The 57,671-nt window shown below is 58.8% G+C and carries 47 protein-coding genes (1 of these 47 running past the window's edge); 29 read left to right on the forward strand and 18 right to left on the reverse strand.

Going from position 1 to position 57,671, the window contains the following annotated elements; genetic code table 11:
* The first annotated feature begins 175 nt into the window (after positions 1–175).
* The 7 genes from ACIOMO_RS13630 (at position 176) to ACIOMO_RS13660 (ending at position 12,576) form a co-directional block, all read left to right on the forward strand.
* A complete protein-coding gene (locus ACIOMO_RS13630) occupies positions 176–1,069 on the forward strand; it encodes a hypothetical protein (protein WP_212544907.1) in 894 nt (297 codons plus the stop codon).
* Between the two features lie 18 nt (positions 1,070–1,087).
* Entirely contained in the window at positions 1,088–1,534 is a 447-nt protein-coding gene (gene rplI, locus ACIOMO_RS13635; protein ID WP_042557398.1) for a 50S ribosomal protein L9, read from the forward strand.
* 120 nt (positions 1,535–1,654) lie between these two features.
* Complete coding sequence (dnaB, locus tag ACIOMO_RS13640) at positions 1,655–3,052, forward strand: replicative DNA helicase (RefSeq protein WP_053116810.1); 1,398 nt, start codon at positions 1,655–1,657, stop codon at positions 3,050–3,052.
* 190 nt (positions 3,053–3,242) lie between these two features.
* Positions 3,243–5,555 carry a YgiQ family radical SAM protein gene (locus ACIOMO_RS13645; RefSeq protein WP_053116779.1) on the forward strand — a complete coding sequence of 771 codons (2,313 nt, stop codon included), beginning with the start codon at positions 3,243–3,245 and terminating at the stop codon, positions 5,553–5,555.
* Between the two features lie 280 nt (positions 5,556–5,835).
* Complete coding sequence (locus ACIOMO_RS13650; protein ID WP_401241292.1) at positions 5,836–9,129, forward strand: DUF2126 domain-containing protein; 3,294 nt, start codon at positions 5,836–5,838, stop codon at positions 9,127–9,129.
* Between the two features lie 70 nt (positions 9,130–9,199).
* Positions 9,200–11,686 carry a circularly permuted type 2 ATP-grasp protein gene (locus ACIOMO_RS13655; protein WP_401241295.1) on the forward strand — a complete coding sequence of 829 codons (2,487 nt, stop codon included), beginning with the start codon at positions 9,200–9,202 and terminating at the stop codon, positions 11,684–11,686.
* Positions 11,686–12,576 (forward strand): transglutaminase N-terminal domain-containing protein, encoded by an 891-nt coding sequence (locus tag ACIOMO_RS13660; protein WP_401241298.1) that lies wholly within the window; start codon positions 11,686–11,688, stop codon positions 12,574–12,576. The genes ACIOMO_RS13655 and ACIOMO_RS13660 overlap by 1 nt, the downstream gene beginning before the upstream one ends.
* Positions 12,577–12,789: 213 nt before the next feature.
* Here the strand turns inward: ACIOMO_RS13660 and ACIOMO_RS13665 are convergent, their stop codons facing one another.
* Both ACIOMO_RS13665 and ACIOMO_RS13670 read right to left on the reverse strand, forming a co-directional pair.
* The gene (locus ACIOMO_RS13665) at positions 12,790–12,978 is read right to left on the reverse strand and encodes a hypothetical protein (RefSeq protein ID WP_158836123.1); all 189 of its coding nucleotides are present in this window, start codon (positions 12,976–12,978) and stop codon (positions 12,790–12,792) included.
* A 67-nt stretch (positions 12,979–13,045) separates the two neighbouring features.
* Positions 13,046–13,633 carry a TIGR00730 family Rossman fold protein gene (locus ACIOMO_RS13670; RefSeq protein WP_053116783.1) on the reverse strand — a complete coding sequence of 196 codons (588 nt, stop codon included), beginning with the start codon at positions 13,631–13,633 and terminating at the stop codon, positions 13,046–13,048.
* Between the two features lie 340 nt (positions 13,634–13,973).
* On the opposite strand from ACIOMO_RS13670, the gene azu reads away from it, so the two are divergent.
* Both azu and ACIOMO_RS13680 read left to right on the forward strand, forming a co-directional pair.
* Positions 13,974–14,420 carry an azurin gene (gene azu / locus ACIOMO_RS13675; protein ID WP_401241301.1) on the forward strand — a complete coding sequence of 149 codons (447 nt, stop codon included), beginning with the start codon at positions 13,974–13,976 and terminating at the stop codon, positions 14,418–14,420.
* 221 nt (positions 14,421–14,641) lie between these two features.
* Positions 14,642–15,553, forward strand: a complete 912-nt coding sequence (locus ACIOMO_RS13680; RefSeq protein ID WP_401241304.1) for a hypothetical protein — start codon at positions 14,642–14,644, stop codon at positions 15,551–15,553.
* Between the two features lie 165 nt (positions 15,554–15,718).
* Here the strand turns inward: ACIOMO_RS13680 and nadE are convergent, their stop codons facing one another.
* The 3 genes from nadE to ACIOMO_RS13695 all read right to left on the reverse strand — a co-directional run bounded on the left by nadE (position 15,719) and on the right by ACIOMO_RS13695 (position 18,901).
* On the reverse strand, positions 15,719–16,546 hold the full coding sequence (gene nadE, locus ACIOMO_RS13685) for an ammonia-dependent NAD(+) synthetase (protein WP_401241306.1): 828 nt from the start codon (positions 16,544–16,546) through the stop codon (positions 15,719–15,721).
* Positions 16,547–16,550: 4 nt separating this feature from the next.
* Positions 16,551–17,774, reverse strand: a complete 1,224-nt coding sequence (pncB, locus tag ACIOMO_RS13690; protein ID WP_401241308.1) for a nicotinate phosphoribosyltransferase — start codon at positions 17,772–17,774, stop codon at positions 16,551–16,553.
* A gap of 230 nt (positions 17,775–18,004) precedes the next feature.
* Positions 18,005–18,901, reverse strand: a complete 897-nt coding sequence (locus tag ACIOMO_RS13695; RefSeq protein WP_401241310.1) for a LysR family transcriptional regulator — start codon at positions 18,899–18,901, stop codon at positions 18,005–18,007.
* A 163-nt stretch (positions 18,902–19,064) separates the two neighbouring features.
* Here ACIOMO_RS13695 and ACIOMO_RS13700 point away from each other — a divergent pair, with 163 nt between their 5' ends.
* The 9 genes from ACIOMO_RS13700 to ACIOMO_RS13740 all read left to right on the forward strand — a co-directional run bounded on the left by ACIOMO_RS13700 (position 19,065) and on the right by ACIOMO_RS13740 (position 30,294).
* Positions 19,065–20,555 (forward strand): aldehyde dehydrogenase family protein, encoded by a 1,491-nt coding sequence (locus ACIOMO_RS13700; RefSeq protein WP_401241313.1) that lies wholly within the window; start codon positions 19,065–19,067, stop codon positions 20,553–20,555.
* 147 nt (positions 20,556–20,702) lie between these two features.
* Positions 20,703–21,986 carry an NAD(P)/FAD-dependent oxidoreductase gene (locus tag ACIOMO_RS13705; protein WP_400750793.1) on the forward strand — a complete coding sequence of 428 codons (1,284 nt, stop codon included), beginning with the start codon at positions 20,703–20,705 and terminating at the stop codon, positions 21,984–21,986.
* A gap of 368 nt (positions 21,987–22,354) precedes the next feature.
* Positions 22,355–23,488, forward strand: a complete 1,134-nt coding sequence (locus ACIOMO_RS13710; RefSeq protein WP_053116795.1) for an ABC transporter substrate-binding protein — start codon at positions 22,355–22,357, stop codon at positions 23,486–23,488.
* A 240-nt stretch (positions 23,489–23,728) separates the two neighbouring features.
* A complete protein-coding gene (locus ACIOMO_RS13715; RefSeq protein WP_053116796.1) occupies positions 23,729–24,643 on the forward strand; it encodes an ABC transporter permease subunit in 915 nt (304 codons plus the stop codon).
* Positions 24,644–24,646: 3 nt separating this feature from the next.
* Positions 24,647–25,948, forward strand: coding sequence for a high-affinity branched-chain amino acid ABC transporter permease LivM (gene livM, locus ACIOMO_RS13720; RefSeq protein ID WP_401241317.1), 1,302 nt, complete (start codon positions 24,647–24,649; stop codon positions 25,946–25,948).
* Positions 25,945–26,817 (forward strand): ABC transporter ATP-binding protein, encoded by an 873-nt coding sequence (locus tag ACIOMO_RS13725; RefSeq protein ID WP_053116798.1) that lies wholly within the window; start codon positions 25,945–25,947, stop codon positions 26,815–26,817. The genes livM and ACIOMO_RS13725 overlap by 4 nt, the downstream gene beginning before the upstream one ends.
* Positions 26,814–27,530: an ABC transporter ATP-binding protein gene (locus ACIOMO_RS13730; RefSeq protein ID WP_053116799.1), complete on the forward strand. Its 717-nt coding sequence runs from the start codon at positions 26,814–26,816 to the stop codon at positions 27,528–27,530. Before ACIOMO_RS13725 ends, ACIOMO_RS13730 begins: the two co-directional genes overlap by 4 nt.
* 916 nt (positions 27,531–28,446) lie before the next feature.
* Positions 28,447–29,211: an SDR family oxidoreductase gene (locus ACIOMO_RS13735; RefSeq protein WP_053116811.1), complete on the forward strand. Its 765-nt coding sequence runs from the start codon at positions 28,447–28,449 to the stop codon at positions 29,209–29,211.
* Between the two features lie 177 nt (positions 29,212–29,388).
* The gene (locus ACIOMO_RS13740) at positions 29,389–30,294 is read left to right on the forward strand and encodes a cation diffusion facilitator family transporter (RefSeq protein ID WP_401241321.1); all 906 of its coding nucleotides are present in this window, start codon (positions 29,389–29,391) and stop codon (positions 30,292–30,294) included.
* A gap of 238 nt (positions 30,295–30,532) precedes the next feature.
* Here the strand turns inward: ACIOMO_RS13740 and ACIOMO_RS13745 are convergent, their stop codons facing one another.
* The 7 genes from ACIOMO_RS13745 to ACIOMO_RS13775 all read right to left on the reverse strand — a co-directional run bounded on the left by ACIOMO_RS13745 (position 30,533) and on the right by ACIOMO_RS13775 (position 35,744).
* The gene (locus ACIOMO_RS13745) at positions 30,533–31,666 is read right to left on the reverse strand and encodes an AGE family epimerase/isomerase (protein WP_401241324.1); all 1,134 of its coding nucleotides are present in this window, start codon (positions 31,664–31,666) and stop codon (positions 30,533–30,535) included.
* A 163-nt stretch (positions 31,667–31,829) separates the two neighbouring features.
* The gene (locus ACIOMO_RS13750; RefSeq protein ID WP_401241327.1) at positions 31,830–32,402 is read right to left on the reverse strand and encodes a HupE/UreJ family protein; all 573 of its coding nucleotides are present in this window, start codon (positions 32,400–32,402) and stop codon (positions 31,830–31,832) included.
* 27 nt (positions 32,403–32,429) lie between these two features.
* Positions 32,430–33,044, reverse strand: a complete 615-nt coding sequence (ureG, locus tag ACIOMO_RS13755; protein WP_053116815.1) for an urease accessory protein UreG — start codon at positions 33,042–33,044, stop codon at positions 32,430–32,432.
* A gap of 11 nt (positions 33,045–33,055) precedes the next feature.
* Positions 33,056–33,730, reverse strand: coding sequence for an urease accessory protein UreF (locus ACIOMO_RS13760; protein ID WP_401241328.1), 675 nt, complete (start codon positions 33,728–33,730; stop codon positions 33,056–33,058).
* On the reverse strand, positions 33,727–34,227 hold the full coding sequence (ureE, locus tag ACIOMO_RS13765; RefSeq protein ID WP_053116817.1) for an urease accessory protein UreE: 501 nt from the start codon (positions 34,225–34,227) through the stop codon (positions 33,727–33,729). The genes ACIOMO_RS13760 and ureE overlap by 4 nt, the downstream gene beginning before the upstream one ends.
* Positions 34,228–34,525: 298 nt before the next feature.
* A complete protein-coding gene (locus ACIOMO_RS13770; RefSeq protein WP_064117221.1) occupies positions 34,526–35,158 on the reverse strand; it encodes a TetR family transcriptional regulator in 633 nt (210 codons plus the stop codon).
* A 169-nt stretch (positions 35,159–35,327) separates the two neighbouring features.
* Entirely contained in the window at positions 35,328–35,744 is a 417-nt protein-coding gene (locus ACIOMO_RS13775; RefSeq protein ID WP_053116819.1) for a hypothetical protein, read from the reverse strand.
* A 385-nt stretch (positions 35,745–36,129) separates the two neighbouring features.
* Here ACIOMO_RS13775 and ACIOMO_RS13780 point away from each other — a divergent pair, with 385 nt between their 5' ends.
* Positions 36,130–38,205 carry an AsmA family protein gene (locus tag ACIOMO_RS13780; RefSeq protein ID WP_401241330.1) on the forward strand — a complete coding sequence of 692 codons (2,076 nt, stop codon included), beginning with the start codon at positions 36,130–36,132 and terminating at the stop codon, positions 38,203–38,205.
* A gap of 298 nt (positions 38,206–38,503) precedes the next feature.
* Here ACIOMO_RS13780 and ACIOMO_RS13785 read toward each other — a convergent pair whose 3' ends face one another.
* Together ACIOMO_RS13785 and ACIOMO_RS13790 are read right to left on the reverse strand one after the other, a co-directional pair.
* Positions 38,504–39,037, reverse strand: a complete 534-nt coding sequence (locus ACIOMO_RS13785; protein ID WP_134175811.1) for a bacterioferritin — start codon at positions 39,035–39,037, stop codon at positions 38,504–38,506.
* Between the two features lie 90 nt (positions 39,038–39,127).
* Positions 39,128–40,057, reverse strand: coding sequence for a LysR substrate-binding domain-containing protein (locus tag ACIOMO_RS13790; RefSeq protein ID WP_401241332.1), 930 nt, complete (start codon positions 40,055–40,057; stop codon positions 39,128–39,130).
* Positions 40,058–40,166: 109 nt separating this feature from the next.
* Here ACIOMO_RS13790 and ACIOMO_RS13795 point away from each other — a divergent pair, with 109 nt between their 5' ends.
* The 3 genes from ACIOMO_RS13795 to ACIOMO_RS13805 all read left to right on the forward strand — a co-directional run bounded on the left by ACIOMO_RS13795 (position 40,167) and on the right by ACIOMO_RS13805 (position 42,081).
* On the forward strand, positions 40,167–40,805 hold the full coding sequence (locus ACIOMO_RS13795) for an FMN-dependent NADH-azoreductase (RefSeq protein WP_212549836.1): 639 nt from the start codon (positions 40,167–40,169) through the stop codon (positions 40,803–40,805).
* Positions 40,806–41,111 carry a multidrug efflux SMR transporter gene (locus ACIOMO_RS13800; RefSeq protein WP_053116824.1) on the forward strand — a complete coding sequence of 102 codons (306 nt, stop codon included), beginning with the start codon at positions 40,806–40,808 and terminating at the stop codon, positions 41,109–41,111.
* Between the two features lie 91 nt (positions 41,112–41,202).
* On the forward strand, positions 41,203–42,081 hold the full coding sequence (locus ACIOMO_RS13805) for an alpha/beta fold hydrolase (RefSeq protein WP_401241335.1): 879 nt from the start codon (positions 41,203–41,205) through the stop codon (positions 42,079–42,081).
* Positions 42,082–42,203: 122 nt separating this feature from the next.
* Here the strand turns inward: ACIOMO_RS13805 and ACIOMO_RS13810 are convergent, their stop codons facing one another.
* Positions 42,204–43,091, reverse strand: a complete 888-nt coding sequence (locus tag ACIOMO_RS13810; RefSeq protein WP_401241338.1) for a DMT family transporter — start codon at positions 43,089–43,091, stop codon at positions 42,204–42,206.
* A gap of 96 nt (positions 43,092–43,187) precedes the next feature.
* Here ACIOMO_RS13810 and ACIOMO_RS13815 point away from each other — a divergent pair, with 96 nt between their 5' ends.
* The 4 genes from ACIOMO_RS13815 to ACIOMO_RS13830 all read left to right on the forward strand — a co-directional run bounded on the left by ACIOMO_RS13815 (position 43,188) and on the right by ACIOMO_RS13830 (position 47,534).
* Positions 43,188–43,970: a helix-turn-helix transcriptional regulator gene (locus ACIOMO_RS13815; RefSeq protein ID WP_053116827.1), complete on the forward strand. Its 783-nt coding sequence runs from the start codon at positions 43,188–43,190 to the stop codon at positions 43,968–43,970.
* Positions 43,971–44,326: 356 nt separating this feature from the next.
* Positions 44,327–45,916: a hypothetical protein gene (locus tag ACIOMO_RS13820; protein ID WP_401241340.1), complete on the forward strand. Its 1,590-nt coding sequence runs from the start codon at positions 44,327–44,329 to the stop codon at positions 45,914–45,916.
* Positions 45,917–46,045: 129 nt separating this feature from the next.
* On the forward strand, positions 46,046–46,351 hold the full coding sequence (locus tag ACIOMO_RS13825; RefSeq protein WP_053116829.1) for a PsiF family protein: 306 nt from the start codon (positions 46,046–46,048) through the stop codon (positions 46,349–46,351).
* A 169-nt stretch (positions 46,352–46,520) separates the two neighbouring features.
* A complete protein-coding gene (locus ACIOMO_RS13830; RefSeq protein ID WP_053116830.1) occupies positions 46,521–47,534 on the forward strand; it encodes an AI-2E family transporter in 1,014 nt (337 codons plus the stop codon).
* 120 nt (positions 47,535–47,654) lie between these two features.
* On the opposite strand, the gene ACIOMO_RS13835 is transcribed toward ACIOMO_RS13830, so the two are convergent.
* Positions 47,655–48,923 (reverse strand): Hsp70 family protein, encoded by a 1,269-nt coding sequence (locus tag ACIOMO_RS13835; protein ID WP_401241343.1) that lies wholly within the window; start codon positions 48,921–48,923, stop codon positions 47,655–47,657.
* A gap of 292 nt (positions 48,924–49,215) precedes the next feature.
* Here ACIOMO_RS13835 and ACIOMO_RS13840 point away from each other — a divergent pair, with 292 nt between their 5' ends.
* Both ACIOMO_RS13840 and ACIOMO_RS13845 read left to right on the forward strand, forming a co-directional pair.
* A complete protein-coding gene (locus ACIOMO_RS13840; protein ID WP_053116833.1) occupies positions 49,216–50,166 on the forward strand; it encodes a DnaJ C-terminal domain-containing protein in 951 nt (316 codons plus the stop codon).
* Between the two features lie 23 nt (positions 50,167–50,189).
* The gene (locus ACIOMO_RS13845) at positions 50,190–50,495 is read left to right on the forward strand and encodes a chaperone modulator CbpM (protein WP_401241346.1); all 306 of its coding nucleotides are present in this window, start codon (positions 50,190–50,192) and stop codon (positions 50,493–50,495) included.
* Between the two features lie 5 nt (positions 50,496–50,500).
* Here the strand turns inward: ACIOMO_RS13845 and ACIOMO_RS13850 are convergent, their stop codons facing one another.
* Positions 50,501–51,628, reverse strand: a complete 1,128-nt coding sequence (locus ACIOMO_RS13850) for a sensor histidine kinase (protein ID WP_401241348.1) — start codon at positions 51,626–51,628, stop codon at positions 50,501–50,503.
* A 225-nt stretch (positions 51,629–51,853) separates the two neighbouring features.
* On the opposite strand from ACIOMO_RS13850, the gene ACIOMO_RS13855 reads away from it, so the two are divergent.
* Positions 51,854–56,944 carry an NEL-type E3 ubiquitin ligase domain-containing protein gene (locus ACIOMO_RS13855; protein WP_401241350.1) on the forward strand — a complete coding sequence of 1,697 codons (5,091 nt, stop codon included), beginning with the start codon at positions 51,854–51,856 and terminating at the stop codon, positions 56,942–56,944.
* Positions 56,945–56,994: 50 nt separating this feature from the next.
* Here ACIOMO_RS13855 and ureC read toward each other — a convergent pair whose 3' ends face one another.
* On the reverse strand, positions 56,995–57,671 hold the final stretch of the coding sequence (gene ureC, locus ACIOMO_RS13860) for an urease subunit alpha (RefSeq protein ID WP_053116837.1). It continues 1,024 nt past the right edge of the window; the window shows 677 of its 1,701 coding nt (coding positions 1,025–1,701); its start codon lies off the right edge, out of view; it ends in the stop codon at positions 56,995–56,997.

A 57,671-nucleotide genomic window follows, 5' to 3' on the forward strand; every position in this document is an offset into this window, starting at 1 on the left:
CTACGTTTCAGAGACCGGCTAATTCTTTCCATGACGCTTCTCATGTACCAAAGCTCGTTTTAATAGTAAGCTGGCCACGTCTTACTTGCGCGCCAGCTTCCTGGCCCTGCTGGCCTACACCGACAGCCACGGCCGCTGAGACCGGGCAGTCGACAAGTAGCAAAGGATTGAATGCATGCGTGCCTTAGCTGAGTTCATCATGCGCGGCCGCATGCAGGCCACTCTCGTAGTGGCCGGATGTGCAACATTGCCGTTGTTGTATTGGTTGGGTGCCGCCGCCGGGAGCCTCGTGCTGCTGCGGCGCGGATTGACAGACGCCCTTGGTGTTCTGTTGCTGGGACTGCTGCCGGCCTTGGTCTGGTGGTTGTACGCCGATGATCCACGGGCACTTCTGGTGCTGCTGGGGTCTTCGGGGCTTGCGTTGATTTTGCGCGCAAGTGAGTCCTGGGTTCGTACGCTGCTGGCCAGCGTGGCAATAGGAGTGGTGTTTTCAGTGGTGCTCGGGGCGGCGTTTGCGGCCCAGATCGAGATGCTCGCGCAGGCCCTTATCAAGGTAATGCCCGCGCTTCTCGGTGAGACCTACAAGCAATTGTCGGTCGATGAGCAAGCGCGTTTCGCGTCCCTGATTGCACCAGTCCTGACCGGACTGATTGCGGCGTTGTTGCAGATCGTCAGCGTGCTGAGCCTGATTGTCGGGCGTCATTGGCAGGCGTTGTTGTACAACCCGGGTGGTTTTGGTCGCGAGTTTCGCGCCATACGGATCCCGCTGGGGCCGGCGATGTTACTGCTGGCGTTGATGCTTCTGGGCCCGAATCTCGGTGCACAGATGGCCATGTTGACGCCGTTGTGCAGTGTACCGCTGGTGTTCGCCGGACTTGCCTTGATTCACGGGCTGGTCGGGCAGAAGCGACTGGCCGGTTTCTGGCTGGTGGGGTTGTACGTCACGCTGTTGCTGTTCATGCAGCTGATCTATCCGTTGCTCGTGGTTTTGGCCATTGTCGACAGCCTGATTGATTTTCGCGGTCGTCACGTGTCGAAAGACACCGACAGCGCGAACGGTGAAGGTTAAAAGTTAGAGGATTTTCACATGCAACTGATCCTTCTGGAAAAAGTCACCAACCTGGGCAACCTGGGTGACAAAGTAAACGTTAAGGCCGGTTACGGTCGTAACTACCTGCTGCCTTACGGCAAAGCTACCGCCGCGACCCCAGCGAACATCGCTGCGTTCGAAGAGCGTCGTGCCGAGCTGGAAAAAGCTGCTGCAGACCGTAAAGCATCGGCTGAAAGCCGTGCTGCCCAACTGGCCGAGCTGGAAGTGACCATCACTGCCACCGCTGGCGACGAAGGCAAGCTGTTCGGTTCGATCGGTACTCACGACATCGCTGACGCACTGACCGCCTCCGGCGTTGAAGTGCAGAAGAGCGAAGTTCGTCTGCCGAACGGCACCATCCGCAACGTAGGTGAATTCGACGTGGCTGTGCACCTGCACGCCGAAGTTGAAGCCACCGTACGCGTTGTCGTGGTAGCAGCTTAAGCAACACCTGATCGGCTGGCGGCTTGCCCGTCAGACGGTTAACATCGGGCACGATCCTGTTTACAGGTCGTGCCCTTTGTCTTTCTGCAATTCCTGATTTTCAACCAAACTCAAGTGGCCATGAACGATATCTCCGCTCCCGAGCAATACGATCTGCAAACCGCTGCCCTGAAGGTGCCGCCGCATTCCATCGAAGCCGAACAGGCTGTACTCGGTGGTCTGATGCTGGACAACAACGCCTGGGAACGCGTGCTCGATCAAGTCTCCGACGGTGATTTCTATCGACATGACCACCGCCTGATCTTCCGTGCGATCGCCAAGCTGGCCGATCAGAACTCGCCAATCGACGTCGTGACCCTTGCCGAGCAATTGGACAAGGAAGGTCAGACCTCGCAGGTGGGCGGCCTCGGTTACCTCGGCGAACTGGCGAAAAACACACCGTCCGTCGCCAACATCAAGGCGTATGCGCAGATCGTCCGCCAGCGTGCGACGTTGCGCCAACTGATCGGCATCAGCACCGAGATCGCCGACAGCGCCTTCAACCCGGAAGGGCGTACCGCCGAGGAAATCCTCGACGAAGCCGAGCGTCAGATCTTTGCAATTGCCGAGGCCCGGCCGAAAACCGGTGGCCCGGTAGGCGTGAACGATTTGCTGACCAAGGCAATCGACCGCATCGACACGCTGTTCAACACCGACAACGCGATTACTGGCCTGTCCACTGGCTACACCGACCTCGACGAGAAGACCAGCGGTTTGCAGCCAGCTGACTTGATCATCGTCGCCGGTCGTCCGTCGATGGGTAAAACCACCTTCGCGATGAACCTGGTGGAAAACGCCGTACTGCGCAGCGACAAGGCCGTGCTGGTGTACTCCCTCGAGATGCCAGGCGAATCGCTGGTCATGCGTATGCTCTCGTCGCTGGGCCGCATCGACCAGACCAAGGTGCGTTCCGGTCAGCTAGAAGATGACGACTGGCCGCGCCTGACCTCGGCGGTCAACCTGCTCAATGACCGCAAGCTGTTCATCGACGACACCGCCGGTATCAGTCCGTCGGAAATGCGTGCGCGAACCCGGCGTCTGGCGCGTGAGCACGGTGACATCGGTCTGATCATGATCGACTACCTGCAATTGATGCAGATTCCAGGTTCCGGCGGCGACAACCGCACCAACGAGATTTCGGAAATCTCGCGTTCCTTGAAGGCCCTGGCCAAAGAATTCAACTGCCCGGTGGTGGCGCTGTCGCAGCTCAACCGTTCCCTCGAGCAGCGGCCGAACAAACGCCCGATCAACTCCGACCTCCGGGAATCCGGAGCGATCGAGCAGGATGCTGACGTGATCATGTTCGTATACCGCGACGAGGTGTATCACCCGGAAACCGAGCATAAAGGCATCGCCGAAATCATTATCGGTAAGCAACGGAACGGGCCAATCGGCTTTATCCGCCTGGCGTTTATCGGTAAGTACACCCGTTTCGAAAACCTTGCGCCGGGCAGCTATAACTTCGACGACGACGAGTAATCTTCGTCGCCTGATCTGGCCTCTTCGCGAGCAGGCTCGCTCCCACATTTGGAATGCGTTCAAATGTGGGAGCGAGCCTGCTCGCGAATGGGGTCGGCACAATTTCCGACCACAGCCGTCGGAATTGGTCAAAATTTGTGCTATATTCCGCGCCCGCGAAATTCAATGAAAGCCAACACCGGTTATCGACATGCAAGCAGCCAAGCCGTTATTTGACTATCCAAAGTACTGGGCCGAATGTTTCGGGCCAGCGCCATTCCTGCCGATGAGCAGGGAGGAGATGGATCAGCTTGGCTGGGATTCCTGCGACATCATCATCGTCACCGGTGATGCCTACGTCGATCACCCGTCGTTCGGCATGGCGATCATCGGCCGGCTACTGGAGTCGCAAGGCTTCCGCGTCGGGATCATCGCCCAGCCAAACTGGCAGTCCAAAGACGACTTCATGAAGCTCGGCGAGCCGAACCTGTTCTTCGGCGTCGCGGCCGGCAACATGGACTCGATGATCAACCGCTACACCGCCGACAAGAAAATCCGTTCCGACGACGCCTATACCCCGGGCGGTATGGCCGGCAAACGTCCGGATCGCGCGAGCCTGGTCTACAGCCAGCGCTGCAAAGAAGCCTACAAAAATGTGCCGATCGTTCTCGGTGGCATCGAAGCCTCCCTGCGCCGCATCGCCCATTATGATTATTGGCAGGATCGCGTGCGTAACTCGATCCTGATCGACGCCTGCGCCGACATTCTGCTGTACGGCAACGCCGAGCGCGCGATTGTCGAAGTCGCCCAGCGTCTGTCCTACGGCCACAAGATCGAAGACATCACCGACGTGCGCGGCACCGCGTTCATTCGTCGTGACACGCCGCAAGGCTGGTACGAAGTTGACTCGACGCGCATTGACCGTCCGGGCAAGGTCGACAAGATCATCAACCCGTACGTGAACACCCAGGACACCCAGGCCTGCGCCATTGAACAGGAAAAGGGCCCGGTCGACGATCCGCAGGAAGCCAAGGTTGTCCAGATTCTGGCCAGCCCGCGCATGACCCGCGACAAGACCGTGATCCGTTTGCCGTCGATGGAAAAAGTCCGCGGTGATGCTGTTCTTTATGCTCACGCCAACCGCGTGCTTCACCTCGAAACCAACCCGGGCAACGCCCGCGCGCTGGTGCAGAAGCACGGCGAAGTCGACGTCTGGTTCAACCCGCCGCCGATTCCGATGACCACCGAAGAAATGGACTACGTGTTCGGCATGCCTTACGCACGTGTTCCGCACCCGGCGTACGGCAAGGAGAAAATCCCGGCCTACGACATGATCCGTTTCTCGGTGAACATCATGCGCGGCTGCTTCGGTGGCTGCACCTTCTGCTCGATCACCGAGCACGAAGGCCGGATCATCCAGAACCGTTCCGAAGAGTCGATCATTCGCGAGATCGAAGAGATCCGCGACAAGGTGCCAGGCTTCACCGGCGTCATCTCCGACCTCGGTGGCCCGACCGCGAACATGTACCGTATCGCCTGCAAAACGCCGGAAATCGAATCCGCGTGCCGCAAGCCGTCCTGCGTATTCCCGGGCATCTGCCCGAACCTGAACACCGACCACTCGTCGCTGATTCAGCTGTACCGCAGCGCCCGTGCCTTGCCGGGTGTGAAAAAGATCCTGATTGCCTCCGGCCTGCGTTATGACCTCGCGGTCGAGTCGCCGGAGTACGTCAAAGAGCTGGTGACCCACCACGTCGGCGGTTACCTGAAGATCGCCCCGGAACACACCGAGGAAGGTCCGCTCAACCAGATGATGAAACCGGGCATCGGCAGCTATGACAAGTTCAAGCGCATGTTCGAGAAGTACACCAAGGAAGCGGGCAAAGAGCAGTACCTGATTCCGTACTTCATCGCCGCCCACCCGGGCACCACCGACGAAGACATGATGAACCTGGCCCTGTGGCTCAAGGGCAATGGCTTCCGCGCCGACCAGGTGCAAGCGTTCTACCCGTCGCCGATGGCCACCGCCACCGCGATGTACCACTCGGGCAAGAACCCGCTGCGCAAGGTCACTTACAAGAGTGACGGCGTGAATATCGTCAAGAGCGAAGAGCAGCGTCGTCTGCACAAGGCGTTCTTGCGTTATCACGACCCGAAAGGCTGGCCGATGCTGCGTGAAGCGCTGATCCGCATGGGTCGCGGCGACCTGATCGGTTCGGGCAAGGATCAACTGATCCCGACGCACCAGCCGACCACCGACAGCTACCAGAGCGCCCGTCGCAAAAACTCGACACCGGCTGGCAGCCATAAAGTGGCGAAGGAAGGCAAAGAGAAGACCACCAAGATCCTCACCCAGCACACCGGTCTGCCGCCGCGTGCCAGTGATGGTGGTAATCCGTGGGACAAGCGTGAGCAGGCCAAGGCGGCGGCATTTGCCCGCAACCAACAGGCTGCGAAAGAGCGTAAAGACGCCGCGAAAGGCAAAGGGCCGAAACCGACCCGCAAGCCGGTCGTACCGCGCTAAAGCAAACGCCAACCTTCGGGTTGGCGTTTTTTTTTTTGAGTCAAAAGATCGCAGCCTGCGGCAGCTCCTACAGTGGGATTCGCGTTTCCCTGTAGGAGCTGCCGCAGGCTGCGATCTTTTGATCTTCGCCACATTTAGGCGCAACTTCGCCTAACCATTTCCCCGCATCGCCCGATTTTGGTGCTGTACTGCCCTAAGCATTCCGGGAAAGCGCCCAAGCCTCTGCATGGCATAAGTCTTGCGCGCTTTCGAATACGCTTAGGCTCGCAGGAGGCACGCCGTGTCGATTCATGTCGCATTGCATCACGTCACGCATTACCGCTACGACCGCGCTGTCGAACTCGGCCCGCAGATCGTTCGCCTGCGCCCGGCTGCCCACAGTCGCACGCGGATTTTGTCGTATGCGCTGAAAGTCTCGCCCGAGCAGCATTTCATCAACTGGCAGCAAGACCCGCAGGGCAACTACCTCGCGCGGCTGGTCTTCCCGGAAAAAACCGATGAGTTGCGCATCGAGGTCGATCTGCTGGCCGAAATGGCCGTGTTCAATCCCTTCGATTTTTTCCTTGAGCCCTACGCCGAGAAAATCCCTTTCGCCTACGCCCCGGACGAACGCAAAGAGTTAGCGCCATATCTCGAAACCCTGCCACTGACGCCGAAATTCAAAGCCTATCTGGACGCCATCGACCGCACGCCGCTGCCAGCGGTGGACTTCCTCGTCGCACTCAACCAGCGCCTCAGCGAAGACATCGGCTACCTGATCCGCATGGAACCGGGTGTGCAAACCCCGGAGCACACCCTCGAACACGCCTCCGGCTCCTGCCGCGACTCGGCGTGGTTGCTGGTGCAACTGCTGCGCAACCTCGGCTTGGCCGCGCGATTTGTTTCCGGTTACTTGATTCAACTGACCGCAGACGTGAAAAGCCTCGACGGCCCGTCCGGCACCGAAGTGGATTTCACCGACCTGCACGCTTGGTGTGAGGTGTATTTGCCGGGCGCCGGCTGGATCGGCCTTGATGCGACGTCAGGCCTGTTCGCCGGTGAAGGGCATATCCCGTTGGCCTGTAGTCCCGATCCGTCCTCGGCGGCGCCGATCAGTGGCTTGGTCGAACCCTGCGAATGCGTGTTCAGCCACGAAATGTCGGTGGAGCGGATCTGGGAGGCGCCGCGCGTCACCAAGCCTTACACCGATGAGCAATGGCTGGCGATTCAAGCGCTCGGCCGGCAGATTGATGCCGACCTGCTGGCGGAGGATGTACGCCTGACCATGGGCGGCGAGCCGACTTTCGTGTCCATCGATGACCCGGACGGTGCCGAGTGGAACACCGCCGCATTGGGAGAGGACAAGCGCCGTCTCTCTGCCGAATTGTTCCAGCGCATGCGCAAACACTACGCACCGAAGGGCCTGGTGCATTTCGGTCAGGGCAAGTGGTATCCGGGCGAGCAACTGCCGCGCTGGTCGCTCAATTGCTACTGGCGCCGCGACGGCGTGCCGGTCTGGCACAACGATGCGCTGATCGCTGACGAGCAGCAGGATTACGGCGCCACAGGTGAATTGGCCGGGCGTTTTCTGGCCAGTGTCGCCGAACGCCTGAAATTGCCTACACGTTTTGTGTTCCCGGCCTACGAGGACAACTTCTATTACCTGTGGCGCGAGGGCACGTTGCCGAGCAACGTCAGCGCCGAAGACTCGCGTCTGGAGGAGCCGCTGGAGCGCGCACGCCTGCGCAAAGTCTTCAGTCAGGGCCTGAACAAGGTGATCGGCCAAGTGCTGCCTCTGGCGCGCACAGCCAAGGGCGATCAATGGCAAAGCGGCCGCTGGTTCCTGCGAGACGAGCATTGCCGCTTGGTGCCGGGGGATTCGCCACTGGGTTATCGCCTGCCGCTCGGTTCGCAGCCGTGGGTAAAAGCCGCCGAGTACCCGTTTATTCATCCCCAGGATCCAAATCAGGATTTTCCCGAGCTGCCGCAAACCACCCAACTCAACCTTCACGGCGAACCGGCGACGTCTGATGAGCGCACGCCAAAAATCGACGAATCCGCCGATTGGCTGACCCGCACCGCGTTCTGTGCCGAAGCCCGCGAAGGGCGTTTATACCTGTTCATGCCGCCGCTGGAGCGGGTCGAAGATTATCTGGAACTGGTCGCGGCCATCGAGGCCACCGCCGAAGAACTGCATTGTCCGGTCTTGCTGGAAGGCTACGAGCCGCCTAGCGATCAACGCCTGAGCAACTTCCGCATCACCCCCGATCCGGGCGTGATCGAGGTCAACGTGCAGCCCTCGGCGACATGGGACGAGTTGGTCGAGCGCACCGAGTTCCTCTATGAAGAAGCGCGGCAAACCCGCCTGACCACCGAGAAATTCATGATCGACGGCCGCCACACCGGTACCGGCGGCGGCAATCACTTTGTGCTCGGCGGCGCAACGCCGGCGGATTCACCGTTTCTGCGACGTCCGGATCTGCTGCGCAGCCTGATCAGTTACTGGCACAACCATCCATCGCTGTCGTACCTGTTTTCCGGATTGTTCATCGGCCCGACCTCACAGGCGCCGCGCGTCGATGAGGCGCGCAATGACGCGCTGTATGAGCTGGAAATCGCTTTCGCGCAGATGCCGGAGCCGGGCGAGGAATGCGCACCGTGGTTGGTCGATCGATTGCTGCGCAACTTGCTGATCGACGTCACTGGCAACACTCATCGTGCCGAGTTCTGCATCGACAAACTGTATTCGCCGGATGGCGCCACAGGGCGTCTCGGCTTGCTGGAGTTGCGCGCGTTCGAAATGCCGCCTCACGCGCGCATGAGCCTCGCTCAACAATTATTGCTGCGGGCGCTGGTCGCACGGTTCTGGCGCGAACCTTATGCGCCCACGAAACTGGCGCGCTGGGGCACCGAACTGCACGACCGCTTTTTGCTGCCGCACTTTATCGAGCAGGACTTCGCCGACGTCATCGTCGAACTGAACAACGCCGGTTATCCACTGCGGGCGGAATGGTTTGCGGCGCATCTGGAGTTTCGTTTTCCGAAGGTCGGCGATTACGCCGTTAATGGCATCGAACTGGAACTGCGCCAGGCGCTGGAACCGTGGCATGTGCTGGGCGAGGAGGGCGCGGCGGGCGGCACGGTGCGTTATGTCGATTCATCGCTGGAGCGTTTGCAGGTCAGGGTAAAAGGCTTGCCGCCGCAGCGTTATCTGCTGACGTGTAATGGCATCGCGGTGCCGTTGCACCCGACCGGGCGCGTCGGCGAATTCGTCGCAGGTGTGCGTTACCGCGCCTGGCAACCGGCCAACTGCCTGCAACCGAACATACCTGTGCACGCACCGCTGGTATTCGACCTGCTCGACACCTGGATGGGTCGATCACTGGGCGGTTGTCAGTACCACGTCGCGCATCCCGGCGGGCGTAATTACGAGACGCTGCCGGTTAACGCTAACGAAGCGGAGAGCCGGCGTATGGCGCGATTCTTCCGCGTCGGACACACGCCAGGGAAACTTCCTATACCGAAGGTGGAAATCACTGACGAGCTACCGATGACAATCGATTTACGACGTTTCCAAATCGTACGCGACGCTTAGATTTTTCGTATATCCGGGCGTCATGTGCCTGCGTTAGTCTGACCGTTCCTTGCTGTCTGCCGAGCTTTCCATGCCTGACCTGCTAGACCGCTACCCGCTCACGGCGGGCACTTATCACGAACTGCTCGACGGCAGTGGAGCGGTGCGCCCGCATTGGAGGCGACTGTTCGATCAGTTGCAGCGCAGCACGCCGGCGCAGTTGGTACAACGGCAGGCATTGCTGGCGCGGCAGATTCAGGAAAACGGCGTTACCTATAACGTCTATGCCGACCCCAAAGGCGCGGATCGGCCGTGGGAACTGGATCTGCTGCCCCATGTGATTGCGGCGGATGAATGGCAGCAGTTGTCAGCCGGGATCGCTCAGCGTGCGCGCCTGCTCAATGCGGTGCTGGCGGATCTTTATGGCCCGCAAAAGCTGATCAGCGAAGGTCTGCTGCCGGCGGAACTGGTCTTCGGCCACAACAATTTTCTCTGGCCGTGTCAGGGCATTGCGCCACCGGAAGGGGCTTTCCTGCATCTTTACGCGGTGGATCTGGCGCGCACGCCGGACGGCCGCTGGTGGGTGACGGCCGATCGTACTCAGGCACCCTCGGGTGCCGGTTATGCGCTGGAAAACCGCACCATCGTTTCCCGTGCCTTCCCCGAGTTGTACCGCGACCTGAAGGTGCAGCATCTGGCCGGTTTTTTTCGTACGTTGCAGGAAACCATGGCCCGTCAGGCGCCCTGCGACGACGGCGCGCCGCTGATCGTGTTGCTGACGCCTGGGCGTTTCAACGAAAGCTATTTCGAACATTTGTACCTGGCTCGCCAGCTCGGTTATCCGCTGGTCGAGGGCGGCGATCTGACCGTGCGCGATGCCACGGTCTACCTGAAAACCCTCAGCGGCCTGCGTCGGGTACACGCAATCATGCGCCGGCTCGACGACGATTTCTGCGACCCGCTGGAGTTGCGCACGGACTCGGCACTCGGCGTGCCCGGATTGCTTGAAGCCGTGCGTCAGGGCCGTGTGCTGGTGACTAATGCGTTGGGTAGCGGCGTACTGGAATCGCCGGGGTTGCTGGGGTTTCTGCCGAAGATCAATCAATACCTGTTCGGCGAAGAACTGATCCTGCCATCGATTGCCACGTGGTGGTGTGGCGAGGCGCCGGTGTTGGCGCAGGCGTTGGAGAAACTTCCGGAACTGTTGATCAAACCAGCGTTTCCCTCGCAAACCTTCGCACCCGTGTTTGGTCGTGATTTGAGTGAAAAACAGCGACAGGCGCTGGCCGAGCGCATGCAGGCGCGACCTTATGCCTACGTCGCGCAAGAATTGGCTCAACTGTCCCACGCCCCTATCTGGCAGGCTGAAAACGGTCAATTGCAACCCCGGGCGATCGGCATGCGCATGTACGCCGTGGCCAGTCGCGACGGTTATCGCGTGCTGCCCGGTGGCCTGACCCGAGTGGCCGCCGAGGCCGATGCCGAAGTGGTGTCGATGCAGCGCGGCGGCGCGAGCAAGGACACCTGGGTGCTGGGCGAACGACCGCCGAGCGGTGAGCAGTGGAAAACTCAGCGCAATGTCGGCGTACATGACCTCGTCCGCCGCGATCCCTATTTGCCGTCGCGGGTGGTGGAAAACCTGTTCTGGTTCGGCCGTTATTGCGAGCGCTGCGACGACAGTGCGCGCTTGCTGCGCATCATGCTCGCGCGGTATGTCGACGGCGATGACCCGCAGGCGTTGCAGGCCGCTGTCGATCTGGGTGAACGGCTGGCGCTGTTGCCGGACGAAGGTGAATTGCCGGAGCGGCTGCTGGCTGCTCTTCTGGGGGACGACTGGTCATTCAGCCTGCGCTCCAACCTGCAACGCTTGCAGTGGGCGGCCTCGCAGGTGCGCGGCAAGCTTTCGCGGGAGAACTGGCAGGCGCTGGTCGAGTTGCAGCGCGAAGCGATGGAGCTGGATACCGACGAGCCGGACTTCGGCGAGTTGCTGGATTTTCTCAACCGACTGGTGATGTCGCTGGCGGCGCTGTCCGGTTTTGCCCTTGATGACATGACCCGCGATGAAGGCTGGCGCTTTCTGATGATTGGCCGGCGCATCGAACGTCTGCAATTCCTCAGCAGCAGTCTCGCGGCATTTTTGCGCGGCGCCGGCGCTTTCGATCAGTCGGGGCTGGAATGGCTACTGGAACTGGGTAACAGCAGCATCACCTATCGCTCACGGTATCTGGCGGTGGCGCAATTGATCCCGGTGCTGGATCTGTTGCTGCTGGATGAGCAGAACCCGCACGCGGTGCTGTTCCAGCTGAAACTGGTGACGCGCACGTTGAAGCGCCTGAACGAGGATTTTGGTGCGCCTCGGGAGGCAGGATTGCCGCAATTGGTCGAGCGTTTGGCGCGTTTCGATCTGGGCTGTCTGGAAAATCCGCTGTTCGGTGACACCAGCGTGCGCGCGGCGCTCAATGGCCTCGCGGATCTGCTGCAAGAGATTGCCGAGGCCAGCGGGCAAGTATCTGATCGTCTGGCCCTGCGCCATTTCGCTCACGTCGATGATGTCAGCCAACGCACGGTGTCCGTCTGATGAGCGCGCATTACCAGATCCTCCACGACACCTGTTATCACTACGACAGCCCGGTGTCGCTGGCGCAGCAATTGGCACATCTATGGCCACGCGAATGTGCCTGGCAGCGCTGCACCGAACAAAAATTATTAATCAGCCCGGAGCCGACGGCACGGCGGGATGAACTGGATGTGTTCGGTAATCCGCTGACGCGACTGGCGTTCGAGCGCCCGCATGATGAATTGCAGGTCAACGCGCGGCTGACGGTGGAAGTGCTGGCGCGGCCGGTGCTGGATTTTAAGCAGTCGCCGGCGTGGGAGCAGACCCGCGATGCGCTGACCTACAGCAGTCTGCCGTTGTCCGCCGAGATACTTGAGGCGTGTCGATACCGCTTTCAGTCACCGTATGTGCATTTGAAGCGCAGCTTCGTCGAGTTCTCGCAAAGCTGCTTTGCGCCGGGGCAGCCATTGATGCTCGGTGTGCAGGCGTTGATGCAGAAGATATTCAGCGAATTCACCTTCGATGCCGAAGCGACCCAAGTGGCGACGCCGCTGGTAGAAGTGCTGGAGCGGCGGCGCGGGGTGTGTCAGGACTTCGCGCACTTGATGCTGGCGTGTGTGCGCTCGCGAGGCTTGGCGGCGCGTTACGTCAGTGGTTATCTGCTGACTCAGCCGCCGCCGGGGCAGCCACGCCTGATCGGCGCCGATGCGTCGCATGCGTGGGTGTCGGTGTTTTGCCCGGTGCTGGGCTGGGTGGATTTCGATCCGACCAATAACGTGCAGCCGGCGCTGGAGCACATCACTTTGGCGTGGGGCAGGGACTTCTCAGATGTTTCGCCGCTACGCGGGGTAATCCTCGGCGGCGGCAACCACGACCCGGAAGTCCGCGTCACCGTGATGCCCATGGACTAACGGCGATCAAAACTGTGGGAGCGAGCCTGCTCGCGAAGGCGTCAGGTCAGTCAGCTCATAAAGTGGCTAACACAGCGCTTTCGCGAGCAGGCTCGCTCCCACATGGGAATTTGGGTGCACTTGGGAGGGGAAGGGCTGTGAGGGCCGGCAGTGAAACCGCCAGCCCCGTCACAAATCCGCAGGGTCTGATTCGATCATCAAACCCGGTGGGGTTCAGGCGTCAGGCGCCTGATCTTTCGGTGCTTCGGTTGCATCAACATCATCTTCCGTTGCCACTTCACCCTCAGGGTTCAGTGCTGCTTCTTCAGCGGTTTGCTTCTTGCGCTGAAGCTTTTCCTCTTTCTTCTGTTCCTTTGCCAAGTCGCGTTGACGTTTGGCGAAGGAGTAATTGGGTTTGGCCATGGGCGTTCCTCTAGGTCGAAGGTGAGGTTGAGCGGCGCGTATTCTGCCCTGTATCGACGTCCGAGGGTTAACCGGGTTTTTGATCGACCCACTTTGGCGTGACGGTCGGCTTCCAGTTATCCAGGGCATCGAGCAGCGTTTGCGGCGATTCGCTCACTTGCAGCATGTCACGGTGTGGCGCGCGAACGAAGCCTTCGCCGACGATGTGGTCAAGAAAAGCAGTGAGTTTGCTGTAAAAACCGTTCACTTCGAGCAGACCCAGCGGTTTGCCGTGATAGCCGAGCTGGCCCCAGGTCCAGACTTCAAACAATTCTTCCAGCGTGCCGAGGCCGCCGGGCAGGGCGATAAACGCATCGCTGAGCTCCGCCATCCGCGCCTTGCGCGCATGCATGCCGTCGACCACTTCCAGACGTGTCAGGCTTTTGTGACCGATTTCCTTGTCCATCAGGCTCTGCGGAATGATGCCGATCACTTCGCCACCAGCGGCCAGCGCGGCGTCGGCGACAATCCCCATCAAACCCACGGCGCCACCGCCGTAAACCAGCGTCAGCTTACGCTCGGCGAGGGCTCTGCCTAATGCAACGGCCGCTTCGGTGTAAGCCGGATCAGTACCGGCGTTGGCACCGCAAAATACACAAACGGATTTCAGAGACATGCTTTTCTCCTGGGTCAATCCGACACAGGGTAATGGCTGGCACGCCTCGATCCAAGGGCTAAACTTCGCGTTCCGGTGTTTCAAAGGTACCGCTGGCGCCACAGGCGTAGGCGGCGAGCAAACTGCACAACAGACCGTTAAAGAACATGACAGGCACTCCGTTTCAGTAGATGCGCCGATCATAGGGCGGGGCGGGAATTCTGGCCGTTAGATTGTGTCGATGAGTGTCATAGCCTGAAAGTTGTATACAATTTTTGACGCAAGTCATAGGAACTTGCGAAGATTTCAGGCAGTCTTTCCACCATTAGTGTTTTTGTTAACCCTGCCTTGGAGATTCACCATGTTTTCCAAAGTTGTTGCGGTATCCCTGCTGGCGCTGGCCAGCAGCCAATTGATGGCTGCCGAGTGCAAAACCACCGTTGACTCCACCGATCAGATGTCCTTCAACACCAAGGAAATCGTGATCGACAAGAGCTGCAAGACCTTCACCGTCGAACTGACCCACTCCGGCAGCCTGCCGAAGAACGTCATGGGCCATAACCTGGTGATCAGCAAAGAAACTGACATGCAGCCAATCGCCACCGACGGCCTGGCCGCCGGCATCGACAAGAACTACCTGAAAGACGGCGACGCTCGCGTAATCGCCCACACCAAAATCATCGGCGCCAAAGAAACCGATTCGCTGACCTTCGACGTATCGAAGCTGGACGCCGCTGAAAAATATGGCTTCTTCTGCTCGTTCCCAGGCCACATCTCGATGATGAAAGGCACTGTGACGCTGAAATAATCAGCCGCTGAAGCTTTAAAAAAACGCCGCTGCGAGGTTATCGCAGCGGCGTTTTTTTGTGTCTGGAATGGGTGTTTTTAGTGAAACATCAAGCTTGGCCCACTGGTCGGAAAAGCATCGATACCTGTAATTTCTGACAGTAGACACAAATCTTGATCCTGAGTCTGATGGGTACGCACTCGCATCACCGGGCGCATCCATTCCGAAAAAGGAGTTTTCGTATGACCGATCAAGAGAAATTGCCCCACCAGCGTACTTTGATTAGCTCGCTGGATAAAATCGCGAAAGTGAGCTCGACTCGAATTGAAAGCATCACCAATGGTAAGGGCGAGCCCATCGACAATGGTGGCGTAACCGATAATTCTGATTTGTCTTTCGTTGGATCGGCTCAACCAAGCCAGTACGCGCAAATTCTTGATAATGGAGTTGGGACGCACCCCGCTGTATGGGTGGACGATAACAGCCATTTCAGTGCCTTTTTACCCGATGAGGCAGCGGGGGAGCATGTATATACCGTTCAAACGATGGATGGTCATAAGTCGGATGTCTGGCGTGTTTTCATTGTCAAGGCCACGGAAGCAGACATTGATTGGGTTAACGACAGCAATGGCAATCCAATCGAAAGAGGCGGGTTCACACGTGATACCGAGTTGAACTTCGTTGGCATTGGGAGGAGCCACACGGAAGTGAAGCTTTTCGATAACGGGAATTATCTTCAAACGCTTACAGTGGACGGTAACAGCCATTGGAACGCCTTGGTTCAGGACCTGGTGACAGGGCTTCATCAGTTTACCGTGCTTGGGCCTGACGGAGTTTTATCCCAGCCTTGGGATATCGAGGTCAAAGAGTCAGCTCCGCTTGGGATCCAGTTCGTCATCGATTCAAATTTGAAGCTGCTTGGAAACCACGAAAAAACAACCGCTAAGACGGTGACGTTTGTTGGCACGGCAAATCCGAATGAAAAAGGGTTTCTCTCTGACTACGACAATGACGTTTCATCGATCCAGGCAGATTCAAATGGAGTTTTCACAGTGACGGCTTATGATTTGGCAGAGAAGGTTCATACCTTCAGGATCAGGACTTATGAGAATCGAGTGTCCGCCCCTTGGACTGTTCGAGTCGTCGCTTCCTGAGTCCAACAGACGGTTATCCGGCCAATAAAAAAGCGTCCCTTGGGACGCTTTTTGCTTTCTGTAGGAGCTGCCGAAGGCTGCGATCTTTTGATCTGTTTTTGAAGATCAAGATCAAAAGATCGCAGCCTCGTTTCACTCGACAGCTCCTACAGGCTCCGTCGCGACTTATGGGGCGAATGGCATCACACGTTTGTGATGGGTTTTGTTGTAGGTGTCGACGATGATTTTGAAGGCTTCCTCGCGCACCGGCTCGCCGTGCAGAAACGCATCGATTTCGGCATACGTCACGCCATGCGACGCTTCGTCCGGTTTGCCCGGCGACAAATCTTCAAGATCCGCCGTCGGCACTTTCTCGACCAGCGATTCCGGCGCGCCGAAGCTGCGGGCGATCGCGCGCACCTGATTTTTCACCAGACCGCTCAGCGGTGCCAGATCGCAGGCGCCGTCGCCGAATTTGGTGAAGAAGCCCATCACCGCTTCCGCCGCGTGGTCGGTGCCGATCACCAGGCCGTGCGCTGCGCCGGCGATGGTGTACTGAGCGACCATGCGCATCCGCGCCTTGGTGTTGCCGAGCACGAAGTCCACCGATACTGCGTGTTTGCCTTCGAACGCGGCGACTTCACTGGCCAGCGACTTCACGGCTGGCCCAATGTTGACGGTGTGGCGTTCGTCCGGGGCGATGAAATCCACCGAGGCTTGGGCGTCGTGTTCGTCAAACTGGGTTTCGTACGGCAGGCGCACGGCGATGAATTTGTAGCTGTTGTCGCCGGTTTGATCGCGCAGCTCACGCATCGCGCGCTGGGCCAAGAGGCCTGCGGTCAGCGAATCGACGCCGCCGCTGATGCCGAGCACCAGCGTCTTGAGCCCGGAATTGACCAGACAATCCTGAATAAAGACGATGCGCCGGGCGACTTCGGCCTGCAGGGCTTTGTAGTCAGCGAACGGCGGTTGCACTTTGAGCTGTTCAGCAATCTCACGCTGTACGGCTTGCATGAATTCACTCCTTGCTAGATGAACTGGAATCGGCAGGAACCTGGAACACGTGTCGCAAGTAGGCGACGAAATTCGGGTCTTTGCAGTGGGACTTGCCTGGCTCGTCGGAGATCTTCGCCACCGGTTGGCCGTTGCAGGCAGTCATTTTAAGCACGATGCTCATCGGTTCGACACCCGGAATGTCACAGGTGAGGTTAGTGCCGATGCCGAAGCTGACGTTGATCCGGCCGTGCAGCGCGCGGAAGATCTCCAGCGACTTGGGCAAGGTCAGGCTGTCGGAGAACACCAGCGTCTTGCTCATCGGGTCGATGCCGAGCTTGTGGTAATGCGCGATGCATTTTTCGCCCCACACCACCGGATCCCCGGAGTCGTGGCGTAAACCGTCGAACAGCTTGGCGAAGAACAGATCGAAATCGCCGAGAAACGCATCGGTGGTAATGCAGTCGGTGAGGGCGATGCCCAGCAAACCCCGGTACTCACGCACCCAACAGTCGAGCGCGGCGATCTGGCTGTCGATCAACCGTGGGCCGAGTTGCTGGTGGGCCATGATCCATTCGTGGGCCATGGTGCCCAGTGGTTTCATGTCGAGTTCGCGCGACAGGTGTACGTTGCTGGTGCCGACGAAACGCCCGGGGAAATCGTGCTTGAGCACGTTCACCACTTCTTCCTGCACACGGTAAGAAAACCGGCGGCGGGTGCCGAAATCGGCTACTTGCAGTTGCGACAATTCGTCGGCCGAGGCGTTGGCGGTCAGCCAGTCGAATTTGCGGTAGAGCTTCTCGCGCGCCTGTTCGAGCACGGTTTCGCGGTAGCGATAGCGGTTGCGCACTTCGCTGACGATCGCCAGCAGCGGCACTTCGTAAAGAATCACATGCAGCCACGGCCCGCGCAGTCGGATGAACAGCTCGCCGTTTTCGATGCCGGTGTGCACGTAGCGCAGGTTGAAGCGGAACAGACCGAGGAATCGCAGGAAGTCCGGTTTCAGGAAGGAGATACGCTCAAGGAAATTCAGTTGATCGGCGCTCAGGCTCAGTTCGGCCAGGCGTTCGATCTGATAGCGGATCTCGGCCAGATACGGGCGCAGATCCTCGCTGTTGCGGCAACGGAATTCCCATTCGACTTCAACGTTGGGGTAGTTGTGCAGCACCGCCTGCATCATCGTCAGTTTGTAGAAGTCGGTGTCGAGCAGGTTCTGCACGATGCGATCGGCAAACACACTCTCGCTCATAAACGGTCTCCAGGTGCGCCGCGCTGTGGCGCGGTAAAAATCAATGGCGCTAGTGGCGCATATCAGTGGTGGGGATTGCCAGCAATTTCTGAAAACGCATCAGATCCTTGTGGGAGCGGGCTTGCTCGCGAAGGCGTTCTGTCAGTCGATTCAAATGTCGCTGAAACACCGCTTTCGCGAGCAAGCCCGCTCCCACAGGGATTGTGGATAACTCTGCATTGGGCGTCAGGTCAGGGATTGTCGATCTGCTCGAGCATCCATTTGACGAAAACCCGCACCTTGGGCACTTCCGCCGCGTGCTCCGGGTACGCCAGATAGTACGCGTCAGTGCTCGGCATCGCATGCTGCCAGGGAATGACCAGTTTGCCGTCGGCCAATTCCTCTTCCACCAGAAAACGTGGCAACAGCGCCACGCCACAACCCACCTGTGCGGCGCGAATGCACATATAAAAGGTTTCAAAACGTGGCCCGTGATAGCTGTGTTCGGTCTGGTAGCCCTGACTGTCGAACCAGTCGTGCCACGCCTGTGGGCGTGAGGCATTTTGCAGCAAGACCAGATCGGTGAGTTGCGTCGGATCAGTGAACGGCGTATCCGGCAGGCTGCTCGGCGCGCACACCGGCACCAGTTCTTCACTGAACAACTTCAGGCACTCAGTCCCCGGTCGCGAGCCTTGACCGTAATAGAAAGCCAGGTCACTGCGCCCTTGCAGCAAATCATCGGCCTCTTGCTCGTTGCACAAATCCAGATGAATTGACGGATGGCGCAAACGCCAGCCTTTCAGGCGCGGCACCAGCCAACGCGCGCCGAAGGTCGACGGGGTCGATACGCGTAGGACTTCGGTCTCGCCGCCGTAGGAACGCAGGTAATGCGTCGACATCTCCACCTGCGTGAGGATTTTTCGTACTTCCACCAAGTACAAATCCCCGGCCGGGGTCATCTGCAAACGTCGGCGCACGCGGAGGAACAATAAGTGTTGTAACAATTCCTCAAGCTGCGCGACCTGCTTGCTCACCGCACTCTGGGTCAGGTTCAGTTCCTCGGCGGCGCGGGTGAAGCTCAGGTGCCGGGTCACGGCCTCGAAGCATTGCAGGGCGGTGATCGAGGGCAAGTGGCGTTTGTTCAGCATGGCCGATCCTTTTCTTGTCTTTCTATGCTCAGCATGAATAAACGGAATGATATCTCGCGTAAAGGTCGTTTGTTGCCTCGCCATTGTGAAGCTACAACTAATGGCCTGCCCGGTCGTGAAATGGCGACCGCACACATTCAGTTTTTTGCTTGAGGAGTGACCCATGGTTGCCGCATTGCTTGATCGTCTTGGTGTGAACCCGGCCCTTTATCAGAACGGCAAAGTGCCGGTGCATTCGCCGATCGACGGCAGCCGCATTGCCGCCGTGAACTGGGAAGGCCCGGCCGAAGTCGAGCAGCACATCAGTCGCGCAGATCATGCGTTCGAGCAATGGCGCAAGATTCCGGCCCCGCGTCGCGGCGAGCTGGTGCGTCAATTCGGCGAGGTGTTGCGTGAATACAAGGCTGACCTCGGCGAACTGGTTTCGTGGGAGGCGGGCAAGATCACCCAGGAAGGTTTGGGTGAAGTGCAGGAGATGATCGACATCTGCGATTTCGCCGTCGGCCTGTCCCGTCAGTTGTACGGTTTGACCATCGCTTCCGAGCGTCCGGGCCACCACATGCGTGAAACCTGGCATCCGCTGGGCGTGGTCGGTGTGATCAGCGCGTTCAACTTCCCGGTTGCAGTCTGGGCGTGGAACACCACGCTGGCGCTGGTCTGCGGCAACCCGGTGGTGTGGAAGCCGTCGGAGAAAACCCCGCTGACCGCACTGGCCTGCCAAGCGCTGTTCGACCGTGTGGTGAAGAACTTCAGCGATGCGCCGGCGAATCTTTGCCAAGTGATCATCGGTGGTCGCGACGCGGGTGAAGCGCTGGTCGATGACCCGCGTGTCGCCCTGATCAGCGCCACCGGCAGCACGCGCATGGGCCGTGAAGTGGCGCCGAAAGTCGCCGCACGTTTTGCTCGCAGCATTCTGGAGTTGGGCGGCAACAACGCGATGATCCTCGGCCCAAGCGCCGATCTGGACATGGCGGTGCGCGCGATTCTGTTCAGCGCCGTCGGTACCGCCGGCCAGCGTTGCACCACGTTGCGTCGCTTGATCGCCCATGAGTCGGTCAAAGAAGAAATCGTCACCCGCCTGAAAGCCGCGTACTCGAAAGTGCGCATCGGCCATCCGCTGGAAGGCAATCTGGTCGGCCCGTTGATCGACAAGCACAGTTTCGAAAACATGCAGGACGCGCTGGAGCAGGCGTTGAGCGAGGGCGGTCGGGTGTTTGGCGGCAAGCGCCAACTGGAAGATCAGTTCCCGAATGCTTACTACGTGTCGCCGGCGATTGTTGAAATGCCGGAGCAGAGCGATGTGGTGTGCAGCGAAACCTTCGCGCCGATTCTGTACGTGGTTGGTTACAAAGATTTCCAGGAAGCACTGCGCCTGAACAACTCGGTGCCGCAAGGGTTGTCGTCGTGCATCTTTACTACTGACGTGCGCGAGGCTGAGCAGTTTATGTCGGCGGTGGGCAGTGATTGCGGGATCGCCAACGTCAACATCGGCCCGAGCGGTGCGGAGATTGGTGGTGCGTTTGGTGGTGAGAAGGAAACGGGTGGTGGCCGTGAATCGGGTTCGGATGCGTGGCGCGGGTACATGCGCCGCCAGACCAACACCGTGAACTACTCGCTGGAGTTGCCGCTGGCGCAGGGCATTACGTTCGACTGAGGATGGAGGAAAAGCTGAAAAGATCGCAGCCTTCGGCAGCTCCTACATAGGTGGCGCCAGGCTGCGGTTTTGTAGGAGCTGCCGAAGGCTGCGATCTTTTGGCGGCCCCACAAGCGCATTTGGTTAGGTTTCTGTTGGAGTCTGGCAATGCCGTTACGCGAAGAATGTCTGTGGGAAAAACTCACGCCGCAAAGGCCGGATAACTCCGCGCTCAAGGGCGAAGTCAAAGTCGATGTCTGCGTGATCGGCGCCGGGTTTACCGGGTTGTCGGCGGCGCTGCATCTGTTGGAACAGGGCAAAAGCGTCTGCGTGCTAGAGGCTCATCGCGCCGGCCACGGCGGTTCCGGGCGCAACGTCGGATTGGTCAACGCCGGCATGTGGATTCCACCGGACGAGATCGAAGCCGGTTTCGGTGAAGCGGTCGGCAGTCAGCTCAATCGCATGCTCGGCGCCGCGCCAGCGCTGGTGTTCAGCCTTGTGGACAAGTACAACATCGATTGCCAATTGCGCCGCGAAGGCACGCTGCACATGGCGCATAACGCCAAGGGCGAGGCCGATCTGCGCAGTCGCGAGCAACAATGGAAACGTCGCGGCGCACCGGTCGAGCTACTCACCGGCAAGGCTTGCGAACAAGCCACCGGGACGCAAAAAATCGCCGCCGCGTTGCTCGATCGTCGCGCCGGCACGCTCAATCCGATGGCTTATGTCACCGGGCTGGCGAACGCGGTGCTCGGCCTCGGCGGGCAGATGTTCGACCATTCACCGGTCACTCGACTCGAGCGTCAGGGCGCGAAATGGTCGGTGCAAACCGAGCACGGTTCGGTGCTCGCCGAACAAGTGGTCATCGCCTCCAACGCCTACACCGAGGGCGACTGGACGGAACTCAAACGCAATTTCTTCCCCGGTTATTACTATCAGGTCGCTTCGGTGCCGCTGACCGAAGACGCTGCGCAGGAGATTCTTCCGGGTGGGCAAGGCTCGTGGGATACCCGCCAGGTGTTGAGCAGCATCCGCCGCGATAAAGAAGGGCGGTTATTGCTCGGCAGCCTCGGCAACGGTAATCAAAAACCGGCCTGGTTTCTCAAGGCCTGGGCCGATCGGGTGCAGCAGCATTACTTCCCGCAACTGAAACCCGTCGAATGGGAATGCACCTGGACCGGGCGCATCGCGTTTACGCCCGATCACCTGATGCGTCTGTTCGAACCGGCACCGGGGCTGGTCGCTGTCACGGGCTATAACGGCCGTGGCGTTACCACTGGCACGGTGGTCGGCAAAGCCTTCGCCGATTACTTGTGCAACGGCAATGCCGAGGCCCTGCCAATTCCCTTTGCACCGATGCAGCCCTTGGCGGGCGTGGGCTTGCGCAGTTGCCTGTACGAGGCCGGGTTCTCGCTGTATCACGCGGGCCAGTGCCTGCGCATCGTGATTTGAGTGTTGAATTATGTTGCCGGAAGCGGCGCTTTTCGATGCAGCGACTAGCCTGTAATGGTGCGGGTTGTAGCAGTCCCGCACCAGCAGTGTGCAGTTCGGTGACGCGGGCTGTTACAGGCTGGTTGCACGTCGTTTGGTGCCGCGGTTGCTATGATGGCGCATGCGGGTTGCGCCTGAAAAAATAAATGGTTTCACCTTCCGCGGTTTAGACGGTTGCACGCCCAATGAAAATGGGAACGAAACAGTCGAAATAACAAGAAAGCAGCGACTTTTTGAAGAATAAAAAACCGATGGCACGGCCCTTGCTCTGCGCATTCAGTGAAGTGAAGTCGCAGTGCCAACTAAAAAAAACCTTGGAGCACCACCTCATGTCCCAGACGTTTTACAAGAAAGGCTTTCTGGCCCTCGCAGTGGCTACTGCGTTGGGTGTTTCTGCGTTTGCTCAGGCTGATATCAAAATCGGTGTAGCGGGTCCAATGACGGGCGCCAACGCGGCATTTGGCGAGCAGTACATGAAGGGTGCACAAGCGGCGGCCGATTCGGTCAACGCGGCAGGTGGCGTCAACGGGGAAAAAATCGTTCTGGTCAAAGGCGATGACGCCTGCGAACCGAAACAAGCGGTAACGGTCGCCAAGGATCTGGTCAATCAGAAAGTCGCTGGCGTGGTCGGCCACTTCTGCTCGTCTTCCACCATTCCAGCCTCGGAAATCTACGACGAAGCCGGCGTAATCGCGATCACCCCGGGTTCCACCAACCCGCAAGTGACCGAGCGCGGCCTCAGCGCCATGTTCCGTATGTGCGGGCGTGACGACCAGCAAGGTATCGTTGCCGGCGACTACATTGTCGACGTGCTCAAGGGTAAAAAAGTCGTTGTATTGCACGACAAAGACACCTACGGCCAAGGCCTGGCGGATGCCACCAAGGCACAACTGGTCAAGCGCGGCGTGACGCCAGTGTTGTATGAAGGCCTGACCCGTGGCGAAAAAGACTTCAGCACCATCGTCACCAAAATCCGTGGCGCTGGCGCCGATGTCGTCTACTTCGGTGGTCTGCACCCGGAAGCCGGTCCGCTGGTTCGTCAACTGCGTGAGCAAGGCCTGAAAGACGTCAAGTTCATGTCCGATGACGGCATTGTGACCGATGAACTGGTAACCACCGCGGGTGGCCCGCAATTCGTGGATGGCGTGCTGATGACCTTCGGTGCCGACCCACGCATGCTGCCAGAGAGCAAGGCAGTGGTAGACGCGTTCCGCAAGGCCGGCACCGAGCCTGAGGGCTACACCCTGTACGCCTACGCTTCGGTACAAACCCTGGCCGCAGCCTTCAACGGCGCCAAGTCCAACAAGGGCGAAGAAGCGGCTGCCTGGCTGAAGAAAAATCCGGTGAAAACCGTCATGGGCGAAAAAGCCTGGGACTCGAAGGGCGACCTGAAAGTTTCCGACTACGTGGTTTACCAGTGGGACAAGGACGGCAAATATCACCAGCTGGAAAAACAGAAGTAAGGGCTGACGCGATCAGTTGATCCCACGGTTCCTTTGTAGGAGTGAGCCTGCTCGCGATGACGGAGTTACAGGCAACACATGTGTTGAATGTTAATCCGCTATCGCGAGCAGGCTCACTCCTACAGGGGGCGGTGGTGACGGGTGAATCGTGGCTGACATTGCTCCGACGTAAATCTGTATTTTCCCTAGAAGAGCCGCACGTCCACAGGCGTGCAGGTTCTCACTGCGTGAGATTGCGTTATGGATGGTATTTTCCTGCAGCAACTGGTCAACGGCCTGACCCTCGGGTCGGTCTATGGCCTGATCGCCATCGGCTACACAATGGTCTACGGCATCATCGGCATGATCAACTTCGCCCACGGCGAGGTTTACATGATTTCTGCTTACCTGGCGGCAATCAGTCTGGCTCTGCTGGCGTACTTCGGTATCGAATCTTTCCCGCTGCTGATGCTCGGCACACTGATCTTCACCATCGTCGTCACGGCGGTGTATGGCTGGGTCATTGAGCGAGTCGCTTACAAACCCCTGCGCAACTCCACCCGACTGGCACCGCTGATCAGCGCCATCGGTATCTCCCTGATTCTGCAAAACTACGCACAGATCGCTCAAGGCGCGAAACAACAAGGCGTGCCAACCTTGCTGACTGGCGCGTGGCGTGTCGACATCGGCACCGGTTTCGTGCAACTGACTTACACCAAAGTCTTCATTCTGGTGGCCGCGTTCGTCGGCATGGGCGTACTGACCTACATCATCAAGTACACCAAGCTCGGGCGCATGTGCCGTGCCACTCAGCAAGACCGCAAAATGGCCTCGATTCTGGGGATCAACACCGACCGCGTGATCTCTTACGTGTTCATCATCGGTGCAGCCATGGCGGCATTGGCCGGTGTGTTGATCACCATGAACTACGGCACGTTCGACTTCTATGCCGGCTTCATCATCGGCATCAAGGCATTCACTGCTGCGGTGCTCGGCGGTATCGGCTCTCTGCCCGGTGCGATGCTCGGCGGGATCATTCTCGGGATTTCCGAGTCGCTGTTCTCCGGCCTGGTCAACTCCGACTACAAAGACGTGTTCAGCTTCTCGCTGCTCGTACTTGTTCTGGTCTTCCGGCCGCAGGGCCTGTTGGGCCGTCCTCTTGTGTCGAAGGTGTAAGCGATGTCTTCAACCACTAAAAAAACCATCGATATCAAAAAAAGTCTGGTTGAGGCGGTTCTTGCCGGCCTCATTGCCCTGATCGTATTCGGGCCGATTGTCGGCGTCGTCCTCGACGGTTACAGCTTCAACCTCGAATCGACCCGTGTGGCGTGGATCATTGGCGTTGTCATGATCGGCCGGTTTGCCCTCAGCCTGTTCTTGCAAACCCCCAAAGGCCTGAAAATTCTCGACAGCTTCGAGAGCACCGGGTCGGGTGTGCATGTGCTGCCGGCCGATCACAAATCAAGCCTGCGCTGGATCATCCCGCTGCTGATTGTGCTGGCCGTCATCGTGCCGTTTGTTTCCAACTCCTATTTGCTGGGCGTGGTCATCCTCGGGTTGATCTACGTGCTGCTGGGGTTGGGGCTGAACATCGTGGTCGGTCTGGCCGGTCTGCTCGACCTCGGTTACGTGGCGTTTTATGCCATCGGCGCCTACGGTCTGGCGCTCGGTTATCAGTACCTCGGTCTGGGCTTCTGGACGGTGCTGCCGCTGGCGGCGATCACCGCGGGCCTTGCCGGCTGCATTCTCGGTTTTCCGGTACTGCGCCTGCACGGCGACTATCTGGCGATCGTGACCCTGGGCTTTGGTGAAATCATTCGCCTGATCCTCAACAACTGGTTGTCGCTGACTGGCGGCCCGAACGGCATGCCGGCGCCACTGCCGACGTTCTTCGGTCTGGAGTTCGGCAAACGAGCGAAGGATGGCGGGGTGCCGTTCCATGAGTTCTTCGGCATCGCCTACAACCCGGACGTGAAGTACTACTTCATCTATGCGGTGTTGTTCCTCGTGGTATTGGCTGTGCTCTACATCAAACACCGTTTGGTGAAGATGCCGGTCGGCCGTGCCTGGGAAGCCCTGCGTGAAGACGAAATCGCTTGCCGCTCGATGGGCCTCAACCACGTGCTGGTCAAGCTTTCCGCGTTCACCATTGGCGCGTCGACGGCGGGTCTGGCCGGTGTGTTTTTCGCCACCTATCAAGGTTTCGTTAACCCGACCTCGTTCACTTTCTTCGAATCGGCACTGATCCTGGCCATCGTCGTCCTCGGCGGCATGGGCTCGACCATCGGCGTGGTGATTGCAGCTTTCGTGCTGACCGTCGCCCCGGAACTGCTGCGCGGCTTCGCTGAATATCGCGTGCTGCTGTTCGGCATCCTGATGGTGTTGATGATGATCTGGCGACCACGCGGGCTGATCCGCATCAGCCGTACCGGGGTCACTCCACGCAAAGGTGCCATTCACTATGAGAGGACTGCGCCATGAGTGAAGTCGTACTCTCTGTTGAAAAACTGATGATGCATTTCGGTGGCATCAAGGCCTTGAGCGATGTCAGCCTGAAGGTCAAACGCAACTCGATCTTCGCCTTGATCGGCCCTAACGGCGCTGGCAAAACCACGGTGTTCAACTGCCTGACCGGTTTCTACAAAGCCTCCGGCGGCAAGATCGAGCTCAACGTGCGCGGCCAGCAGACCAACGTCATCCAGTTGTTGGGCGAGTCGTTCAAAGCGTCGGATTTCGTTTCGCCGAAATCCTTCCTCAGTCGCATGTACTACAAGATGTTCGGTGGCACGCACCTGGTGAACCGTGCGGGGCTGGCGCGGACATTCCAGAACATTCGTCTGTTCAAGGAAATGTCGGTGCTGGAAAACCTGCTGGTGGCCCAACACATGTGGGTCAACCGCAACATGCTCGCCGGCATTCTCAACACCAAGGGCTACCGCAAGGCTGAAAGCGACGCGCTGGACGTTGCCTTCTACTGGCTGGAAGTGGTCGATCTGGTGGACTGCGCCAACCGTCTCGCCGGTGAACTTTCCTACGGTCAGCAACGCCGTCTGGAGATTGCCCGGGCCATGTGCACGCGGCCGCAGATCATCTGCCTCGACGAACCGGCCGCCGGCCTCAACCCACAGGAAACCGAAGCGCTGAGCGCGATGATCCGGCTGCTGCGCGACGAGCACGATCTGACCGTGGTGCTGATCGAACACGACATGGGCATGGTAATGAGCATTTCTGACCACATCGTGGTGCTGGATCACGGCATCGTCATCGCCGAAGGCGGGCCTGAAGCGATTCGAAATGATCCGAAAGTGATTGCGGCGTATCTCGGCGCCGACGAAGAGGAACTGGTATGACGCAACCGATCCTCGAACTCAAAAACCTCGACGTGTTCTACGGACCGATCCAGGCGCTCAAAGGTGTTTCGCTGCAGATCAACGAGGGGGAAACCGTCAGCCTGATCGGCTCTAACGGGGCCGGTAAATCGACGCTGCTGATGTCGATTTTCGGCCAGCCGCGTGCAGCCGGCGGGCAGATCATTTATCAAGGCGTCGACATCACCCAGAAGTCCTCGCACTACATCGCTTCCAATGGCATCGCGCAGTCGCCGGAAGGACGGCGGGTGTTCCCTGACATGACCGTCGAGGAAAACCTGTTGATGGGCACCATCCCGATTGGCGACAAGTACGCCAAAGAGGACATGCAGCGCATGTTCGCGCTGTTCCCGCGACTGGAAGAGCGGCGGACGCAGCGGGCGATGACCATGTCCGGTGGTGAGCAACAGATGCTCGCGATTGCCCGGGCGTTGATGAGCCGACCGAAGTTGTTACTGCTCGATGAACCGAGCCTGGGCCTCGCGCCGATCGTGGTGAAGCAGATTTTCGCGACCCTGCGGGAATTGGCGAAAACCGGGATGACGATTTTCCTGGTCGAGCAGAACGCCAACCATGCGCTGAAGCTGTCGGATCGGGCGTATGTGATGGTTAACGGCGAGATTCGCCTGACCGGTACCGGCAAAGAGTTGCTGGTGAATGAGGAGGTGCGTAACGCCTATCTGGGCGGGCACTGATTCTTCGCACGTTTTACACAGCCCCGGCGACGCAAGTCCCGGGGCTTTTATTACCCACAATTCCCTGTAGGAGCTGCCGCAGGCTGCGATTTTTTGATCTTAAAAAACAACATCAAAAGATCGCAGCCTGCGGCAGCTCCTACAGGGAAAACGATTGTTCCGTCAAATTGTGGAAAACAAATCCGGCAAGCTACCAAAGCGCGACATAAAGACGCTGCAAATGGCTGTTTTTCCACAGTTTTGACTTGTCCCCGTTTGCTGTGGAGCTGGCTGTGAATAACGTGGGTGTATCTGGCTGCAGGCCTTGTAAGCCGTGGCTTGCAAAGGTGTGGTTGTTTTTTGATCAGACGCTTTTGCCTGAGCGAGAGGCGCCAATGTCAACCTTTTTATAAGGCTGCTAACGCAGTCGATATGCAGTGCGCCTGCCTGTGGATAAGTCTGTGATTAAACTCTGGAAAGACCTCGCTAAGCACCGTAATTGCTGGCCTCGCGCAATCACTGTGTCGACCGCTTGGTCGTGCAAAATGCCATGTCCCGCACATCTGCCGCTTCAGGGTCAAGCAAAAAACTTTCTATTTCCCCCGCAAAGCCTTGTGCGGCGCGGCTTTGCGCGTTTCCACTTGCCCCCGGAAACTGTGGAAGGGACTGTGGATAACATGCGCGCACATGGCTACAGGCCACGCCCTGTGTGGCGTTCCTACGGTTGATCATTTTTTGAGCTGAATCCGTCCGTGTAGGAGCTGCCGAAGGCTGCGATCTTTTGATTCTGGTTTTTAAGATCAAAAGATCGCAGCCTCGTTGCACTCGTCAGCTCCTACACATGGGTGGGTGTTGCCCGTGAGTGCAGGGCCGGGCATGCTGCTGGCTGATTTTCTATTCCAAGGGCTGCCTCGGTAGCCGAAGCAAGGAGAACACGATGTCCAACACCCTGTTTATCACCGGCGCAACGTCCGGTTTTGGTGAAGCCTGCGCCCGCCGTTTTGCCGAGGCTGGCTGGAAACTGGTGCTGACCGGTCGTCGTGAAGAACGCCTTAATGCACTGTGCGCCGAATTGTCGAAGCAAACCGAAGTGCACGGTCTGGTGCTCGATGTGCGTGATCGCAAGGCGATGGAAGAGGCGATTGCCAATCTGCCGCCGTCGTTCGCCAAGCTGCGTGGCCTGATCAACAACGCCGGTCTGGCGCTGGGCGTTGATCCTGCGCCGAAGTGCGATCTGGACGATTGGGACACCATGGTCGACACCAACGTCAAAGGCCTGATGTACGCCACGCGTTTGCTGCTACCGCGTTTGATCGCCCATGGCCGTGGCGCCGGCATCGTTAACCTCGGTTCGATTGCTGGTAACTACCCGTACCCGGGCAGCCATATCTACGGCGCGACCAAGGCGTTCGTTAAGCAGTTTTCGTTGAACCTGCGTTGCGACTTGCAGGGCACCGGCGTACGGGTCAGCAACATCGAGCCGGGGCTGTGCGAGAGCGAGTTCTCGCTGGTGCGTTTTGCCGGCGATCAGGAGCGTTACAACGCGACCTACGCCGGTGCCGAGCCGATCCAGCCGCAGGACATCGCCGAAACGATTTTCTGGGTGATGAATACGCCGGCGCACATCAACATCAACAGCCTGGAATTGATGCCGGTGAGCCAGACCTGGGCTGGCTTTGCGATTGAGCGGAACAAGGCTTAATACCGCGTTATCGTTCTTCGCGAGCAAGCCCGCTCCCACATTTTGAAATGTATTTCCCTGTGGGAGCGGGCTTGCTCGCGAAGAGGCCAGAACTGGCAGTACAAGGCTTTGAGGTAAACTCCCCTCGCAACAACCCAACCGCACCCCGCGGTTTTCAAGGTTTTTCGAGGAGTCAAAGTGAGTAACCGAGGTGAGCAGTCGCTGCTCAAACAATCGACCATTCTGATGTTCGCCGTGGCGATCGCCGGGATCGTCACCGGTTTTGTTTCTGGTTCGCAATCCATCCTTTTTGATGGTTTTTTCTCACTGATCGCCACCTTCATCAAAGTCCTGATGCTGATCACTGCCAAGTTGATCGCCAAGGAAAGCAATCACCGCTTCCAGTTCGGTTTCTGGCATCTGGAGCCGATGGTGCTGCTGATCGAAGGCAGTTTCCTGCTGTTGATCGCGATCTATGCGTTTCTCAACGGTGTGTTTGGCATCATCAACGGCGGTCGTGAGATCGAGTTGGGGCTGGTGATTATTTACGCCGCGGTGTTTACCGCGGTCGAGTTCGCCTATTTCTTCTACGTCCGGCACCGCAATCGCAAGCTCAAATCGACCCTGATACAGTTCGACAACATCAGCTGGCTGGTGGACGCGATGCTGTCTGTGGGCCTGTTGATCAGTTTCCTCGCAGCGCTGCTGCTCAAGTCCCAGGGTTATGGGCAGTGGGCGGTGTATGTCGACCCGCTGATCCTGATCGTGCTGGCGCTGACCATGTTGCCGCCGGCGTTCAAGATACTGGGGCCGGCGTTACGCGATGTATTGGGGATAGCGCCGGACACGCTGGATGATCAGGTGCGTCAGGTGATGGAAGAGGCGAAGGCTGAGCATGGTTTCGACGATTACGTGTCGTACGTGCAGAAGCACGGACGGGCGCGGTTTATCGAGATTCATGTGGTGTTGCCGGCGGACTATGCACTGAGCCATGTCGGGCAGCTGGACGCGTTGCGCGAGGAAATTTCGGCGAAGCTGGGCAAGCCAGATGCGGCGCGGTGGCTGACTATCAGCTTTACCGGCGACAAGAAGTGGATTGCCTGATGTAACCCTGATTGCTGTTGAGAACAGATTTGTGATGCAGGGGATTTAGGTAGAGAAGGGATTTACTGTAGAGAAGGGATTTATTGTGGCTAGGGGATTTATTGTGGCGAGGGGATTTATCCCCGTTGGGCTGCGCAGCGGCCCCGCTTTTTATCAGGGCCGCTTCGCGCCCCAACGGGGATAAATCCCCTCGCCACAGTAGATCTCCTCAGCACATTGGACTACGTTTGCCATGAGATCAGCGCAAATATTCAGCCAGGCCGCTATAGCAAGTCGCAAGGTGATACGGCGTAGTCGAAGGCATGTCCTTGCGACTCACCTCACCCAACTCATCCCGGCATTCATGCCAGCCACCCGCATGCAGAAACCGCTGCTGCAACGCCTGCAACTGACGCACCACCACCGCCTCGCTGCCCTGACGCAACGTCAGCGCGCGCAAATATTCTGCCTGCGCCCAGATTCGTTGAGTCGAATCCTTCGGCTGCCCATCCTGCCGCAGATCGAGCATCGCCCGCACCGCGCCTGACGGCTGTTCCACGCCATGCTGCTCAGTAAACGCAAACGCGCGATCCAGCGCCGCGTGCAGCTTCGAACCGCGCAACAACGGCGACGACTCGAGCAGGAAATACCATTCGAACTGATGCCCCGGCTCGTACCAGTTATCCACAGCCCCCAGCGGTTTCTCCATCAACACGCCATATTGCGGATCGACGAAGCGCTTGTGCATGGCTGTGCATAACTCCAGCAACGCGGTTTGGGTCTGGGCATCTTCGCGAACGGCGAGCGTGGCGAGGAAGGCTTCGGCCAGGTGCATCAACGGGTTTTGCAAAGGGCCGGTTTCGAGGGTGATCCAGTCGCGATTCAGGCACGCTTCGTACAACCCATCACCGGTGGCAAAGCGCCGACCAATGATTTCCAGCGCCGCATTCAACGTTGACTCGACCAGCGGATCGCCGGATTTTCCCCAGTAGTGCGCGCAGGCAAAAAGGATGAAGGCGTGGGTGTAGAGATCCTTGCGCTGATCCAGCGGCTTGCCTTGCGCATCGATGCTGTAGAACCAGCCGCCGTGGTCGGCATCGTGGAAGTGCCGTTGCAACGAGCGGAACAGCGCCGCCGCGCGAACCTCTGCGTTATCCACAACCCCGATCAGACTGGAAAACAGATACAACTGCCGCGCGCACGCCATCGCGCGATAGCGTTGAGGTGGCAAGGGTTGATGCGCGGCGTCCAGCGCCTCGTACGGCAGCGCCATGTCGGCGTTCCAGCCCGGGCCTTGCCAGAGGGGCACGATCACGTTGACGAAGTGCTGTTGCACAGCGCCGAACAGGGCGGTCAATTCAGGCAGGGAGGTGGAGCGGGAAGCGTGGGGCATGGGTGGGCGTCGTCACGGGCTGGGGCGATTGCGCGACATGGTAGCAGAGAGCATCAGTCGGGTGACGAACCTGTAGGAGCTGCCGCAGGCTGCGATCTGTTGATCTGGCTTTATAAAGTCAAAAGATCGCAGCCTGCGGCAGCTCCTACAGGAGATCAGGCGTTTAGCCGGCCAGTAGCCAGGCGCCGGTGATTGCCGAAGCCGCACCTGCAAGACGCACCAACGGTGCAGCAGCTTGAGGCAGGAAACGCACTACGGCATAACCCGCCGCATGCAGTGCAGCCGTCGCCGCTACAAAACCAGCCGCATACGCCCACGGGCTAGTCATATCCGGCAATTCCAAGCCATGCGCGACACCATGGAACAACGCAAACACCGCCGTCGCCACCACCGCCATCACCAACGGCGGACGCACGGCCAATGCCACCGCCAGACCCAGCGCCAGCACCGACGCAGCAATCCCGCTTTCCAGCGCCGGCAGTTCCAGCCCTTCAAACCCGAGCAGGCCGCCCATCAGCATGGTGCCGACAAACGTGCACGGCAGCGCCCAACGCGCCGCGCCTTGTTGCTGCGCCGCCCACAAACCGACGGCAACCATCGCCAACAAATGGTCGAGACCGCCGATCGGGTGGCTGATACCAGCGATCAAGCCACTGTCGCCGTGGCCCGGGTGGGCGAAGGCCAGCGCCGGGGTCAGCAGCAGCGCCACGGCGCCGAGAATGCGTTTAAGTGTCATGAATAAGCTTCCTTGTTGATAAATAAATCAGGCCGCGGTCAGCAGGCCCTGGCGTTCGATGAAGGCGATGATGGCTTCCAGACCCTGACCGGTTTTCTGGTTGCTGAAGACGAACGGCTTGCCGTTGCGCATGCGTTTGGTGTCGCTGTCCATCATCTCCAGCGAGGCGCCCACCAGCGGCGCCAGGTCGATTTTGTTGATCACCAGCAGATCCGATTTGCAGATCCCCGGCCCGCCCTTGCGCGGCAGCTTGTCGCCGGCGGAAACGTCGATCACATAGATAGTCAGGTCGGACAGTTCCGGGCTGAACGTCGCCGACAGGTTATCGCCGCCCGACTCGACGAGAATCAGATCCAGCCCCGGGAAGCGCCGGTTCAGTTGATCGACCGCTTCAAGGTTGATCGAGGCGTCTTCGCGGATTGCCGTGTGCGGGCAGCCGCCGGTTTCCACGCCGATGATGCGCTCCGGCGCGAGGGCTTCATTGCGCACGAGGAAATCGGCATCTTCGCGGGTGTAGATATCGTTGGTGACCACGGCGAGGTTGTAGCGCTCGCGCAGGGCCAGGCAGAGGGCCAGGGTCAACGCGGTTTTGCCGGAACCGACCGGGCCGCCGATGCCGACGCGCAGAGGTTGTGTGTTCATGAATGTTTCTCCTAGGAGCGAAAGAGGCGGCTGTACTGGCGCTCGTGGGCCATGCACGCCAAGGACAGGCCGAACGCGGCGCTGCCGATGTGTTCGGGATTGATTCGGGTCGCGTCCTGCTGTGCCTGTTGCAGTAACGGCAGCAATTCGCTGGTCAGGCGCTGGGCGGCTTGCTGGCCCAGCGGCAGGGTTTTCATCAGCACCGCGAGCTGGTTTTCCAGCCAACTCCACAGCCACGCGGCGAGGGCGTCTTGCGGGCTGATGCCCCAGGCGCGTGCAGCCAGCGCCCAGCACAAGGCCAGATGCGGTTCAGTGCATTGATCGAGAAAATCACGAGCAGGCGCGTCGAGCTCCGGCAAACCGTTGAGCAGTTGCTGCAACGAGTAGCCCATCTGCCGGCTCTCCAGATGCAACTCGCGAGTCTCGCGGCTGGCGCGATGGCTTTCGCAGAGGATCAGCAACTCGCTCCAGTTTTCATCCGCCGCCGCCTGGCAATGCGCAAGCAACAACGGCGCCTCAAAGCGCGACAGGTTCAACAGCAACTGATCGCTGATCCAGCGGCGGGCGTCGTCCGGGTTTTTCACCCGGCCGTTATCCACCGCCATTTCCAGGCCTTGCGAATAGCTGTAACCGCCAATCGGCAACTGCGGACTGGCCAGGCGCAGCAGCGCCCAGGCCGGATTCACAGGCGTACGCCGAACTGATGGAGTTTCGGCGCGTAGTTGAAGTCTTCGTCGCCGTGTCGTGAATGGTGGTGGCCGCCGCCATAAGCACCATGTTCCGGCTGGAACGGTGCTTCGATGGCTGAAACCTGCGCGCCCAATTGTTCGAGCATCGCCTTGAGTACGTAATCATCGAGCAGACGCAGCCAGCCGTCACCGACCTGCAGGGCGACATGGCGGTTACCGAGGTGATAAGCGGCGCGGGTCAGTTCGAAGGCGTTGGCGCAGGTGACGTGCAGCAACTGCTCGGGGCGGGCGCAGACGCGGACGATGCGGCCATCTTCAGCCTGTAGGCATTCGCCGTCATACAGCGGCGGTTGGCCACGCTCCAAAAACAACCCGACGTCTTCACCTTCAGCACTGAAACAGCGCAGACGGCTTTTGCTCCGCGCTTCGAAGGTCAGGTGCAACTCGGCGGCCCAGACGGGTTGAGGGTCGATTCTGCGGTGAATCACCAGCATCGGAAAACTTCCAGCTATGGACAATGGTTGCTCTAGAGCAAGGGGCTTGCCAATCGGACGAGATGTAGGAAATCCCTGTCGGAGCGTAGTGGATGTTTCAAGATGTTGCGGAGATTTGGAAGGTTTTGGTGCATTAAGGTTTTTACATGCACCAAATGGAGGCCATGATGCTGCACCCCTGTAGGAGTGAGCCTGCTCGCGATGACGGTGTGTCATTCAACATATATTTGACTGATCAACCGCTATCGCGAGCAGGCTCACTCCTACAGGGGATTTATGTTTTTGAGAGAAGGGGTAATTACTCGGTACTGCCCAGGCCCTGCCAATGCTTCAGGCCGATAAAGATAAAACGCAGCTGCTGAGTGATCTTCGCCTGTGGCGTCAGATGCTCCGGCAGTGCTTCAGCGGGCGGGTCGATGATGTCGGGGAGGGTGGCGAACACCGATTTGACGATCAGATCAGCCATCACACTCAGGCCGGCGGCATCCAGATGCTGGAGCTTGGGCATCATCGTCAGATCCGATGCAAGGTCGGAGCTGATGTTTTCGCGCAACCGACCAATCGCCTGACGCACCGGCAGCGAACCACCGTATTGCTCGCGGGCGAGAAACAGAAATTGCGAGCGATTAGCGCTGACCACATCGAGAAAGATCCGCACCGAGGCATCGATAATGCCGCCCATGACGAATTCGTTGTGGCGCACCAGGCGGATGGTTTCGCGGAAGGTCTGACCGACTTCGCTGACCAGCACCAAACCCAGTTCGTCCATATCGGCAAAATGCCGGTAGAAACCGGTGGGCACGATCCCGGCGGTTTTGGTCACTTCGCGCAGGCTCAGGCTGCCGAATCCTCGGCCGCTTTCCATCAGGTGGCGGGCAGCGTCCATCAGGGCGTTGCGGGTCTGTTGCTTCTGTTCGGCGCGGGGCAGCATCGCAGGGTGTGTTCTTCGGCGGGACAAGCGCCGCACTCTAGCAAATCGGCTTTATCGGCGTCGAACGGCAGGACGGTGCAGCGGGGATTTTTGCGGGATGTTTTACCGGGGCCTGAAAAGTCAAAAGCCCAATCCGTCGATTGGGCTTTTTTTCTGGGCCACCATGGACTCAGCTCACAGCGCTGTTGCGTTCGATCACACGATCACCACCACCTTCGGCAACAGCCTGGCCTTGTGGGGTTTTGTCGTAGCCGTCTTCAACCAGGCCTTTTTCTTCGAGGCGGTTGCGACCGTTTTCGGCGACAGCCTGACCTTGAGGAGTTTTGTCGTAGCCATCTTCGACCAGACCTTTTTCTTCCAGGCGATCACGGCCGCCTTCTGCTACAGCTTGACCCTGTGGAGTTTTGTCGTAGCCGTCTTCAGCGAGGGTGCCTTTGGTGTGGTCGGAGCCGTCGGCAGCAACGGTCTGGCTGAACACCGAATAGCTGGTTTTTACTTGTGGCGTGGCTTGTTCGGCGGCAGGCAGAGCGAAAGCAGTGCTGGCCAGCATCGAGAGGGTAAGGCTAAGCAGTAATTGGCGTTTCATGATGGGTTGCTCCTTGGGAGGGCGATAAAGTGGGTACGAGGGCAATGCTACTCTCGATAAGTCGATATAAAAGTTCATAAACGCAATGGTAATAATCAACAGAATTGATTGTTCTGGCGGGAGGCTCTAGATCGGGCCTTTCAGAGCATCGGTTTTGCACCGAGGTGGGTATTTTCGACCCACTCGCGCCTCGCAAAAGTGCGGGTCGCGGTAACGCTGTTCGACTGATCGGTCAGAATTCACCCGGGTTTTTCCGTCTTAATCGGCTTTTCGGTTAAACCTGCGGGCCTTTTGCCAGTCACAGTTTTCATAGGGGCCGCTTTGGCCCGCCGTTTCAGCCGTTCACCGCGTTTTGGGTGAGGGGTCGTGATCAGGAGTTTTGTGCATGACGCGCACTGGAAAAATCTTCAGCTGGACCTTCGCCACCCTCGTGCTTCTACTGGCCGTGCTGGTATTGATCATCGTGTTCTTCGACTGGAACCGGATCAAACCGCCGCTCAACGCCAAAGTCTCGGAAGAACTGCACCGACCGTTTGCCATCAATGGCAACCTCGCGGTGATCTGGCAGCGCGAGCCGGATGAAGGCGGCTGGCGCGCCTGGGTGCCGTGGCCCCATGTGGTTGCCGAGGATTTGAGCCTGGGCAATCCGGACTGGTCGAAGAAATCGCAGATGGTCACCCTCAAACGTGTCGAACTGCGCATCTCGCCACTGGCGCTGCTGGCGCAACGCGTGGTGATTCCGCGAATCGACCTGACCGAGCCCAACGCCGATCTGCAACGACTGGCGGACGGCCGCGCCAACTGGGTGTTCAAGTTTGATCCCAAGGATCCGAATGCTGAACCGTCGAGCTGGGTGGTCGACATCGGCGCCATCGGTTTCGACAAGGGGCACGTCACCCTCGATGACCAGACCCTGAAAACCAATCTCGATGTGCTGATCGATCCGCTGGGCAAGCCGATTCCGTACAGCGACATCGTTGGCGACAAAGCGGCGAAAACCGCGCAGGACAAGGGCGGCGCGCCGCAGGACTACGCGTTTGCGCTCAAGGTCAAAGGCCAATACCACGGCCAGAACCTTACTGGCCAGGGCAAGATCGGCGGATTGCTGGCCTTGCAGGACGCGAGCAAACCGTTTCCGCTGCAAGCCCAGGCGAAGATCGGCGACACCCGCATCGAACTGGCCGGCACCCTGACCGACCCGATGAATCTCGGTGCCCTTGATCTGCGCTTGAAACTGGCCGGCGACAGCCTCGGCAATCTCTATCCGCTGACCGGCGTTACGTTGCCCGACACGCCACCGTATTCCACCGACGGTCATTTGATCGCCAAACTGCATGACGCTGCCGGCGCGAAATTCACTTACGAAAAATTCAACGGCAAGATCGGCAACAGCGATATCCATGGCGACCTGACTTACGCCGCTACCCAGCCGCGACCAAAACTCAGTGGTGCGCTGGTTTCCAATCAACTGCTATTCGCCGACCTTGCGCCGCTGATCGGCGCCGATTCGAATGACAAGCAAAAGGCCCGTGGCGGCGACAGCAAGCAACCGGCGGATAAAGTGCTGCCGGTCGAGGAGTTCAAGACCGACCGCTGGCGCGCGATGGATGCCGACGTCGAGTTCACCGGCAAGCGCATCGTCCACAGCGAGAAGCTGCCGTTCAATGACCTCTATACGCATCTGGTGCTCAACGACGGCGAACTGAGCTTGCAGCCGCTGCGCTTCGGCGTCGCTGGCGGCAATCTCGATGCACAAATCCGTCTCAACGGCCGCACCGAACCGATGGAAGGCCAGGCCAAACTCACCGCGCGCCGCTTCAAGCTCAAAGAGTTGTTCCCGACCTTTGAACCGATGAAGACCAGTTTCGGAGAGCTGAATGGCGACGCCGATATCAGCGGTCGCGGCAACTCGGTCGCGAAGCTGCTGGGCGGCGCCAATGGCAAGTTGAAGATGTTGATCAACGACGGTGCGATCAGCCGTGAGCTGATGGAGTTGGCCGGGCTTAACGTCGGTAACTACGTGGTTGGCAAAATCTTTGGCGACAAGGAAGTGAAGATCAACTGCGCGGCGGCGGATTTCGATATCAAGACCGGCCTGGCGACGACGCAGCTGTTTGTCTTCGATACCGAGAACGCGATCATTTATATCGATGGCACGGCGAACATGGCCACCGAGCAACTGGATCTGACGGTGACGCCGGAATCGAAGGGCTGGCGTTTGATTTCCCTGCGTTCGCCGCTGTACGTGCGCGGCAAGTTCATCAAGCCGGACGCCGGGGTTAAACCAGTGCCGTTGCTGTTGCGCGGTGCGGGGATGGTGGCATTAGGCGTGATTGCGGCACCGGCGGCGGGGTTGCTGGCGTTGGTGGCGCCGAGTGGTGGCGAGCCGAATCAGTGTGCGCCCCTGCTGGAGCAGATGAAGGAAGGGAAAGCCCCGGTAACGGTTAAACCCACTAAATAAGGGCAAGATCAAAAGATCGCAGCCTTCGGCAGCTCCTACGCCGATCGTTCCTACGCTCTGCGTGGGAATGCCTCTACGGACGCTCCGCGTTCGGCATTAAAAAGGCACGCAGAGCGTGCCGGGCTGCGTTCCCACGCGGAGCGTGGGAACGATCAGTTAATGCATTCTCATGTAGGAGCTGCCGAAGGCTGCGATCTTTGTGCTTTTGTTGCGGCCTCTTCGCGAGCAGGCTCGCTCCCACATTGGAATGCATTTCAAATGTGGGAGCGAGCCTGCTCGCGAAGGCGATTTATCGGGTTTAGAGGTCGTTCAGGATGTCGGCCATGTCATCGGCGTGCTCTTCTTCCTGCGCGAGGATGTCTTCGAAGATGCGCCGAGTGGTCGGGTCTTTCTCGCCGATGTACTGAATGATCTCGCGGTAGCTATCGATGGCAATCCGCTCAGCGACCAGATCCTCGTAAACCATCTCTTTGAGGGTATTCCCGGCCACGTATTGCGCGTGGGACATTTTCGACAGCAGGTCGGGATTGAACTCAGGCTCGCCGCCCAATTGCACGATGCGCTCGGCCAGACGGTCGGCGTGCTGGGCTTCCTGGGTGGCGTGCTCAAGAAATTCTTCGGCGGCCACATGGGCTTTGACGCCGTTGGCCATGAAATAGTGGCGCTTGTAGCGCAACACGCAGACCAGTTCGGTGGCCAGCGATTCGTTGAGCAAGCGCAGCACCTCCTCACGGTCAGCGCTGTAGCCTTCAGTTACAGCACCGTTCTCGACGTGTTGGCGCGCACGTTCGCGCAGTGTTTGAACATCTGACAGATGCAGGTCGTCGCTCATTTCGATCTCCAGGAGGCTAATCCGATGGGCGCCACGTTCTGCGGCCGTGGTCGCTACCCAAGTTGTGAGTCATGAGCGAAGCAAAAAGTTTTATGCAATTTGCGGCGTCCTCGGCGTCAGCCCCGACAACGCCGCCTCCTCGCGCAACCACGCAAAAAATGCGCGCACCGGCGGATGTCGTTCGCGGCCCGGCACACACAACGCGCTGTACCCGGCGCCATCGACCACAACGTCGGCTTTGTAAGGCACCAGCAGACCACTGGCGACACTTTCCGAGACCAGAATATTGCTCGCCAGCACCAGGCCTTGCCCGGCGATCGCCGCTTGCAGGGCGTAATGTTCTTCGTCGTACTCGCGGTTCGCCGGCGACTGTTTGAGCCAGTTTTCGCCAGCCTTTGCGCACCACGCTTGCCAGCCATGGGCGTAGAGCTTCGAGTTATGCCAATGCACGCTGATCAATGTTGGCGTGCGCCGCGCGGCCAGTGCCACTTGCTCCGGTGAGCCGTAGACGCCGAAGGATTCATCGAACAGGCACAAGCCATACAGGTTCGGATAGTCGTCGAGGCTGTAACGCAGCACCAGATCGACGCTGGCGTCCTGATGCAAATCGATGACTTCGCAATGGGTATCGAGGCGCACGTTGATGTTCGGATGCTGTGCATAAAAACGTCCGAGACGCGGCACCAGCCATAACGCCGCGAAGGCTGCGGTGGTCGACAGCGTAAGGCTGCTGACGCTGCGTTGCGGGCGCAGGGTGTCGACGCTTTGCGCCACTTCCAGCAGCGCGCCGTGCAGGCTGCGAAACAATCGCTCGCCACCCTCGGTCAGGCGTACCTGGCGCGGCAGGCGTTCGAACAGAGCAAGCCCGAGCCAATCCTCCAGCGCACGAATCTGATGGGAAATCGCCGTCGGCGTCACCGACAACTCTTCGGCGGCCGCTTTAAAGCTCAACAAACGTGAAGCAGATTCGAAAGCGCGCAGGGCGGTGAGCGGCAGCGAGGCGAACATTGAAAACTCCACGGATGAAATCAATTCATCCCGACTGATTTTTGCTCATTTGTTTAGACGTCATGGCGAGCTTCAAGCTGCAAGCCACAAGCCGTTTGATTCTAGTCCGGAGAATGTACAGATGAGCAAGATTCTTGTGCTGCATGCCAGTCCACGTGGTGATCGTTCCACTTCGCGCCGTCTGGCGGAAAGTTTTCTCAGCGCCTGGCAGGTGCGCCATCCGCAGGCTCAAGTCACTCGCCGTGAAGTCGGGCGGGCATTGATTCCGGCAGTCAACGAAGCGTTCGTCGCCGCAGCGTTTTACCCCGAGCCCGACAACCGGCCTCTGTCGATGCAGGCCGATCTGGCGCTCAGCGATCAACTGGTCGGCGAATTGTTCGATCATGATCTGCTGCTGATTTCCACGCCGATGTACAACTTCAACGTACCCAGCGGGCTCAAGGCCTGGGTCGATCAGATCGTGCGGTTGGGCCTGACCTTCGATCACACGCTGGACAACGGCGTCGCCCAATACACGCCGCTGTTACAGGGCAAGAAAGCCTTGATCGTCACCAGTCGCGGCGGATTCGGCTTCGGCCCCGGTGGCGAACTGGAAGCGCTGAACCACGCCGATCCATGGCTGCGCACGGCGCTGGGTTTCATCGGCATCAACGATGTCAGCGTGGTCGCCGCCGAAGGTGAAGAATCCGCCGAACGCACCTTCGCGGTGTCGGTGGCCGAGGCCGAGCAGCGTTTGCTCGACCTTGCCCGGGAGTTCTAGGTGGCCTGGGTGTTCCTGCTGATCGCTGCCGGTTTTGAAGTCACCTTCGCCATGGGCATGAAGTACGCCGAAGGTTTCACCCGGCTGTGGCCGTCGCTGATCACGGTGATCGCGGCGATCGGCGGGATTTACTTTCTGACTTTGGCGATGCGCGAGTTGCCGGTGAGTATTGCTTATCCGATCTGGACGGCCATCGGCTCGCTGGGCACGGTGTTCCTCGGTTTTGCCTTGCTCGGCGAGAGCCTGACGCTGGTCAAACTGCTGTCGGTGGGGCTGATTGTGGCGGGGGTGGTGGGCCTGAAGTAGGCTGGTCGATGAGTTGTCATCATCAGGGAGGATGCTTGGCGGGCGTTTTGCAGGCCTTGCATCCACTCACCGACCACAAGGATGTTTGCCCATGTCCACGCGTTATCCGCTGGTGCTGGTTCCGGGCATGCTCGGGTTTGTACGTTTAGTGCTCTATCCGTATTGGTACGGAATCATCAAAGCCTTGCGCCGTGGTGGTGCGACGGTGTTTGCGGTTCAGGTGTCGCCGCTCAATTCGACTGAGGTGCGGGGCGAGCAACTGCTCGCGCGTATCGATGAGATTCTGCGCGAGACCGGCGCGCAGAAGGTCAACCTGTTCGGCCACAGTCAGGGCTCGTTGACGGCGCGCTATGCCGCGGCGAAACGCCCGGATCTGGTGGCGTCGGTCACGTCGGTGGCGGGGCCCAATCATGGTTCGGAGCTGGCGGATTATCTGGAAAAACATTACCCGGCGGACAGCGCCAAGGGGCGTCTGCTTGAGGCGTTGTTGCGTTTTTTCGGGTTGCTGATGGCGGTGCTGGAGACCGGTTATCGCGGGCCGGGATTTCCGGTGGATGTCCATGCTTCGCACCATTCGCTGACCACGGCGGGCGTGGCGCTGTTCAACCAGCGTTATCCACAGGGCTTGCCGCAAACCTGGGGAGGGCATGGGCCGGAAGAGGTTAACGGCGTGCGTTATTACTCGTGGTCGGGGACGTTGCAGCCGGGCAAGACCGACCGCGGCGGCAATCTGTTTGACGGAACCAATCGCAGTTGTCGCTTGTTCGCGAAAACCTTTGTGCGCGAGCCGGGGCAGTGCGACGGGATGGTCGGGCGGTACAGCTCGCACCTTGGCACGGTGATTGGCGATGATTATCCGCTGGATCATTTCGACATTGTTAACCAGTCGCTGGGGCTGGTGGGCAAGGGCGCGGATCCGGTGCGGTTGTTTGTTGAGCATGCGGCACGCCTTGAGGCAGCGGGGCTTTAGGGGCGAACAACAAGATCAAAAGATCGCAGCCTGCGGCAGCTCCTACATGATGTTGAGGCGTTCACATAATTTGTGTCCGACACCCAACCTGTAGGAGCTGCCGCAGGCTGCGATCTTTTCCATCAGGCAACGCTGATTCGACGACCCAACACCGTCGTCCAACGCTCAGAAAGTATCACCCCACCCAACGTCAGCAACCCGCCCACCAAGTGATACATCGCCAACTGCTCCTTCAACACCACTGCCGCAATCAGCGCAGTAATCAGCGGCAGCAAGTTAAAGAACAATGTCGTCCGGCTCGGCCCCAGGCGTTGCACCGCCTGCATCCACGCCAACGGCGCAACCATCGAAGCCAGCAGGCACGCATACAACACCAGCGGAATGTTCTGCAGGGTCAAACCGGTTTTCGGCGAAGCGACATACAGCGGAAACAACACGACAATCGCCACCAGTACCTGCAAATACAGCAACACCAGCGGCGGTAAGCGCAGCTGCCATTTCTTCAGCAGCGTGCTGTAAATCGCGTAAGCCAGCGTCGCGATTAACATCATCGCATCGCCCATGTTCAGGCCGTGTTGCAGCAATGCGCCAAGGCTGCCCGACGACACCACCACCAGCACGCCAGCAAACGACAGCACCGCGCCGACCAGCGCACCGGCGGTCAGGCGTTGACCGAGGCTGATGATTGCCATGGCCAGCGACATCAACGGCATCAGCGACAAAATGATGCCCATGTTGGTCGCGGTGGTCAGGGTCGCCGCGAAGTAAGCGAGGCTCTGATAGACCGCCATACCCAGCACACCGAGGACAAAAATCTTGCCCAGGTTCGGACGAATCTGCGGCCAGTGCGCGATCACCGCTTTGAGCATGAACGGCGTGAACAACAACCCGGCGAGCAGCCAGCGATAGAAACCGATCTCGGCGGGGAAAATCGCCCCGACCGCCAGTTTGTTGATCACGGTATTGCCGGCCCAGATAAAAATCGCCAGCAGCGGAAACGCGTATTGCATGAGTTGAAACCAGTACATTGATGAGTCGCAATTATCCCTTGTCTGGATGCAGGCCTATACTTCGAACCGGACAACCTGCCTCTGAAACCGGACAGCATGAACAGTAAACACATCGATCTGCTGGATTTCAGCGAGCTGCCGTCGGCGGTGTACTTCCGTTATGCCGATTTCAACGCCCACGAATTCGCCGCGCCGCACCGCCATCCTTGGGGAACGCTGGAATACGCGGCGCACGGTGTGCTGCACATGGACGTCGACGGCAGTCGCTTCATGTCGCCGCCGCAATACGCGGTGTGGGTGCCGCCGCAGGTCGAGCACAGTTTTTACAGCCATCAACCGGTCAACTATCGCGCGGTGTGTCTGGATCCCAAGGTCTGCGCCGATCTGCCCCGACGCGCCTGCACGCTGGCGATCAGCGACATTCTCAAAGCGATCCTCAAGGACTTCGCCGCGCGCGATGTGAAAATTCCTCAACTCGATGCCGATCAACGACTGGCGCAGGTGTTGGTTGATCAACTGCAACAGGCGCCGGTGCACGAGTGTTATCTGCCCTACGCGAGCAGTCCGGGTTTGCTGGCGATCCTAGAAGCGTTGCAGGCCGAGCCGGGCAACAACCAACCGCTGGCGAATTGGGCGGCGCAAGTGCATGTCAGTGAGCGCACGTTGGCGCGTCAGTTTGTACGGGAGTTGGGGATGAGTTTCGGCGAGTGGCGTCAGCGTCTGCGTTATCTCGCAGCAATCGAGGCGCTGGAAGGCCAGCGCAGCGTTCAGGAAATAGCCTTCGATCTTGGCTATAGCAGTGGCTCGGCGTTTATCGCCATGTTTGCGCGACAGGCTGGTTGTACGCCGGAGCACTACCGGCGAAACAATATGTTTTGATTGGCCGGATTGTTGAGAGGCGAGCGGTTTTTCTCGCTTGCACCGTTGCAGTGAATGCGAAGTCTGCACGGTGAAAAGTGCTGCATAACATTGTTTGGGAAATTTTTGAGAGGGCGCTGTAAAACCGTCGAGAAATCACCCGGCATGTAGCCGCAGCCGTACAACAAGGATGAAAACCGATGATTCGCAGACCCCCCTCCAATGGCACCGTGAGAGTCGATGCTCCTGCGCCGGGTTCGCGCCCGGGCAGTCCGGTACCACGACCTGACTCACCCCCCCGTATAACTGTTGAATTCTTTCCCGGGGCGAACCGCTCTCCGACGCCGGGGACAAGTCACGCACCCGGTAGCGCCGACGTGAATTTGCCGACACCTGAGCTATCGGTAACGATCGGCGATTTGGTCATCGGCACCGGACAACCGGCAGGGGCATCATTGCCTCGCCCTCTGAGTGAATATCAGGTGGTCAAGGTTGCGAAGTTACCGACGGCCGATGCCGACGGGTTACGAACGCTCAATGGCCGGCAGTACGTTGACGTCGAATACGTCGGGGTTGTGCATGTCGTCAAGGATCCTGTCATCGGGCAATACCGTGCCAAGCTGTTGAGGGAGTCAGTCGCTTCCGGCCCGATACTTTTACACGATCCCGACAGCAAACTTTGGTATCCGTATGTGGGGGAGGCGACGCAACTGCAAGAAATCGCGCATCTCTATTCGGATTTTGTCGACATGGCCTTCAATCCGGATGTTCCTGATGCAGAACGATTTGATTTTTTGCGCGGTTTGCAATGGCTTGCGGCGTATCCAAAAGACAACTTTCTCTGGAAGGCGCTGGCGGAGGCCAACGTGGCGGGCGACTGGGCCGCCAGTCAACAGACGATAAAAAGCGTAGAAGCGCTGCCGGATCTGCAGAGATTGATGACGCCCGAGCAGTTCGAAGTCCTGACTGAACGGATGTTCACCGCAGAACGACTGGTGCCGCTGACCGAATTCGAGCGAAATCTGGGCGCTTATGCGCGCAATCTGGAGCAGACCGGGCGGTTCGACGACTACGATTCGTTGCAGCTTGCCACCCGAGAGGCACGGGCGATCCCGGAAGAATTACAGGAGCTGCGTGACACGTTTCGAGAACACGGCACCGTGGAGCAACCGCAGCGGCAAGAGCCAACCGAGGTAACAGCGCAAGTGATGTCCAATCTACAACAGGCCCAGCGAGCTATCTATCGCGCCAAGGAGCTGTTGCCGATGTCGGGTAATCAGTTGCCAAGCATTTTTGAGAAAGGCGGGGCGGGCATCGCGAAGATCAAGAGCCTTCGAAAATATAATGCGGTGACCCAGGAATTCACCGCCGATATGAGCATTGCCGAACATGCGCAAAAAGCCATTGAAATAAAGAGTGGCAACTGTTCGGAAAACTCCAAAGTGGTGTTTTCGATTCTTGCCAATCAACCGAGAACGTCTCCGATTCATATCGTCCAGGCGACGTTGACTGATGTCGGAGGTTCGCAAGTTGACCACCAGTATGTGCTGATCGGCGATCTTGACGGAAAACCTTCCGACCTGGTTGTCGCCGATTCCTGGGTAGAATTCCCGGCAGCCCACACAGTTGACAAAGGCAAGTTCAATTTCAAGTTGCCTGCGCTCGAGACCCTGGAACCAGGCCCTGCTGTCGCAGAGTACGGTTTCATCAACGATACCGCGCCGGGGCCCGCCATGCTTCCAGTCGTCGTTGAAGACAGTACGATCCGAGAGCTGAAGATCAGCAAAATGCACAAAAACGGCTATGCCGAGTGGATCTCTCTGGAGACGCTGGGCTCCACTTATCATATGCCGGGTGAGGTGCCGGTTTCGTTCGAGAAGTTGCCACTTTCCGCGATTGAGCAGCGAAGCGCTGCATATGAACGATTCAGGGCGATTTTCAGGTCGGATACCAACGCTACGCAATGATCCAGTTGGGAGAAACCCCTGAGGCATTCTTCGGGTGTGGCCCACGGGTGATGAGGAAGGTGTAACAGCCTTTGTCTACACTCCACAGCGAGGCCGCATCCATCGGTGCGGCGACAAGGAGAAAACTCCATGAAGATGTTGCGTGTGCCTTTGTTGATGATTGGTTTGCTCCTGTGTTCCCAGGGCTTCGCCGCCACGGCGCAGCAAAACAAAATGACCACCTGCAATGCCGATGCGACCGCCAAGAGCCTCAAGGGCGATGAGCGCAAAACCTTCATGAGCACTTGCCTCAAGGCAACGCCTGCGGCTAACGACGGCAAGCAACTGACCCCGCAGCAGCAAAAAATGACCACCTGCAACGCCGATGCGAAAACCAAAGCGCTGACCGGCGATGCGCGTAAGGCGTTTATGAGTGATTGCCTGAAGAAAAAATAAGAGCAAAAGATCGCAGCCTGCGGCAGCTCCTACCTGAGACCGCGATCCTGTAGGAGCTGCCGCAGGCTGCGATCTTTTAGGCGCGACGAGGCACCCGGGCCTGTGCTCGCTTCGGCGCCGGAACGCTGGCAGACTGCCCATCCTTTTACGCCGTTCGTTTTGAGGCTGTATGCCAACGTTTTCTGAGCGTCATGTAGTGTTCTGGGTCAGTTGCATCATCATTTTCGGCGGATTGCTGCTGGTGCTGCCGCTGCGCTTGTTGCCGAGCCTGCTCGCCGGCTTGTTGGTGTTCGAGCTGGTCAACATGCTCACCCCGCAATTGCAGCGGTTGATCGAAGGCCGCCGTGCACGGTGGCTGGCGGTGGCGTTGCTGGGGACGTTGGTGGTCAGTGTGCTGGCGCTGCTCTTTGCCGGCGCGATCAGTTTCCTGTTGCACGAAGCGGAAAACCCGGGCGCCTCACTGGATAAATTCATGGGCGTGGTGGATCGTGCGCGCGGGCAACTGCCGCCGTTCATCGACGCCTACCTGCCTGCCAGCGCCGGTGAATTCCGCGTGGCGATTGGCGAATGGATGAGCAAGCATCTCTCCGAGCTGCAACTGGTCGGCAAGGATGCAGCGCACATGTTCGTGACGCTGCTGATCGGCATGGTGCTCGGCGCGATCATCGCCCTGCAGCGCGTGCCGGACGTCACCAAACGCAAACCGCTGGCGGCGGCGCTGTTCGACCGTCTGCACCTGCTGGTTCAAGCGTTTCGCAATATCGTTTTCGCGCAGATCAAAATTGCCTTGCTCAACACCTTCTTCACCGGGATCTTCCTCGCGGTGATCCTGCCGATGTTCGGCGTGAAACTGCCGTTGACCAAAACCCTGATCGTGCTGACCTTCCTGCTCGGTCTGCTGCCGGTAATTGGCAACCTGATTTCCAACACGCTGATCACCATCGTCGGCCTGTCGCTGTCGATCTGGGTGGCGGTGGCGGCGTTGGGTTATCTGATCGTTATCCACAAACTTGAATACTTCCTGAATGCGCGCATTGTCGGCGGGCAGATCAGTGCCAAGTCGTGGGAGTTGCTGCTGGCGATGCTGGTGTTCGAGGCCGCGTTCGGCCTGCCGGGGGTGGTGGCGGGGCCGATTTATTACGCGTATTTGAAGAGTGAGTTGAAGCTGGGTGGGATGGTTTAACAGCAGCTTCGAGTTGCAAGCTGCGAGCTACAAGTAAAAGCAGAAGCCAGAGCCGCAGTGGCTCTTGCTTTTGCTCTTACTTGCCGCTTGCCGCTTGCCGCTTAAAGCTTGCAACTGCCGTTAAACGCCATAGCGTTTGCGGGCTTCAATCGCCAAACCACTACCAATGCTGCCAAAGATATTCCCTTCAACATGCCGCGCGTTCGGCAGCATCGCCGAGACGCTGTTGCGCAGCGCCGGAATACCGCTCGAACCACCCGTGAAGAACACCGTGTCGACCTGATCGACCGCCACTCCGGCATCGTTCAACAGCTGCGTAACACTGCCGCGTACCCGCTCCAGCAGCGCATCGATCGCCGATTCAAACAGCGCGCGGCTCAATTCCACGCTCAATCCGGCCTCGATCCGATCCAGCGGCACATGGCGGCTGTCGGTGTGGGTCAGCTGGATCTTGGTTTCTTCGACTTCCATCGCCAACCAGTGGCCGGCGCGCTGTTCAATCAACTTGAACAGGCGATCGATACCGCCGGTGTCTTCGATGTCGTAACGCATGCTGCCCAGCGCCAGGCTGGATTTCTGCGAGTACACCGAGTTGATGGTGTGCCAGGTCGCCAGGTTCATGTGGTGGCTGGTCGGCATGTAGGCGCCGCTCTTCATGCGGCTGCCGTAGCCGAACAGCGGCATCAGGCCTTGCAGGCTCAGCTGTTTGTCGAAGTCGGTACCGCCGATGTGCACGCCGCCGGTGGCGAGGATGTCATCGTGTCGGTTGTCGTAACCACGACGCTCGGGCGACAGGCGCACCAGCGAGAAGTCAGAGGTACCACCGCCGATGTCGACGATCAGCACCAGCTCTTCTTTTTCGATGGTCGACTCGTAATCGAAGGCCGCAGCGATTGGTTCGTACTGGAACGACACTTCCTTGAAACCGATCTTTTTGGCTACGTCGACCAAAGTGTCTTCAGCTTCCTGGTCAGCCAGAGGATCGTCATCGACGAAGAACACCGGACGACCCAGCACCACTTGCTCGAATTCCCGACCGGCGGCGGTTTCGGCGCGGCTCTTCAACTGGCCAATGAACAGACCGAGCAAGTCCTTGAACGGCATCGCCGTGCCGAGAACGCTGGTGTCGTGCTTGATCAGTTTGGAACCGAGCAGGCTTTTCAACGAGCGCATCAGTCGGCCTTCATAGCCTTCCAGGTACTCGTGCAGTGCCAGACGACCGTAAACCGGGCGGCGCTCCTCGATGTTGAAGAAGACCACCGACGGCAGGGTGATCTTGTCGTCTTCCAGCGCGATCATCGTTTCCATGCCGGGGCGCAGCCAGCCGACGGTGGAGTTGGACGTGCCGAAGTCGATGCCGCAGGCACGGGCTGGAGAGGCGTCTTTCATGTCTTTCGGTTCCGGTCAAAAAAACGGCCGCGCAGTGTATGTCAGTGCGCGCCAGAATCGAAGGCCGGTCATCAGCTATTTCGCGACTAAACTGGTTGAAAATCGCAGCTTCGCCCCAAACTTGCTGGCATGGGCCGGCAGAACCACCGGCGGTCACAAGAACCGCCGTCCACTGCCGATAAACTTCTGCTGCGCCACCCGGTCACAACTTTGAGATCGGTCAACCTGGCACGCGCGAATCGGCGCATGCTTGGCAACGGCGCGAAATCGATAACGGATGGTGATTCCTTCAATGGACTTCAAAGACTATTACAAGATCCTCGGCGTGGAGCCGACAGCAGACGACAAGGCAATCAAGGCTGCCTATCGCAAGCTGGCGCGCAAATACCACCCCGATGTCAGCAAGGAAAAAGACGCCGAAGAGAAATTCAAGGACGCGTCGGAAGCCTATGAAGCGCTGAAAAGCGCCGACAAACGTGCCGAGTACGACGAGCTGCGCCGTTATGGCCAGCACGGTCAGCCGTTCCAGGGGCCACCGGGCTGGCAGAGCCGTGGCGGCTTTGGTGGCGGCGGTCAGGACACCGGCGACTTCTCGGACTTTTTCAGTTCGATCTTCGGCAATCGCGGCCCCGGTTTCGGTGGCGGTGAAGGTCGGCAACAACGCAGTGCAGGGCGCCGAGGGCAAGACGTGGAAATGGAACTGCCGATCTTCCTCGAGGAGACGCTGTCGAACGAGTCGAAGAAAGTCACCTTCCAGGTGCCGCAATACAACGCCAACGGCCAGCACGTCAGCAACACCACGAAAAGCCTGAACGTGAAGATTCCGGCGGGCGTGACCGACGGCGAGCGTATCCGCCTCAAAGGCCAGGGCGCACCGGGCGCCGGTGGCGGGGCGAATGGCGATCTGTACCTGACCATTCGTTTTGCGCCGCACCCGAAATTCGATGTCGAAGGCGACAACCTGATCATCACGCTGCCGCTGGCACCGTGGGAACTGGCGCTGGGCACCGAAGTGGCCGTGCCGACGCTGACCGGCAAGATCAACCTCAAAGTGCCGGCCGGCAGTCAGAATGGCCAGCGCATGCGCGCCAAAGGACACGGTCTGAAAAACAAGGCTGGCGAACGCGGTTTCCTGTTTGTGCAGCTCAAAGCGGTGATGCCGAAAGCGTCCGACGATGAAGTCAAAGCGCTGTGGCAGGAACTGGCGAACAAAGCCGCCTTCAATCCGCGAGAGAACTTCTAAATTCGACGACGGAGTAGCCCATCATGAGCAGCCCCCTGATCGTTCAACTGGACCTGGCAGAATTCTGTGAGGCGGCCGATCTGTCGGACGTCTACGTGATCGAAATCGTCGAACACGGCATCCTCGAACCTCAGGGCGCGCAGCCCCGGGAATGGCGCTTCACCGACTACGAACTGGCCCTGGCCAAACGCGCCGCGAAGCTGCGGCGCGATCTGGAGCTGGAGTGGGAGGGCGTCGCGCTGGCGCTGGATCTGCTGGAAGAGGTTCGCGAATTGCGCGCCGAGAACCTCATGCTCAAACAACGCCTGGCACGTCTGGTAATCGAATAACCCCCCTACAGGGTTCGCGGTAACACTACGCTAAACCGCGTGCCGTCAGCCTCACTCGAGCTGACTTCAATCGTCCCGCCATGGGCATTGACCACTTCCCTGACAATAAACAGGCCCAATCCGAGACTGGTCGAAGGTTGCCCCAGTTCTTCATCGGCGCTGCGCACCAACGGATCGAAAATCGTCCCTAAAGCATCCTCCGGAATCGGTGTGCCAAAGTTATGCACCGACAGGCACACCGCGTCCGCCTCATCCTGCAGGGTCAGCGTCACCTGTTGCGTGTTCGAACCGTGCTGCAGCGCATTGCCGATCAGGTTTTGCAGCAATTGATCGATACGCCCCGCGTCCCAGTTCCCGCTCATGTCGCCGTGAATATTCAGCACCGGCAAGCATTGCGGATTGCCGGCGCTCGCTTCGGCGATGGCGGCCCGAGCGGCATCGGCCAGATCCATTGAAGTCGGATTGATCGGCAGACTTTTACCGAGACGGCTGCGCACCAGCTCCAGCAAATCACTGACCATCGCCGCCAAGTGCCGGGCGCCGCGCTTGATGTTGTGGGCGCAGGCCAGCGCATCGCCTTCCAGCGCCGCTTTGCGCAACAACAATTCGGTGGACATGCTCACCGCTTGCAGCGGAGCGCGCAGGTCGTGGCCGAGAATCGCCAGAAAGATGTCCCGCGAACGATTGACCTGTTCTGCGTAGGCCGCCGTCGATTCGGCCAATGCTTCATCGATGGCTTCATTGAAACGAATCATGTCCTGAAAGTAGGTCATGTCCGGCGCTTCGAGGCTGTCGACCCAGCGGCGGATCACGCAGGCGCGCAAATGACGAAACTCCGAGGTCATCTGCACCAGATCAAAACCGACGGTGTGGCGCAATTCACCATGGCTGGCGCCGGCCTGATCGAGGCTCGGGGTTTTCTCCGGGCCGTCGCCCTTGGCTTTGGCAGCCTGTTCGTCGGGACTTTGCGGTTTGTTCATGTCGCGGGCGGCGGCCAGCAAAATGGCTTTGGCGTGGTCACGCAAGCCTTCGGCGTCCATGTACTCGGCAGCGGGCGTGATGGTGGCGGCGAACTGCTCCCACTCCGCGACGATGGGATCCACGTTGCACACGATGAACTCGGAAAGACGCATGAGCGGTTACCTGAGCATGAATCGATGGACGGCGATTCGAATATTAGCCCCTCTGGCGAGAATTACACCCCGCTGATGCCCGGCTCCCGGGGTATTTTTTTGGGTGCGGTACATATGTATTTTCGGCTCTTCAATTACTGCGGGATTAAGGGGTTTTCAGCGTTTTGTTGAGCAGGATTTTGGTTTTTTGTTTTTTCTCGCCATCCGTAATCTGAGCCCAGGTTAATGGATGACGAGATGCTCAATATGGATGTAGTGACTAACAAAGTGTCGACAGATAACGGCCCGCATCACGATGAACTAATCGGGCTTATTCCAGAAGCAATCAAACAGGCTCCGCCCCATCGACTTGAAACGCTCAAAGCGAACCTGGACGTTGCGCAACAGTACCCGGCATGGCCGCCAACAGGCCGGCAGCGTTTGAAACAGCTCGTACAAAAACATTGGCAGCTTCAGGGTGAAGTCGATGCATCTCTGAAGCACCTTGAACAGAACATCGAAGGCTTTGCCCGGCCCTTGCTGACCGAGGCCCTGAAAAGCCAACTCAACGTCGATCTGGACGTCGATGCAACGATGCTCAGGCTTTATGTCCCGGACAAAATCATCTTCGGCATCGACCGAGGGGCCGCGCGCTCGCAGCATTCCACATTGCTGGCCGCGGCGTTGCACAATTTCGAGCAGTCGGAAACCGAGGACGGCTATTTTCGCAGCGGCTCCGGTGTGTACGTTGCCGACGCTGACGGCGCGCCTGTACAGCAGGCTGTCACGGTCGGTGAGATTGCCAGCGTCTGCCGCTCGCTGGATATTGGCGCGCAATATCAGCAACACCTCAAGGCGTTGCTGCTCCCCGACGATGTGACAAAACAAGCGACATTAAGACAGCAGTCGATGGCGGTCGAAAAATCCGCGCTGGAAGTTGCGGCGGCCATTGCCGGGATGAATGCGGATCTGGGCATGCACGCTCAGGCCGTCATTAGTGATGTGATCAGCGGACAACGATCGATCAGCTTTCACGGGCGTCCGTTGAAGGCGCATCGTTTGCGGATCATGGGGTTGGAGTTGTCCGGTATTGTGCTGTTCAGTGCCGTTGCAGAAAAAACCGAGATCGAGAAATTCCTGCTGGGGCTTGTATCGCCAGAACTTCAGTTCCTGTTTGACTGGTCGCGGCGTATCCCCGGTCTCAACGATAATCTGTATGAAAAGTACAAGGTGCTCAGTGATGTATTCGCCAATGGACCAGGCGCTGTCACTGACGAAATGTCTCGGCGTAATGACTTCTACGATCAAAGTATTCTGAATGGGCCGTTGGTTGCATACATCCCGGATGATCCGCTGCACCCGTTGAAAGAATACCCGTCACTGACTGCGTTCATGAAAGCCTTGGCCACGCAGTTGCTGGAAAAATCCTACCAACAGTTTTTCAGCCGGTTTGTGGCGCAAAAAGACAAACCGACGTTCTACAAACGCGCTAACGAGCGTCTCAAGGAAATCACCTGGCATCAGCGTGAGCCCCTCGATATGGGGCCTTGGTGGCGCGAAACTCCAGTGGAAAATCCTCATGCAGAACCGATTACCGTGCCCATTCAGGACGGTCTCTGGGAGCATCTGTATCTGCGCAAACGCGACAAGTCGATCAGCGATGCACGACGGATTGCTGTGCCTACGGGAGACGAAGATGCTAAAAGCCGCTGGAACCGACTGATCAGCTATCTGAATTATGGCTGGAACTTCTTCAACTACGTTGTGATGTTGGTACCGGGCGTCGGCGAGGTAATGCTCGGGGTGATGGTCGCCCAGTTACTGGCGGAGTTTGCCGAGGGCATTGAGGACTGGAGTCACGGTGACAAGGAAGAGGCGTGCGCGCACATCAACAGCGTGATCCTCAACTTTGCGCAACTGGGGCTGATGAGCGCCGGCCATGTTCTGCCCAACGGTGCAATAGCAATCAAGCCTTCCCCTTTTATCGACAACCTCAAGTCGGTGTCTTTGGGCGACGGCCGCACGAAAATGTGGAACCCTGATCTCGCGCCTTACGAGCACAAACTCGAGCTGCCTTCCCGTACATGGGCTGACGAGGCCGGGTTGTACCCGTATCAAGGAAAAAGGGTGCTGCAACTGCAGGGCAAGCAGTACGTGTTGAAGGAGGATCCACTTAACGGCCAATTCCGCATGCAGCACCCGAACCGCGCCGATGCGTATGCGCCACAGGTCGAACACAACCGGGCGGGCGCCTGGAAGAGCGAAGTCGACCGCCCGCTTGAGTGGACGCAGGTTCAGCTATTGCGCCGTCTCAATCCGCTGGCCGCCACCCTCAGTGACACAACGCTGACACAAGCGCTTAAAGTCAGCGGTGTTGATGAAGGCGTGCTGCGGCGTCTGCATGTCGAACATGAGCTGCCGCCACCCTTGTTGACCGATACCCTTCATCGCTTCGATCTCTATGACTCGATCAGCCGGTTCGGCGGGCAGATCCGTAACGGTGACATAAGCGATCATCTGACGGGCTATTTGCCGGGGCTGATGACCGAGCTACCGCACTGGCCCGAGTCCAAAGCCATCATGTTGAAAGATCCATTGCCAACCGGTCGAGCGCCGGTGACTTATGGCAACTCTGGCGCCACGCTTGCCGATACCTTGATAGTCACCCAGGAAGAACTTAAAACAGGCCGGTTCGAAAGCCGGGTGCTGGCGTTTCTGGATGAGCCCGAAACCGAAGCGCTGCTCGGCCGTGCCATCTCCACTGACAAAACCGTGCGTATTGAAGCATTGCGTGAAGCGCTGGCGGTGCGGGCCGTCAAGCGCACCTCGCGGGTGTTCGAGTCGCAGTACAAAACCTCGGACGTTTCCGCCGACATTCGCGTGCGCAGATTGCAAAGCGATTACCCCGATTTGCCGTGCAGTGTGATCGAACAAATACTCAAGGACGCTGATCCACAGAATGTGCGCGTGTTCGAAGAGAGCGGGCAGGTTGTCCTCAAACTGCGCCAGCAACTGCGTGCGGCGGGCGTCAAGGTTCGTATGAGTCGCGCCTTTGAAGGGCTTTACCTTGAGCAACTGGACAATGCCGATAGCCGCCGACTGGCACTGCGCTCGCTGGAAACTCTGCCAGGATGGTCGCCTGATGTGCGTATGGAGATCCGCCATGGCTCTTTCACCGGGCAGCTTGAGGCCAGTGTCGGAGAGGCTGACGCACCGATCCGCAAAGTACTGATCGCTGATGAAAATGGCCTCTACAGTGCACGCGATGAGCAAGGGCTGCATTTGCACAGTGCCGAGGATCTTTACAGCGCTGTGTTGCATGCGTTGCCCGATAAACAACGACAGGCACTGGGTTTCGACATTTTCCAGGGAGAACGGCTGAAACATGCGATTCAGCGCTCGCCATTGAGTCACGAACAATTCGAACGGGTGCTGCTGGATAACCCGATTCGCAAGCCTGCCTATGATCCCGAAAACATGCGCCTGCGCGGCGGTATGCAGGGCTATCCGTTGCGACCCGAAGGTTGGTCGGCGCTCAAGCGCCGGGTGGGATCGCTGTATCCTGCCTTCACGGATGCAGAGGTTGAAAGCCTGCTTGGTAGCTTCGGCGCCAATGTGATGGAAAGTCGCGTGGCGGTACTGGAGAAAGAGTTCAGCAGGTTCAACCTGGACTTCCAGCGCTGGTTGAACGGCATGGATCTGATCTATCGTCTCAGCCCTGAAGGCGTGGCGGAGTGGACGTCGCGCAACAGGGTCTATCAGCTTCTGCGTCAAAGCTGGCAGCGCACCGGCCCTGCGGGGCCTCCTGCACGGGGAGTTATCCGGGCCCAGGCGCTTGTGCTCGATGGTCTGCCGATGGATCGTCATCTTGAGACAATGCCCGCGCTAAGCGCCAGCTTTGACCACGTCACCTCCTTAAGCTTGCGAAACGGCCAGATACGCCCCAACCAACTATCTTTTCTCGGCGGATTTCGCCAGTTGCGCGACCTCGATTTGTTGAAGAACCGCTTGAGCGATTTTCCGCAGGTCATCAGTTCCATGCCGCATCTGCGTATGCTGATGCTTTCGGATAATCAGATCACATTGACCTTGGAGAGCGCTGCCCGGCTGCGCTCGATGAGCCGGCTGCATGTGCTGAAGCTTGACGGGAATCCGCTCGGATTGGTTCCGGATATCAGTCAGATGCCGGCTTTGCTGGTACTGACACTGGACAGCACGGGCATTGATACGTGGCCGGTGGGGCTGTTCGCTAAACAACGACCGCGAAACCTGTTCCTGGATTTGCGCCATAACCAGATCAGTGAGCTTCCGGATGTCGCACCGGGTTCGGTTTACGCTGAATTGATTGCGCGAACCAAAGTGAGCCGCGAGCCTTATTTCCTGTCGGCGGAAAATCTGGAGAAGCTCAAGCAATATATCGAGTCAGTCGGGCTCGATCCGGATCGCCCCTATCCGTCGTGGGGAACCGTCGACAGCTCGGCCTGGGATGAGGGCATCAGCGAGGCTGAATGGAATGCGCGTCAACCATTCTGGGATGAAGTGGAGGATGAGTTCGGCTCCGAGCCATTCTTCAACGAGCTGCGCAAGCTGACGACTTCAGCCGACTTCCGTGCGACGGATCCGAGCTATCGAGCTGACCTCACGGCCAAGGTCTGGCGAATGATTTTCGCCATGAACGAGAACACTGTACTGCGCGAGAGAATTTTCGCCGAGGCCGTCGCCTCCACAACCTGTGCGGATGCCGGTGCGCAGTTTTTCAATGCGATGGGCGTCGAGGTACTGGTGCATGAGGCGTACGGGCTGATCAACACTGATCTGGTTGAGGCCGAACTGGTTTCGCTGGCGCGGGGTAAGTCGCGCCTCGACGAGTTGGGGCAGATCGCCCGGCAGCGTGTGGCTGACCGCTTGGAAGCCGGCGAAACATTTCGCCGCGAGGATGCCGACGGAGTCACCGGCAGCATCGATGAAGTGGAGGTTCATATGGCCTACATGACCGATCTGGCCGACCGCCTGGATCTACCGTGGCAGTCGCGCGGTATGTTGTTCCGCAACGTCGCCGGCGTCACCGAGAAGATGATTGAGGATGCTTATCAGCGAGTGATCGCGCTGGAGGAGGGAGAGTTGCTGGCGCCACGAATCCTTGAACAGCCTTTTTGGCAGCAGTTCCTCAAGCGTACGTACCGCAAAGAGTTCGATGAGTTGCTGACCTCTCTCAAGGATGAGGACGATATGGCGCAATTTGAAGCGTTGCAAACGCTGGAGAAAACCCTGACGCAAAAAGCGATAGATCGGGCGAAGCTGCAGACGGTTTATCCGCCGTTCACGGTGAAACCGTAAACAGGCCTGGAGGCGCGATAACGCCTCCAGGCTTTTTTTGCTGCTGTGGCTTAAAACAGAAAGTAACGCTGCGCCATCGGCAGCGTTTCCGCCGGTTCACACCATAGCAATACGCCGTCGGCCTTGACCTGATACGTCTGCGGGTCGACGTCAATGTTCGGTAGGTAATCGTTGTGGATCAGATCGGTTTTCTGCACATCGCGACAACCTTTGACCACAGCGATTTTTTTCTTCAAGCCCAGCGCTTCGGGCAACCCGGCGTCGTGTGCAGCCTGGCTGATGAAGGTCAGGCTGGTGGCGTGCAGCGAGCCACCGTAACTGGCGAACATCGGGCGGTAGTGCACCGGTTGCGGCGTCGGAATCGAAGCGTTGGCGTCGCCCATCAAACTGGCGGCAATCGCACCACCCTTGAGAATCAGCGTCGGTTTCACGCCGAAAAACGCCGGACGCCAAAGCACCAGGTCGGCCCATTTGCCGACTTCAATCGAGCCGACTTCGTGGCTGATGCCGTGGGTGATCGCCGGGTTGATCGTGTACTTGGCGATGTAGCGTTTGGCGCGGAAGTTATCGTTGCCTGCGCCGTCCTGCGGCAGTGGGCCGCGCTGTTTTTTCATTTTGTCGGCGGTCTGCCAGGTGCGCGTGATGACTTCGCCGACGCGGCCCATGGCTTGACTGTCGGAGCTGATCATCGAGAACGCGCCGAGGTCATGAAGGATGTCTTCGGCGG

It is taken from the genome of Pseudomonas sp. NPDC087804 (assembly GCF_044742965.1).
Classification (GTDB): domain Bacteria; phylum Pseudomonadota; class Gammaproteobacteria; order Pseudomonadales; family Pseudomonadaceae; genus Aquipseudomonas; species Aquipseudomonas rustica.

Excerpts from the sequence above, each read along its gene's own strand:
- ACIOMO_RS13770 (WP_064117221.1), bottom strand. The coding sequence starts at position 35,158 with ATGCTGCCCCGCGCCGAACAGAAGCAACAGACCCGCAACGCCCTGATG.
- nadE (WP_401241306.1), bottom strand. The coding sequence starts at position 16,546 with ATGCAAGCCGTACAGCGTGAGATTGCTGAACAGCTCAAAGTGCAACCG.
- ACIOMO_RS13750 (WP_401241327.1), bottom strand. The coding sequence starts at position 32,402 with ATGACACTTAAACGCATTCTCGGCGCCGTGGCGCTGCTGCTGACCCCG.
- dnaB (WP_053116810.1), top strand. The coding sequence starts at position 1,655 with ATGAACGATATCTCCGCTCCCGAGCAATACGATCTGCAAACCGCTGCC.
- rplI (WP_042557398.1), top strand. The coding sequence starts at position 1,088 with ATGCAACTGATCCTTCTGGAAAAAGTCACCAACCTGGGCAACCTGGGT.
- ACIOMO_RS13645 (WP_053116779.1), top strand. The coding sequence starts at position 3,243 with ATGCAAGCAGCCAAGCCGTTATTTGACTATCCAAAGTACTGGGCCGAA.
- ureG (WP_053116815.1), bottom strand. The coding sequence starts at position 33,044 with ATGAACACACAACCTCTGCGCGTCGGCATCGGCGGCCCGGTCGGTTCC.
- ACIOMO_RS13845 (WP_401241346.1), top strand. The coding sequence starts at position 50,190 with ATGAGCAGCCCCCTGATCGTTCAACTGGACCTGGCAGAATTCTGTGAG.
- ACIOMO_RS13630 (WP_212544907.1), top strand. The coding sequence starts at position 176 with ATGCGTGCCTTAGCTGAGTTCATCATGCGCGGCCGCATGCAGGCCACT.
- ACIOMO_RS13655 (WP_401241295.1), top strand. The coding sequence starts at position 9,200 with ATGCCTGACCTGCTAGACCGCTACCCGCTCACGGCGGGCACTTATCAC.
- ACIOMO_RS13730 (WP_053116799.1), top strand. The coding sequence starts at position 26,814 with ATGACGCAACCGATCCTCGAACTCAAAAACCTCGACGTGTTCTACGGA.
- ACIOMO_RS13830 (WP_053116830.1), top strand. The coding sequence starts at position 46,521 with ATGCCAACGTTTTCTGAGCGTCATGTAGTGTTCTGGGTCAGTTGCATC.
- ACIOMO_RS13775 (WP_053116819.1), bottom strand. The coding sequence starts at position 35,744 with ATGAAACGCCAATTACTGCTTAGCCTTACCCTCTCGATGCTGGCCAGC.
- ACIOMO_RS13825 (WP_053116829.1), top strand. The coding sequence starts at position 46,046 with ATGAAGATGTTGCGTGTGCCTTTGTTGATGATTGGTTTGCTCCTGTGT.
- pncB (WP_401241308.1), bottom strand. The coding sequence starts at position 17,774 with ATGAGCGAGAGTGTGTTTGCCGATCGCATCGTGCAGAACCTGCTCGAC.
- livM (WP_401241317.1), top strand. The coding sequence starts at position 24,647 with ATGTCTTCAACCACTAAAAAAACCATCGATATCAAAAAAAGTCTGGTT.
- ACIOMO_RS13735 (WP_053116811.1), top strand. The coding sequence starts at position 28,447 with ATGTCCAACACCCTGTTTATCACCGGCGCAACGTCCGGTTTTGGTGAA.
- ACIOMO_RS13695 (WP_401241310.1), bottom strand. The coding sequence starts at position 18,901 with ATGCTGAACAAACGCCACTTGCCCTCGATCACCGCCCTGCAATGCTTC.
- azu (WP_401241301.1), top strand. The coding sequence starts at position 13,974 with ATGTTTTCCAAAGTTGTTGCGGTATCCCTGCTGGCGCTGGCCAGCAGC.
- ACIOMO_RS13705 (WP_400750793.1), top strand. The coding sequence starts at position 20,703 with ATGCCGTTACGCGAAGAATGTCTGTGGGAAAAACTCACGCCGCAAAGG.
- ACIOMO_RS13715 (WP_053116796.1), top strand. The coding sequence starts at position 23,729 with ATGGATGGTATTTTCCTGCAGCAACTGGTCAACGGCCTGACCCTCGGG.
- ureE (WP_053116817.1), bottom strand. The coding sequence starts at position 34,227 with ATGCTGGTGATTCACCGCAGAATCGACCCTCAACCCGTCTGGGCCGCC.
- ACIOMO_RS13795 (WP_212549836.1), top strand. The coding sequence starts at position 40,167 with ATGAGCAAGATTCTTGTGCTGCATGCCAGTCCACGTGGTGATCGTTCC.
- ACIOMO_RS13855 (WP_401241350.1), top strand. The coding sequence starts at position 51,854 with ATGGATGACGAGATGCTCAATATGGATGTAGTGACTAACAAAGTGTCG.
- ACIOMO_RS13840 (WP_053116833.1), top strand. The coding sequence starts at position 49,216 with ATGGACTTCAAAGACTATTACAAGATCCTCGGCGTGGAGCCGACAGCA.
- ACIOMO_RS13745 (WP_401241324.1), bottom strand. The coding sequence starts at position 31,666 with ATGCCCCACGCTTCCCGCTCCACCTCCCTGCCTGAATTGACCGCCCTG.
- ACIOMO_RS13665 (WP_158836123.1), bottom strand. The coding sequence starts at position 12,978 with ATGGCCAAACCCAATTACTCCTTCGCCAAACGTCAACGCGACTTGGCA.
- ACIOMO_RS13810 (WP_401241338.1), bottom strand. The coding sequence starts at position 43,091 with ATGCAATACGCGTTTCCGCTGCTGGCGATTTTTATCTGGGCCGGCAAT.
- ACIOMO_RS13725 (WP_053116798.1), top strand. The coding sequence starts at position 25,945 with ATGAGTGAAGTCGTACTCTCTGTTGAAAAACTGATGATGCATTTCGGT.
- ACIOMO_RS13660 (WP_401241298.1), top strand. The coding sequence starts at position 11,686 with ATGAGCGCGCATTACCAGATCCTCCACGACACCTGTTATCACTACGAC.
- ACIOMO_RS13700 (WP_401241313.1), top strand. The coding sequence starts at position 19,065 with ATGGTTGCCGCATTGCTTGATCGTCTTGGTGTGAACCCGGCCCTTTAT.
- ACIOMO_RS13835 (WP_401241343.1), bottom strand. The coding sequence starts at position 48,923 with ATGAAAGACGCCTCTCCAGCCCGTGCCTGCGGCATCGACTTCGGCACG.
- ACIOMO_RS13785 (WP_134175811.1), bottom strand. The coding sequence starts at position 39,037 with ATGAGCGACGACCTGCATCTGTCAGATGTTCAAACACTGCGCGAACGT.
- ACIOMO_RS13805 (WP_401241335.1), top strand. The coding sequence starts at position 41,203 with ATGTCCACGCGTTATCCGCTGGTGCTGGTTCCGGGCATGCTCGGGTTT.
- ACIOMO_RS13850 (WP_401241348.1), bottom strand. The coding sequence starts at position 51,628 with ATGCGTCTTTCCGAGTTCATCGTGTGCAACGTGGATCCCATCGTCGCG.
- ACIOMO_RS13780 (WP_401241330.1), top strand. The coding sequence starts at position 36,130 with ATGACGCGCACTGGAAAAATCTTCAGCTGGACCTTCGCCACCCTCGTG.
- ACIOMO_RS13815 (WP_053116827.1), top strand. The coding sequence starts at position 43,188 with ATGAACAGTAAACACATCGATCTGCTGGATTTCAGCGAGCTGCCGTCG.
- ACIOMO_RS13670 (WP_053116783.1), bottom strand. The coding sequence starts at position 13,633 with ATGTCTCTGAAATCCGTTTGTGTATTTTGCGGTGCCAACGCCGGTACT.
- ACIOMO_RS13710 (WP_053116795.1), top strand. The coding sequence starts at position 22,355 with ATGTCCCAGACGTTTTACAAGAAAGGCTTTCTGGCCCTCGCAGTGGCT.
- ACIOMO_RS13680 (WP_401241304.1), top strand. The coding sequence starts at position 14,642 with ATGACCGATCAAGAGAAATTGCCCCACCAGCGTACTTTGATTAGCTCG.